We start from the raw sequence: 56,864 nt of genomic DNA, 5'->3' as shown, positions 1-56,864 counted from the left end.
GCCGCAGGCGCAGCTGGCCCGGCTCTACCTCGACCTCGCCCAACCCGGCCAGAGCCAGGCCCGGCGCTGGTTGCTGGACCACGGCCTGGCTGCCGAGGCACGCCTCGCCGCGCAGCAGCCCGACGACGAGCACGGCGACGAAACCGTCGTCGCCAACGATGAGCGCACCGTGCTGCCGCCGCTGGGCCGCCGCCTGTTCGACGCCCTGCTGCTGCAACTGCCCGCTTCCACCGAAGCCATCGACGACCTGCTGCAGGCCGGCGCCACGCCGGCCGGTGCCGGCCTGCTCGCGCAGGCGCTGCAGCGGCTCGGCGGCTCCGCGCAGGGCGCGGCGTTGCCGCTGGCCTTGCTCGAACGCGGCGCCGATCCGTTCGGCCCCGACGCGCGCGAACGCACGCCGCTGCAACTCGCCGCGGCGAACGGCCACGGCGAGCTGCTGCAGGCCCTGCTCGTGCGCGGCTGCAACCCGAACAGCCGCGACCGCGACGGCCGCACGCCGCTGTTCGCCGCGCTGGAACACGGCGAAGCCGCATTGCCGCTGGTGCGCGCATTGATCGCCCACGGCGCCGACGCGGAAGCCGCCGACACCAACGGCGAGACGCCGCTGGGCCTGGCGCTGGAACATCCGGCGATCGAACGCTGGCTGGACTGGGGTGGCTGGACGCGGCCACGCCGTCCGCTGCGTGCCGACGACCTGCCCGCCGCGGCGCAGGCCGGCGCGCTGGTCGCGGTGCAGCGACTGCTGGAACTGGGCTTCGCGGTCGACACCGTCGACGCGCACGGTGCCAGCGCGCTGCTGCACGCCTGCGGTGCCGGCCACCGCGAACTCGCCGCCTGCCTGCTCGATGCCGGCGCCGATCCCGCGCTGGCCACGGCGAACGGCATCACCCCGCTGGCCGCCGCCGTGGCCGGTGGACGCGAGAGCACGGTGGCGCTGCTGCTGGAACGCAAGGCCGAGGTCGACCAGCGCCTGCCGAACCAGAGCACCGCGCTGATGGTGGCCGCGGCGATGGGCCGCGCCGAACTGGCCGACGCCCTGCTCGCCGCGGGCGCCGACGTCAACGCCGTCGACGCGCGCGGCCACAGCGCGCTGCACGCCGCCGCGCAATACGGTTTCGAGCACAACGACAGCCTGCGCGCGCGCCGCCTGCTGGACGTGCTGTTCAAGCATGGCGCCGACGTCAACCACGCCGACGGCGAAGGCAAGACCGCGCTGCTGCTGCTGCTTGGCGCCCAGCTGCGTCCCGGCAGCGACTGCGACGCCACCCATCTCGGCGCACTGGTGCCGGTGCTGCTGGAAGCCGGCGCCGACGTGGCGCATGCCGACCAGCGCGGCGTCACCGCGCTGCACGCCTGCGCGATGCACGCGCTGCTGCCGCCGGCCCGCGTGCTGCTGTCGCGCGGCGCCGACCGCGCCGCCGCCGACGCGTTCGGCCGCACCGCCGCCGATGTGGCGCGCCAGCTCGGCTACGTGGACATCGCCCACGAACTGGCGGTGCGCAGCGGCGCGATCCCTAGCGTGCGGCAGACCCTGCGCCAACCGGCCCAGCCGGCGGAGTGAGCGGGATCGAACGGGAATGCGCCGGTCAGCGCCGGGGCATCCTCAGGCCACCGCACGCCAACGCGCCTGGCGCGGCGGCAGGCCGCGCCAGGCGTCGGCGACCTGCGCCACCGTGAGGGTATCCACCCGCGCGTTGCATGACGCCCCGCCCAGCACCGTCACCGCACTGCCCGGCGCCGCGCGCGGCGCCCAGTGCGCGGGCGCGGCGGCGCCGAACATCACCACCAGCGAGCAACCCAGCGCGGCGGCGAGATGCGCCGGTCCCGTGTCCACCGACACCATGCTGTGCGCGCAGCCCAGCAAGGCCTTCAGCCGCGTCAGCGGCAGCTCCTCGGCGACTGACGTCACCGCCTCGCTGGCCGCGATCGCGCGGATGCCTTCCAGGTAATCGGCCTCCTGCGGACTGCCGCACAGCAGCACCCGGGCCGAGGGCAGCGTCTCCAGGATCGTCCAGGCCAGCGCCGCCCAGTGCTGCACCGGCCACGCCTTGTCGTCGTCCACGATCGCACGCACGCCGTTCCAGCGCAGGGTGCGCTTGTTGGCCGGCTGCAGCAGCACCAGTGGATGGCCGTGCAGGCCGCGTGCGTGCAGCCAGCGCTCGCAGTCGAACCGGGCTGCCGCGTCGACCCGCAGTTGCGGTGCGGCGCCGGGATCGATCGCCAGCGCATCGCAACGGCCACGGAACGCGGCCGGCGTGCCGTCGCCGAAACGCAGCAGGTGGTCGACCCAGTGTTCGCGTTCGCGCAACGGCAAGTCGACCAGGTAGGCGCGGTGCGCCGTCGGCACGCCCGCCAGCCGGAGCATGCGTTGGATCCGCAGCAGCGCACGTGGCTGCGGCTCGCATACGTAGACCGGCGCCTCGCGCCGCTCGTGCAGCCAGCCGATCGCGCGCCAACGTTCGCGACTGATCAGCAGCGGCCGGCGTGGCGCGCGCAGGGCGAGTACCTCGGCCACCTCGGGCTGGTCCGCGTACAACTCCGCCGGCCACGCGCCGATCGCGAGCAGGTCGCAGGGCTGGCCGTAGCGCTGCTGCAACTTGTGCAGCAGCGGCTGCAACAGCACGGTGTCGCCGAGGCGACCGAAGCGGATGACGAGCGGGTGCACGGGCTTGGGCATGCCCGTCGAAACGCTGCTCGACGAGCCGCGTTGACGGCAGGTTTTTGCGCACGCAGGAACACGTAAAGCACCGCAAAATAAGGCGAAGATATCTTGCGAACGGTTCAGTCCGAACTCGTCAACGGCGTGTCCGGATTGCGCTCGCGCGCCTGCCGCGCCTGCGGCTCGGCATCGGCCTCGAACAGCTTGTCGAGTTCGGCCAGCGCCTCTTTCGTGGTCTGCACCAGCTTGGCCTCGTCGTCGTAGACGAGGTACTGCGTCTTGATCAGCTCGGCGTCCTGGCGGCGGAAACGTTCCACGCGATCCATCGCGCGTTCGGGCGTCAGGCCCAGCGCGATCAGCGCCTGCTTGGTCATCTTGAGGCTGGAATAGAGCGTCTCGCGGATCGGGTCGTCGATGCCGAGATCCATCAACCGCCACACGTGCTGGCGATTGCGCGCGCGCGCCACGATCTTCAGGTGCGGATACATGCGCCGCACCACGCGCGCCACGTGCAGGCTGGATTCGGGATTGTCGCTGGCCAGCACGAACACCTCGGCCTTGTCCGCCTGCGCGGCGCGCAGCAACTCGGGGCGCGCGGGATCGCCATAGAAGATGTCGCTGCCGCGGCCGAAGCGGCGGATCAGGTCCATCTGCTCGACCGAGTGGTCCAGCGCCACGAACGGGATGCCTTCCGCGCGCAACACGCGCGACACGATCTGCCCCATGCGGCCGTAGCCGGCGATGATCACGCGCGGCGAGTGCGCCACGATGGTGTCGAACGCGCGTGCCGGTTTGCGCACCTTGTGCGCACCCAGCAGCTTCGCCAGGCCCGTCACCAGCAGCGGCGTCAACGCCATCGACAGCGTGATCGCCAGCACCAGCAGGTTGTGCTGGCGCGCGCTGACCAGGCCCTGCTCGCCGGCCAGCTTGAGCACCACGAACGCGAACTCGCCGCCGCAGGCCAGCAGCACCGCGAGGCGCAGCGCATCGCCGCGCTCCAGCCCGCCCACGATGCGCCCCAGCGGCCACAGCAACGCGCCCTTCAACAGCAGCAGCGCGGCGACCAGGCCCAGCACCAGCACCGGTGCGCGCAGCAGCAGCGAGATGTCCATCGACATGCCCACGCTGATGAAGAACAACCCCAGCAGCAGGCCCTTGAACGGCTCGATGTTGGATTCCAGCTCGTGGCGGTATTCCGAATCGGCGAGCAGCACGCCGGCGAGGAAGGCGCCCAGCGTCACCGACACACCGGCCACCTCCATCAGCAGCGCCACGCCCATCACCACCAGCAGCGCGGTGGCGGTGGACACCTCCACCGCATCCGCCTTCGCCACGAAGCGGAACACCGGCCGCAGCAGGTAGCGGCCGCCCACCACCACCGCCACGATCACGCCCACCGTGCGCAGCGTACCCGCGAGATCGAAGCCGTGGCTGGTCGTGCTGCTGGCCAGGAGCGGCACCGCCGCGATCAGCGGAATCGCCGCGAGATCCTGGAACAGCAGGATCGCGAACGCCTGCCGTCCGTAGGCCGAACCGGCCTCCTTGCGTTCGCCGAGGATCTGCAGGCCGAACGCGGTGGACGACAGCGCCAGGCTGCCGGCCACGATGAACGCCGCCCCCGGCGTGAGGCCGAGCAGGCGCCAGGCGATCACGCCGATCACCGCGCTGGTGGCCAGCACCTGCAGCAAGCCGGTGCCGAACACCGAGCGCCGCATCACCCACAGCCGCTGCGGCGACAGCTCCAGGCCGATCACGAACAGCATCAGCACCACGCCGAACTCGGAGATCGCGGCAACCCCTCCGGTGTCGCCCACCAGGCCCAGCGCCTGCGGCCCGATCGCCATGCCGGCCAGCAGATAGCCCAGCACCGAGCCCAGCCGGAAGCGCTTGGTCAGCGGCACCGCGACCACCGTGGCCAGCAGGAACACCACGGCCAGCTGCAGAAAATGATGGCTGTCCACGTGCACTCCGTTCCGTTCGCGGGTCCCGATTATTCCACGCGCCCGCATTCACCGGCTGTGCTGCCACGCAAGGCCGCAGCATGGGATCATCCACGACCATGAAAATCCTCGCCGCCATCGCCACCGCCGCATTCGCCCTGGCTTGCACCGCCCCGGCGCGCGCGCACGAGAGCATCCCCGTCTACGGCTACCGCGTGGTGCACGGCTACCCGCACGATCCGCAGGCCTATACCGAGGGCCTGCTGTATCTGGACGGCCATCTCTACGAGAGCACCGGCCAGGTGGGCGCCTCCAGCATGCGCAAGGTGGAGCTGGCGACCGGCAAGGTGCTGCAGCAGTCGCCCACGCCGTGGCCGGACTACGGCGAAGGCATCGCGGTGTGGAAGGACAAGCTGATCCAGCTCACCTGGCGCAACCACGAAGGTTTCGTCTACGACCTCGCCACGCTGAAGCCGCAGGCGCGTTTCGACTATCCGGGCGAGGGCTGGGCGCTGACCAGCGATGGCCAGCAGCTCTACATGAGCGACGGCACGCCCACCATCCGCATCCTCGACCCCGAAACGCTCAAGCAGACCGGCCAGATCGACGTGACGGCCGACGGCCAGCCGCTGCAGAACATCAACGAACTGGAATGGGTGAAGGGCCAGATCTACGCCAACGTGTGGCTCACCACGCGCATCGCGCGCATCGACCCGAAGAGCGGCAAGGTGGTGGGCTGGATCGAGCTCGCCGGCCTGGTGCCGCCAGCCGCCACGCTGGCCGATCCCGTCAACGACGTGTTGAACGGCATCGCGTACGACGCGCAGCACGACCGCCTGTTCGTCACCGGCAAATGCTGGCCGAAGCTGTACGAGATCAGGCTGACCGCGCCGAAGCGCAGACGCTGAGAACGCTGTAGGCGCACCCTGTGCGCGATGGCTCTGGCGTTGATCGAAACACCAAAGATTCGCGCACAGGGTGCGTTCCTACATGCGCAATTACCCTGCCGCCAGCGTGCGCTGGATGATGCCGGCCAGCTGCGCCACCGCTGGCGCCGGTTCCGCCTCGGCGCGATGCAAGGCCAACCCAAGCATCGGCAGTGCGGGCAACCCGGCCTCCCTCGCGGTCAGCGCCCGCACGCTGTTGGGCAGACCCAGCGGCGTGCGCACGCTCACGCCCAGCCCCGCACTCACCGCGGCCCAGGTACCAGCGAGGCTGGCGCTGCTGAAGGCGATGCGCCACGCGATGCCGGCGCGGTCCAGCGCCTCGATCGCCGCGTTGCGCAGCAGGCAGGGTGCCTCCAGCACCGCCAGCGGCAGTGGTTCGCCGCGCTGGCGCAGCTTCGACGGCGCAGCGCCAGCCGCGGCTATCCAGCGCATCGGCCAGCGCCCCACGCGCTCGGCGTGCGGACTGTCCGCACCGGCCTCCCAGGCCAGCGCGAGATCCAGCCGGCCGCGATTCACGCCATCCAGCAGCTCCGCGTTGCGCGCGATGCGCGCCTCGATGCGCAGCCGGGGATGCGCCCGCGCGAAGCGCCCCAGCACCGCGGGCAGCAGGCTTTCGCCGAAGTCCTCCTGCAGGCCCAGCCGCACGCGGCCCTCCAGCTCCGCGCCGCGGATCGCCGCGGCGGCCTCGTCGTTCAATTCCAGCAGGCGCCGCGCGTAGCCCAGCATCACCTCGCCCGCCTCGGTGAGCGCCATGCCGCGGCCGGCCTTGCGCAGCAGCGGCGCGCCGGCCTGCTGCTCCAGCTTCTTCAGCTGCGCGCTCACCGCGGAGGTGGAGCGGTTCAGCCGCCCCGCCGCCTGCGCGAAGCTGCCCAGCTCGATGCCGGTGGCGAAGCTGCGCAGATTGTCGATGTCAAAGTTGACGCGAGACATGGTGACGATCCTGTTTTCCGGGACTGAAGATTCCAAATTTCCCGATTTTCAGGATCATCATGGAGCGCTATCGTGGCCACCGTCAAATCCCCAATGCTCCGAACTTGAGCCGCTCTCAAGCTCGGAGCCTTGGTCAAATCCCCCGGAGACTGCCGACATGGCCCACGATCCGCACTACGCCCGCAAGAGCATCGGCGACTTTGCCCCGAAGCTGGCCGAACTCACCGACGAGGTGCTGTTCGCCGACATCTGGGCGCGCACCGGACTCGCCCCGCGCGAGCGCAGCATCGCCACGCTGGCGGCGCTGGTCGCGCTCAACCGCACCGAGCAGCTGCCGTTCCACGTCGCCCGCGCCCGCGACAACGGCCTCGGTGAAACGGAACTGGTCGAGCTGATCACCCACCTCGCGTTCTACGCCGGCTGGCCTTGCGCGTTCTCGGCGATCGGCGTGCTGCGCAAGGAGCTGGCGCCATGATCGCGATGCAGTACGCCATCACCCTGCCTGCCGACTACGACATGGCGATCATCCGCCGCCGCATTGCGGACAAGGGTCATCTGCTCGACGACTTCCCCGGTCTCGCGTTCAAGGCCTGGTTGCACGCGTCACGCAACGACGATGCGCTACCCAGCCGTGACAACCTCTACGCGCCGTTCTACCTGTGGCACGACAGCGAGGGCATGAACGCCTTCCTCGGCGGCGCCGGCTTCGCCGCGCTGGCGCGCGACTTCGGCCGCCCCGCGGTGCACACATGGATACCGTGGCAGGCGGAACTGGCCGCGGATCTGCACGACACCGTTTGCGCCACGCGTGAGCTCGTCCCGATTCCCGCGCATGCCGATTTGGCTGAACTGCGCGCCGCCGAGGCCGCCGCGGCACGGCAGGACCGCGCCGCCGGAGCGCTGGCCGCGATCAGCGCCTGCGACCCGGCCGGCTGGACCCTGCTGCGCCTGCGCCTGTGGCCGACGCTGCGCCCCGATCTTGCCCACGCGGATCGCCAGCTCTACCGCGTCGGCCATGTCTCGCAACCGCACTGAACCCCACACCCACGGAGCTACCCATGCCTCTCGTCCGCATCTCCCTGCGCCGCGGCAAGTCCGCCGCCCAGCTCACCGCCCTGCGCAACGGCATCTACGAAGCCATGCGCGAGACCTTCAACGTGCCCGAGGATGATCGTTTCATCCTGATCCACCAGCATGAGGCCGAGGAATTCGACTACGACCCGCACTACCTCGGCATCGCGCGCAGCGACGATCTGGTGATCGTGCAAATCGCCTGCAGCAACACGCGCACGGTGGCACAGAAGCAGGCGTTCTATCGCCGCGTTGCGGAGAAGCTCACCGCCGATCCCGGCCTGCGCCCCGAAGACGTATTCATCAACCTGCTGGAAACGGCGAAGGAGAACTGGTCGTTCGGCCACGGCATCGCGCAGTACGCGTGAACAACCTCAGGGCGAAAGCACGCCTATCGTTCGCATCCACGCATCCGCCAGATCGGTCCAACGGGTGATCGGCAGGTTCGTGCGCCGCACGCCGAAGGCATGGCCGCCTTGCGCGTACAGATGCATTTCCGTCGGCACGTCGGCGGCTTTCAGCGCGGCGAAATAAGTCAACGCCTGCTGCACGCCATCTACGTCGTCGTTCTCGGCCTGCACGATGAAGGTGGGCGGCGTGTCGCGGGTGACGGGCACGTTCTTGTTCAAGGTGCCATCGTCGTGCGCGAGGTGTCCCGGGTAGATCGCCATCGCGAAATCCGGGCGCGCGCTTTCCTGGTCGGCCGCATCCACCGGCTTGTACAGGCGCTTGTCGAAGTGCGTGCTGATCTCCGCCACCAGGAAACCGCCGGCGGAGAAACCGACCACGCCGATCTTGTTCGGATCGATGTGCCATGCCTTCGCATGCAGGCGCACCAGTCCCATCGTGCGCTGCACGTCCTCCAGCGCCATCGTCGGCACCTGAAAATTGTGCGGCCGGCAATCGCAGTGCCAGTCGTAGGGCGCACCCGGAACGCGGTATTTCAGCAGCACGCAGGTGATGCCGCGCGCGGTCAGCCAGTCGCAGATCTCGGTGCCTTCCAGGTCGATGGCCAGGATCTCGAAGCCGCCGCCGGGGATCACCACCACCGCGGCGCCGGTGTTCTTCCCTTGCGGGGCATAGACCGTCATGGTGGGTCGCGACACGTTGCTCACGGCGGTCACGGTCTTGCCGGCGAGCAGCGTGGTGCCGGTTTTCGCGTACTCCGGCCCCGGCATGGGCTTCATGTCGGGCGGCGTGCCCGGCCACAGCGGCAGCTCCACATGGCCGGCGGAAGGTTGCCAGGCCGTTTCCGCCGCCTGCGCGCCCGCGCATGCAAGCAGCAGGCACAGGACCATGATCCACAGTTTCATGACGCTCCTCCGTGCTGGTGCTCGATCAGGATCCGCGTGGTGGGAAACCACCGCCCCCCTCTTTCCATCGTGCACACCGCTGCGGACTTTCAGCCGTCGTTTTTGGGGACTTTTTCAGGCAAACCCGCTCTCGCGCCATGACGCACCGGGTCGTTGGCCGGGAGCCGGCTCGCGTTCTCCAGGGCGGCGGCACGACGAACGGCGATGTAACCGATCGCCAGGCCGCGGCGAACTGTCGATGTCGGCCACGCCATCCTGCCGGCCGACCGGCATCCATTTGGCCTTCACTGCCCCGCATCAACACGAGGAACCCCGCATGTACGACATGAAGAACCTGAGCCGCCTGAAAAAGCTCGACGAGAAGACGCCGGACGCCATGCAGGCGTTCCGGGCCTTCGACAAGGCGGCCTTCACCGCGGGCGCCCTCGACGCGCGACAGAAGCAGCTGATCGCGGTGGCCGTGGCGCTGACCACGCAATGCCCATATTGCATCGAGATCCACACCAGGGCGGCACGCGACGCCGGCGCCGACGACACGCAACTGGCCGAGACCGCCATGGTCGCCGCGGCGATCCGCGCCGGCGGCGCGATCACCCACGCCAGCCACCTGCTGCACGACTGACACCGCTCCGGCGGCGCGTCCGTCCACGCCACCGGAACGATCGATCGGCACCGACACCAGCCAAGGCACGAACGTGGACCATTCCCTGACCGTACCCGCGATATCCCGACGGCTTGCCAGCTGGGCGCCGATCCCCCTGCGCCTGATCGTGGGCTACGGATTCATGGAGCACGGCTTCGCCAAGCTTGGCCGCGGCGCCGATGCGTTCGCGGCGATCCTGCGGGCCATCGGCGTGCCTTTTCCACACCTGATGTCCTGGGCCACCATCCTGGTCGAAGTGTTCGGGGGATTGGCCATCCTGCTGGGCGCCTTCGTGGCGCTGGCCAGCGTGCCGATGGCGATCGTGCTGCTGGTGGCCATCTTCACCGTGCACCTGCCCTACGGCTTCAGCTCGATCAAGCTGATGGCCGTCACGCCGGCCGGCGCGCACTTCGGGCAGCCGGGCTACGAATGCGACCTGCTCTACCTTGCCGGCCTGGCCGCGCTGGTGCTGGGCGGCGTGGGACCGTGGGCGCTGGACAACCTGTTGCGCAAGCGCAAGGAACAGCCCCCGGATGACGGTCCTGCATGAGGCTTACCGAAGCGGCCGCACTATTCCGCGACACAACCAGCGCGCCGCGCCAAAAATCGCTCCAGGCGATTTTGCGGGCACATGGCCCCGCAGGAACTTGTAGCATCCGGAGCTTGCCCATCATCGGCTCATGCAGCGCATCGCACATGACAAAGAACTCCGCAGCCATCGGGGCTGGCAAGGACCATTACCTCATCCTCGACGGACTGCGCGGCGTCGCCTCGCTGATGGTGGTGCTGTTCCACCTCTGCGAGGCGTACAAGCCGGATCATCCGCTGACGCAACCGATCAACCACGGCTACCTGGCCGTGGATTTCTTCTTCCTGCTGTCGGGCTTCGTGATCGCCTATGCCTACGACGACCGCTGGCAGGCGCTGGGCACGTGGGACTTCTTCAAGCGCCGGCTGATCCGCCTGCAACCGATGGTCATCATGGGCACGACGATCGGCGCAGTGCTGTTCTACTTCCAGGCAGGCTCGGCCTTCCCGCTGATCGAAGCCACGCCGGTGTGGAAGATGCTGCTGGTGATGCTGGTGGGCTGGACGCTGCTGCCGCTGCCGCCGTCGATGGACATCCGCGGCTGGAGCGAGATGCATCCGCTCGACGGCCCGGCGTGGTCGCTATTCTTCGAATACATCGCGAACATCCTGTACGCGATCGGCCTGCGCAAGCTGTCGAACCGCTGGCTGGGCGTGCTGGTGGCGCTGGCCGCCGCGTTCCTCGTGCAGCTCGCCGTGTTCGGCAAGCGCGGCGACGTGATCGGCGGCTGGGCCATCGACCCGGAACAACTGCACATCGGCTTCGCCCGCCTGCTGTTCCCCTTCCTTGCCGGCATGCTGCTGATGCGCCTGGGCAAGCGCATCCGGATCAAGCATGCGTTCGCCGTGTGCAGCCTGCTGCTGGTCGTGGCGCTGGCGCTACCCCGCTTCGGCGGCGCCGACCGCCCGTGGCTGAACGGCCTGTACGAGTCGCTATGTGTCATCGCGGTGTTCCCGCTCATCGTCGCCATCGGCGCCGGCGCAACGCGGGTCGACGGCCTGTCCACCCGCATCGCCGGATTCTTCGGCGAACTCTCCTACCCGCTCTACATCACGCACTACGGCCTGATCTACGTCTACACCGAATGGGTGGGCGCACACCAGGCGCTGCCCTTCGCCACCCGGTGCGCGGCGGGCGCCGCGGTCTTCGTCGCGAGCATCGCCATCGCGTATGCGTGCCTGAAGCTTTACGACTTGCCGGCGCGGAAGTGGTTGGCGGAGAAGCTTTTGAGGCGCGCAGCCGGATGATTCCAGCTCACTCCCCGCGCAGCCACTTCGCCGCATCCACCGCGTAGTAGCTGAGGATCGCGTCCGCGCCCGCGCGCTTGAACGCGGTGAGCGTCTCCAGCACCACGGCTTTCTCGTCCAGCCAGCCGTTCTGCGTGGCGGCCTTGAGCATCGCGTACTCGCCCGAGACCTGGTAGACGAAGGTGGGCATGCCGAACGCGTCCTTCACCCGGCGCAGCACGTCGAGGTAGGGCAGACCGGGCTTCACCATCACCATGTCGGCGCCCTCGGCGATGTCGAGCTCCACCTCGCGCAGCGCCTCGTCGCTGTTGGCGACGTCCATCTGGTAGGTGTGCTTGTTGCCCTTGCCGAGGTTGGCGGACGAGCCCACCGCGTCGCGGAACGGGCCGTAGAAGCTCGACGCGTATTTCGCCGAGTAGGCGAGGATGCGCGTGTGGATGTGCCCGGCTTCCTCCAGCGCCTCGCGGATCGCGCCGATGCGGCCGTCCATCATGTCCGAGGGCGCCACCACGTCCATGCCGGCGTCGGCCTGGGCCAGCGCCATCTTCACCAGCGCCTCGACGGTGGGCTCGTTCATCACGTAGCCGCTTTCGTCGACCAGGCCGTCCTGGCCGTGCGTGGTGTAGGGGTCGAGCGCCACGTCGCCGATCAGGCCCAGTTCGGGGTACTTCGATTTCAGCGCACGCGTGGCGCGGTGCATCAGGTTGTCGGGATTCCACGCCTCGCGCGCGTCCTCGCTCTTCACGCCCTGCCCCGGCGACGGGAACAGCGCCAGCGCGGGAATGCCGAGGCGCACGCACTCGCCGGCGAGCTTCACCAGCTCGTCGATGGAGAGCCGTTCCACGCCCGGCATCGACGGCACGGCCTCGCGCCGGCCTTCGCCATCGATCACGAAGGCGACCATGACGAGGTCGCTGGGCAGCAGGCTGTGCTCGCGCATCAGTGCGCGGGAGAAGGCGTCGTGGCGCATGCGGCGCAGGCGGATGGCGGGAAAACTCATGGGGCGGTCTCGCGGAGGAATCCGTGCATTTTAGCGCCGCGCCACGCAGCCACGACCGCCGCGGACGCTTTGCCGCAGCCGCGCCGCACGAAGCGCCAACATCTGGCCCACGCCCTGCATACACGATTCGGCGCAGGCTCGCGTCGACCATCACGGGAGGCACCCTCATGAACACTTCCGCGCACCGCGTTGCCCATGCCAGCCACCCCTTTCCCGCCGGGACGCGTTACCTCGGCCCGCACAGCAGCCACACACCGCTCGGGGTCACCGTGGTGTTGCGGCGCATGGGGCAGGCGCCGGTGCCGGCCGCATGGCCGCGGTCGCCGCGCTGGCCACGCGGCGAGTTCGGCGCGCATTGCGGCGCCGACCCCGCCGACATTGAGCGCGTGCGCAGCCACGCCCGCACGCACGGCCTCGTGGAAACCGGCTGCGATTCGCACCGGCGCGTGCTGCACTTCAAGGGCTCGGTGGACGCGCTGCAACACGCGTTCGGCGTGCAACTGGGGCGCTACCGGATGCCCGGTACGCGCCGCTATGTCGTTGGCCACACGCAGGCGCCCGTGCTGCCGCCCGGACTGGCTCCCTCGGTGATCGCCGTGCTTGGCCTGGACCGCCGCCCGGTGGCGAAGCCGCACTTCCGCAAGGCGCTGGCGACGCCGAACCAGACCTACACGCCGCCCCAGATGGGGCAGCTCTACAACTTCCCCGCGAGCACGGACGGCAGCGGCCAGTGCGTGGCCCTGATCGAGCTGGGCGGCGGCTTCCGCAAGACCGACCTCGCCAGCTACTTCGCCGCACTGGGCATCGCCACACCCACAGTGACCGCCGTGTCGGTGGCCGGCGGCAAGAACCGCCCCGGCGGCGCGGCCGACGCCGAGGTGATGCTGGACATCGAAATGGTGGGCGCGCTGGCGCCGGGCGCGACGATCGCGGTGTACTTCGCGCCGAACACCGACCAGGGTTTCTACGAGGCGATCTCGCAGGCAGCGCACGACGCCACGCACAAGCCGTCCATCATCTCGATCAGCTGGGGTGGCCCGGAGGACAGCTGGAGCGCGTCCTCGCTCGCCGCGATGCAGAGCGCGCTGGAGGACGCCGCCGCGCTCGGCGTCACGGTGACCGCCGCCGCGGGCGACAGCGGTTCCGGCGACGGCGAGAGCGACGGCCAGCCGCACGTGGATTTCCCCGCTTCCAGTCCGTACACGCTGGCCTGCGGCGGCACCACGCTGACCGCCAGCGCCAGCGCGATCACCGGCGAAACGGTGTGGAACGAGACCGCCGGCAACGAGGGCGCCACCGGCGGCGGCGTCAGCGTGGACTACGCGCTGCCCGCATGGCAGCAGGGCGCCGGCGTGCCGCAGGCGCCGAACGGCTACGCGGGCCGCGGCGTGCCCGACGTGGCGGGCGACGCCGATCCACTCACCGGCTACCAGGTGCGCGTGGACGGCCAGGACGAGGTGATCGGGGGCACCAGTGCGGTAGCGCCGCTGTGGGCCGCGCTGCTGGCGCGCTGCAACCAGTCGCTGGGCCGCGCGGTGGGTGACGTACATGCTGCGCTGTACCAGGGCGGCGGCACGGCCTTCCACGACATCACCCAGGGCAACAACGGCAGCTACACCGCCGGCCCGGGCTGGGACGCCTGCACCGGGCTGGGCAGTCCGGACGGCCAGGCGCTGCTGGCCGCACTGGCGGCACAGAACCCGCCCGCCGCGGGGGCGCCGCCCGCCGGACCGGGCAAGCACCACCACAAGCACGGGCATGCCTGAGCGCGTTCCGAACCGCCCCGTAGCCCGCGTTGTCCTGGCGCGGGCCACGGGGGGATCTGGACGGATTCCAAGCCCCATTCGCGCACCATACGTATGCACACAGTAGACGCGCACCGGCCTGACAAGGCAGGCTTGTCCTTTGTGCACCGCCGCAGGCTGTCCCCCGATGCCCCACGCAACCCCCTCCACCCTGCTTGCCGACCTGGGCGGCACCAACGTGCGCTTCGCGCTCGCCGGCACCGACACCACCACGCCGCTGGTCATGGACAGCATCCGGCGCTACCGGGTGAAGGATTTTCCCTCGCTGGCCGATGCCGCGCGGCGCTACTTCGCCGACACCGGCTGCCACCCCGCGCAGGCGGTGATCGCCGCGGCGGGGCGCATCGCCGGCGGCGAGACGGTGAAGGTCACCAACAATCCCTGGGCGATCGTGGCGCATGCGCTGCAGGCCGAACTGGGCATGCAGTCGGTGCGGCTGGTCAACGATTTCGCCGCGCAGAGCATGGCGGTGCCGCTGCTGGCCGCCGACGCGCTGGCGCCGGTGGGCACGCTGGGTGCGCCGGCGCTGGGCCAGCCGCAGCCGCAGACCTTCGTGGTGATGGGGCCGGGCACCGGCCTCGGCGTGGCCGGCCTGCTGTGGCGCGACGAGCAGTGGATCGTGCTGGAAAGCGAGGGCGGCCACGCCGGCTTCGCCGCGCACACCGCCGAGGACGTGGAGATCCTGCACCGGCTCAACGCGCGCTTCGGCCGCGTCTCCAACGAGCGCATGATCTGCGGCAACGGCCTGGTGAACCTCTACCTCGCGCTGGCCGACATCGCCGGCCAGCCGGCCGAGGAGTACACGCCCGAGGACATCACCGCGCACGCCGAAGACGGCAGCGACCCGCTGTGCGTCCGCACGGTGGAGACGCTGGCCGGCATCTTCGGCAGCGTGGCCGGCGACCTGGTGCTGAGCCTGGGCGGCTGGGACGGCGTCTACCTCACCGGCGGCGTGCTGCCGTTCCTGCTGCCGTGGCTGCACCGCGGCGGCTTCCGCGAACGCTTCGAGGCCAAGGGTCGCTTCCGCGAGACGATGGAGCGCGTGCCCACGCTGGCGATCGTGCATCCGGAACCCGGCCTGCTCGGCGCGGCGGCGATCGCGCTGCGCGCCGCGGGCCAGCGCCTGGCTTGATCTTTGCGATCATCCCTGATCGCGAAGATCAAACGGGCGGCCATCCCTGGCCGCACTTTTCAGAAACGCTCGCCTGCGATCGCAAACTTCCCCGCTCCACTCCACGCACGGACCTGCCATGCCACGCCGCGACAGCGCCTTCCTGTTCGACCTCGACGGCACCCTCGTCGACAGCGTCTACCAGCATGTGCTGGCGTGGAAGGAGGCGCTGGACAGCGAAGGCATCGACCTCTCGGTGTGGCGCATCCACCGCCGCATCGGCATGAGTGGCGGCCTGTTCACCCGCATGCTGCTGCGCGAGACCGGGCAGGCGATCAGCGAGGAACGCCGCGCCCGCCTGTACGACGCCCACGCGGAAGCATTCAACCGCCAGCATGCCCAGGGCGCGGTGAAGCCGCTGCCCGGCGCCCGCGAGCTGCTGGCCTACCTCAGCGCCGAGGAAATCCCCTGGGCGATCGCCACCAGCGGCCAGCTGCGCACCGCGATCCACAACCTCGAAGCGCTGGGTGTCGATCCCTCGAAGGTACCGGTGGTGACCCGCGACCAGGTGCGCCACGCCAAGCCCGACCCCGACCTGTTCCTCGCCGCCGCCGAACGGCTGGGCGTGGACATCACCCGCGCCATGGTGGTGGGCGACAGCGTGTGGGACATGCTTGCCGCGCAGCGCGCCCGCGCGCTGGGCATCGGCCTGCTCTCGGGCGGCTACGGCGAGGACGAACTCGCTCGTGCCGGCGCGCTGCGCGTGTATGAGGATCCGGCCGACATGCTGAAGCGCATCGACGAGGTGGCGGCGCGCGCCTAAGTCGACGCTAAGATCCTTGGGCAAGCTTGGCAAGGCCGGTCAACGACATGCGTGATACAGCGACTGGTTCGCCGATCCAGTCGCGGCATATGCACCTGCATGCAAGGAGGAGTTGCCATGAAGCAGCCTTGGATTCGTCTGCGCACTATCCCGTCCGCCATCGCGATAGCCGCCTGTTTGCTCGCCACGCCGCCGGCCATCGCTGCCTCGCCATCGACGGCAGCCCCGTCGATGGGAAAAAAGATCTACTACTGCCACGAAGGCCTCGAACAATTCATGCCGGGCGATTACTACGCCTGCCGGGCGAAGTACTACTTCCAGCGCGGCCACTACCGCCTGGGGCTCGCGGACCTCGAGGAGTCCGCTCACTGGGCCAACAAGAACGCGCAGTACACGCTGGGCGTGCTCTATTCCAACGGTGACGTACCCGGCATTCCGCAAAACCGCCCGTTGGGCCTGGCCTGGCTGGCTCTGTCGATCGAACGAAAGAACCAGCCGACCTACCGGCAGGCCTATGAACACGCCTACCTGCACAGCTCGCCGGCGGATGTCGCCGAAGCGAACCGGCTCTACAAGCAGTTGCGCACGGTATACGGCGACCAGGTAGCCGGCGCTCGCGCCGTCCACCGTTTCAACCGGGAGATGTGGCCGTTCGAGGTGGCAGCCCACGAGGGCGGTATCCAGTACGTCTCGGATTTCACCGATTACCCGGAGCCGGCGACGCACGTGGTGCAGGCGTTGTACCAGCGTGCCAGCAAGGATTTCGACGGACTGCAGGGCCATGTGACCGTGGGCGCCCTACAGTTGCTCGGTGACGCTCCGGCTTCGTCCTCATCCACCGCGACACACTGAACCAGCGCACCAATCGGTTGGTGCGATACGACGATTCGGCTTGTCGACGCCGTACTAGCCCGGCGCCAGCAGCGCGTCCAAGTCCTCCTGGTCGAAGCTGAGCTTCTCGCGGCTGCCGCCGCCTTCGAGCACGGCTTCGGCGAGTTCGGCCTTGCGCGCCTTCAGTTCCTCGATGCGTTCCTCCACCGTGCCGGCGGTGATCAGGCGGAACACGAACACCGGTTTGTCCTGGCCGATGCGATGGGCGCGGTCGCTGGCCTGCGCCTCGGCGGCGGGGTTCCACCACGGGTCGTAGTGGATCACGGTGTCGGCGGCGGTGAGGTTGAGGCCCACGCCGCCGGCCTTCAGCGAGAGCAGGAACAGCGGCACTTCGCCGTTCTGGAACTGCTGCACCGGGGTGGCGCGGTCGCGCGTTTCGCCGGTGAGGGTGACGTAGGGGATGCGGCGGCGGTCCAGCTCGTGCGCGATCAGCTTGAGCATGCCGGTGAACTGTGAGAACAGCAGCACCTTGCGGCCCTCGTCGAGCAGCGGCACCAGCATGTCCATCAGCAGCTCGAACTTGGCCGAACCGTGCACGCCGCGCGCGGCCTCCAGCTTCACCAGGCGCGGATCGCAGCAGACCTGGCGCAGCTTGAGCAACGCGTCCAGCACCACGATGCCGGAGTGCTGGATGCCGCGCTGGGCGATCACCTCGCGCAGCTCCTCGGCCAGCGACAGGCGCAGGCCTTCGTACAGCTCGCGCTGCCGGCCTTCCAGCACCACGCGGCGGGTGATCTCGGTCTTCGGCGGCAGCTCCGACGCGACCTGGGCCTTGGTACGGCGGAGGATGAAGGGCGCGAGCCGGCGATTGAGCCGGGCCAGGCATTCCTCGTCGCGCTGCTTCTCGATCGGCACGCGGTAGTAGCGGCGGAACGCGTTCTCGTCGCCGAGCAGGCCGGGCACGGCGAGGTCCACCTGCGACCACAGTTCGCCGAGATGGTTTTCCAGCGGCGTGCCGGTGAGGCAGACGTGGCGGCGCGTGCGCAGGCTGAGCAGGGCGCGGCGCGCCTGGGTGCGCGGGTTCTTCACCTGCTGCGCCTCGTCCAGCACGGCGAGCGCGAACGGCTGCTTGCGCAGCGGCACCACGTCGCGCGGCAGCAGCGCGTAGCTGGTCAGCACGATGTCCTGCGCACCCAGCTGGGCGTGAGCATCGGCGCGCTGCGGGCCGTGCAGGGTGAGCACCTTGAGCGCGGGCGCGAAGCGGGCGATCTCGGCTTGCCAGTTCGGGATCAGGCTGGTGGGCACCACCACCAGCGCGGGCTGGTTGAGTGCGCCGCGTTCCTTCAGCGCGAGCAGGTGGGTGATCAGCTGCAGGGTCTTGCCCAGGCCCATGTCGTCGGCGAGCACGCCGCCCACGCCGGCCTCGGCCAGCGCGTTCAACCAGCGCAGGCCTTCGCGCTGGTAGGGGCGCAGCTCCACCGTGAGTCCGGCGGGCACCGCGTCGCTGGCACGCTCGGCGGCATCGCGCAGGCGCGCGGTGAAGCCGCGCAGCACCTCGGGTGCCTCCAGCGCGCCGTCGCTCGGCAGCGCCTCGACCAGTTCCTCCAGCCGCCCCGCCTGCACGCGCGGCAGGTGGAGCTTCGTGCGCGGCTTCTCCAGGTATTCGGCCAGCGGCGCCAGCAGGGCACGCAGCACCTTGAGCCGCACCGGCACGCGGCGGCGCTCGTCCACCGGCGCGTACCACACCGCATCCTCCGGCTCGTTCGGTGCAGGGCTGAGGTTCAACTGGTGCTCGGCCAGCGCCTGCGCCACCGCGGGCAGCAGGTTGTGGCGCTTGCCTTCCAGTTCGATGCCGATCTCCAGGTCGAAGGCGTGGTCGTCGGCATCCTCGGCGGCCTGGCCGTACCAGCGCACCGGCCCTTCCAGCACCTCGAACGGGAAGCTGGGCGCGTACTCCAGCACGAAGCCTTCCGCTTCGAGCTTCGGCCGCAGCGCCATCCAGCGCGCCGGCGTATTCACCTCCAGCGCGCCGGCGTGGCCGGTGCCGGGGAACAGCCAAGCGTCGTCGGGCAAGGTGTCGGCCATGTCCCAGGGCAGGCCCTCGGTGTCCACCGCGGGCGTGAGGCCGGTGCGTTCGAGCTGCTCCATGGTGGCAAGCTCTTCCGCGCGGCGTCGCACGATCTCCATCAGTTGGCCGTTGCGCACGCGGCGCACCAGCGGTTCGCCGCCGCGGCCGGGCAGGCGTTCGCCCGCGTAATCGAACGAGAGCCGCGCCCAGGCCAGCGGCGACGTGCCGGCGGCGAGGCGCGCGTGGCGGGTCAGCGCGTGCATGGTCAGCACCGGCTTCGGCGTCAGCTCGGCGCGCTGCAGTTCAGCGAACACCTGCGGCGGCGGGATGCGCGCGGCCAGGCGGCTGGTGGGCAGCATCTCGGCGAGGCGGCGGCCGTATTCGTGCTTCAGCACCGGCAGGTCCATCCATGCCGTTTCCTCGGGCGCGGCCTCCAGATGGCCGAGCGTGGTGTGCTCGGCGTCGAGGTACCACAGGCCGTCGATGCGCAGCAGGCGCTGGCTGTGCGGCAGATTCGGCAGCAGGCGCTGGCTGCCGTCCGTCTCCAGCTGCCAGTGCCAGTTGAGCGGGTGCGCCTTGCCGCGCGACAGCCGCAGGCCGGCGAGGCCGCCGAGGAAACATGGCGCCGTATCCAGCAATTCGATCAGCAGGCTGTCGCCGACGTGGCCGCCCAGCCGCGCGTAGCTGCGCCCCTTGCGCTGGGTCTGCGGCAGGCCGAGCACGGCGGCGGCGAGGCGCTGCTCGTGCGGCGGCAGCGGTGCCTGCACCAGGTGCCGACTGTCCAGCGGCACCGGCCGCGCGTAGCGGCCGTGTTCGGCCACGGCGAGCAGCACCGGCGCCACTTCGAGGTGCGCCCAGGCGGCGCCCTCCTCCGGCATCACTTCCAGGAAGAAGCCCAGCACCACCGGCTCGTCGCCGCCCGGCGCCTTGGGCAGGTCCAGCAGGCGCTGCCAAGTGGGCGGCAGGCGTTCGTCGCGGCCGCCGGGTGGCGTGGCGTGCTGTTTCCCGTCCGGCTGCTGCATGCGCATGCACCCCGTGGCGACGACCAAAACGCCGAGCTTAGCAGGCGGATCGTGTGTGTAGGAGCGGCTTCAGCCGCGACTTGCAACACCTGATCGCGGCTGAAGCCGCTCCTACGGCGGTTGTTGCTCAGGCGTTGCCGAACAAGCCGTGCGGGTATTCCGGCTTCTGCTCGCGCGCCATCAGCGCTTTGAGCCCTTCGGCCGGGGTGACTTCGCCGTGCAGCACGGCGCGCACGCCAGCGCTGATCGGCAGATCCAGCGCGTGCTGATCGGCCAGCCGGGCCACCTCGTCGGCGGCGAGCACGCTTTCCACCACCTGGCCGATCTGGCGCACCGCCTCGTCGATCGCCACGCCCTTGCCCAGTGCGAGGCCGAGACGACGGTTGCGCGAGAGGTCGCCGGTGCAGGTGAGCACCAGGTCGCCAAGGCCGGACAGGCCGATCAGCGTTTCCGGGCGCGCGCCCAGCGCCACGCCGAGGCGCAGCATCTCGTTCATGCCGCGGGTAATCAGGCCGGCACGGGCGTTGAGGCCCAGGTCCATGCCATCGGCGATGCCGGTGGCCACCGCCAGCACGTTCTTCATCGCGCCGCCGAGTTCGGCGCCCAGCATGTCGCCGCCGGTGTAGGCACGCAGGTTGGGCGCGTGCAGCAGGTGGGCGACGCGCTGCGCGCAGGCGGCGTCTTCCGAATGCACGGTGACCGCACTGGGCAGGCCGGCCGCCACCTCCTTGGCGAACGAGGGTCCGGTGATCACGGCCGCCGGGCTGTCCGGCAGGCGCCGCGCCACCAGTTCATGCAGGAAGCGGCCGGTGCCCGGCTCGAAGCCCTTGGTGGCCCAGGCCAGCGTGGCGCCATCGGCCAGCAACGGCGCGACGTCCTCCAGCATCGCCGCGAAGGCATGGCTGGGCACCACCAGCAGCACGACGCCGGCGCCGCGCACGGCGGCAGCCAGGTCCGGTTCGTAGACCAGCGCTGCCGGCAACTCGATGCCCGGCAGGTAGCGCTGGTTGCAGCGCGCCGCGGCCATCGCCGCCAGCGCGGCCGGATCGCGGCCCCACAACCGGGTCGGCACGCCGTTGCGCGCGGTCAAGGCGGCCAGCGCGGTACCCCAGGAACCGGCACCGAGTACCGCCAGGGTCGGATGCTGCGTCATGCGCGCGCTCAGCTGTTGAGCTGGACCGGTGCGTCCCCGCCGCCGGTCGTGCGGCGCATCTGTTCGGCGTACAGGGCGTCGAAGTTGATCGGCTGCAGCAGGAACGGCGGGAAGCCGCCTTCGAGCACCATCGAGGAGATCACCTGGCGTGCGTACGGGAACAGCAGGTTCGGGCAGTAGCTGCCGATCACTCCGGCGCGGTCCTCGTCGGCGAAGCCGGAGATGCCGAACAGGCCGGCCTGCTCCACCTCGGCGAGGTAGGCGGTGCGCTCGCCCAGCGTGCAGGTGAGGGTGACGCTGAGCACCACCTCGTACAGGTCATTGCCCAGGTCCATGGCCTTGTGGCCCAGGTTCAACTGCACCTGCGGCGCGGTCTGGTCGCTCTCGCCGGAGAACTCCTGGAAGATCTGCGGCGCGCCCGGCACCTCGAAGGACACGTCTTTCACGTAGATCTTCTGCAGCACCAGCTGCGGCGGGTTGCCCTGCGCGCTGGCCTGGCCGTTGGCGATGACTTCTGCCATGGGAATCCCTCTATCGGTCTGGCGTCAAAAGAGGTGGATTGTTTCATACCTGCCGGCCCCGTGCATACGCGACCGGGCGTCGGCCGGCCGGCGGGATTGCGCACAAGCCTGTTTCTGCAGGATAATGCACGGCTCGTCACTGCCGACCCGACCCGTTCGGGGCTCCCGCCATGCGATGCGGGCCTCGCGGCAAGACCAGCGCAACACCTCCAGCATCGCGTGGCGCGCAGCGTCGCTGGGCCGCCATCGCCCTGGCCAACGGGCGGTCAACAGAACATTACGGAGCTCATCATGGCCCGCATTTGCCAAGTCACCGGAAAGGGTGTGCAGACCGGCAACAACGTCTCGCACGCCAACAACAAGACCCGTCGCCGCTGGTTGCCGAACCTGCACGAGCGCCGCTTCTGGGTCGCCAGCGAGAACCGCTGGGTCAAGCTGCGCGTTTCCAACCACGCGCTGCGCACCATCGACAAGAAGGGCATCGAGGCCGTGATCGCCGAGCTGCGTGCCCGCGGCGAGAAGGTCTGAGGAGACAATCATGGCCAACAGCAAGCAAGACAAGATCCGCCTGATTTCCTCGGCCGGTACCGGCCACTTCTACACCACGCAGAAGAACAAGAAGAACACGCCGGAAAAGTTCGAGTTCAAGAAGTACGATCCGGTCGTGCGCAAGCACGTGATCTACAAGGAAGGCAAGATCAAGTGAGCAATGATCCAAGCGCCCTGCGCTTGGAGAATCGTTGCTCACCCCGGCGCAGGCCGGGGTCCAGTGCCTTTGAAGAAACCCGCCGCAAGGCGGGTTTTTTCTTGCCCGCGACTGACGGGCTCCCCGTACACCCCAACGACTCAGCAGCGTTATCGTTGGTATCCGGGCGACCCGCCCCTCGCCGGAGGAAACCACCATGAACCGCCGGATTGCCCCATTTGTCCTGCTCGCCGCACTGTTCGCCGTCCCGGCACTGGCCGGAACGCCAGCGACTGCCGCGGCCACCGCACCCACCAACGTCACCGTCACCTACGACCACCCGGAGCAATTCACCGAGACCCGCAAGGTACGCTCACTGGCGCCCCAGCTTGCCGACCGCGATTACCTGAAGGTGCTGAAGGTTTACATGGAGAATCGCGCCGGCAAGATGCTGCCGCCGGGTGACCATCTCGACATCGTGGTGACCGACATCGACCGCGCCGGCAACTTCGAACCCTGGCGCCGCGGCACGCTGCGCGAGGTGCGCATCATCAAGGACATCTACCCGCCGCGCATCGACCTGCACTTCCGTCTGCTCCATGCGGATGGCAAGACGATCCGCGAGGGCACGCGCAAGCTGCGCGACCCGGGTTTCATGGCCGACAGCAGCAACACCTCGGGCAGCGACAACCTGCGCTACGAAAAGGCGCTGATCGACCGCTGGCTGCGCAAGGGGCCGGATCAGCTCTAGCCCGAACGACGCTCAAACAGAAAGGCCCGCCATCGAGGCGGGCCTAATCATTTGCGGCACGGTCGCGCGGATCAGGCCGCGACCGCGTAACCCTTGAGCCGGGCTGCGAAATCCTGCAGCGCGCGGATGCCGCTCTGCTCGGCCTCGACGATCCACTGCTGCAGGCCCTTCAGCGCCTGCTCGGCGCCGCGCTGCTCCATCAAGGCGGCAAGGCGGGTGCGGAAATCGCACACGGTCTTCAGGGTCGGGCGCTTGGCCAGCACGGCCTGCAGCTTGCTGCTGCCGTCGCTGTCCAGCCAGCGGCCGCCGTCGGCCAGTGCGAGGCGCACGCGACGCGGCACCGACTTGAGGCTCTCGCCGGCATGGGCCGCCTCGTCGCGCAGGGTAGGCACGATCACGTTGCGGTAGTAGTCGGTCATCGCCTGGAAGCGATGGGTGAGCACGGCCTTCAGCGTCTCGGCGTCGGGCAGCGGCACGTTCGGGCGCACGTCCAGCGTGGGCGCCACGCGCAGCACCTTGGCCAGGCCCACGGCGCGGAAGGCGCAGATCGCCGCCCAGCCGATGTCGAACTCCCACTTGCGCAGCGCGAACTTCGCCGAGCTGGGGAAGGCGTGGTGGTTGTTGTGCAGCTCTTCGCCGCCGATCCAGAAACCCCACGGCAGCAGGTTGCGCGAGGTGTCGGCGCTCTCGAAATTGCGGTAGCCGGCCCAGTGGCCGACGCCGTTGACGAAGCCGGCGGCCCAGAACGGGATCCAGATCATCTGCACGGCCCAGATCGCCGCGCCGATCACGCCGAACAGCGCGAGGTTGATCAGCAGCATCAGCGACGGACCCCAGTACGGGTGCGCGCCGTAGAGCTTGTGCTCGACCCAGTCGTCCGGCGTGCCGCGACCATACTGCTGCATGTCTTCCTTGGAATGGCAGGCGTCGCGGTACAGCGACACGCCGTCCCAGAACACCTTCTTGATGCCGTAGATCACCGGGCTGTGCGGATCTTCCTCGGTCTCCACCTTGGCGTGGTGCTTGCGGTGCACCGCCACCCACTCTTTGGTGACCATGCCGGTGCTGATCCAGCCCCAGAAGCGGAAGAAGTGCGCCAGCGCCGGATGGAAGTCCACGCCGCGATGGGTCTGGCTGCGGTGCAGGTACAGCGTCACCGTGAAGATGGTGAGCTGGGTCGCCACCAGCAGGTAGACCAGCATGCCCACCCAGCCGGCGTGGGTGAGGCCGTTGGACAGGAAATTCAGCACGGTATCGAGCATCGGATCGGGACTCGGAACGGGTTCGTGTTGCAGTCTAGGTGAGGGCTTGCCGTACTCGCCAGCATGTTGGCAGGCGATTCGACGATGGTATGACGCGGGCACTTGGGCTTTCGTTAAGCGCCAACCGTGAACGCCGATGGTTGTGTGAAGATGGGGCCGCATCGACAATCGCGCAATGACCGCCGTCCATGCCTCCGCGCCACCCGTACTGCAGCTCGATCGCCTCGCCCGCCGCCGCGCCGGGCGCACGGCCGTTCAGGATCTGAGCCTGGCGCTGCCGCCCGGCCAGGTGCTGGGCCTGCTGGGCGTCAACGGTGCAGGCAAGTCCACCACGCTGGCCATGATCGCCGGCGCCTTGCGGCCGGACAGCGGCGCGATCCGCCTGAACGGCGAGGATTTCCTGGAACGCCCCGAGCTGGCGCGTCGCCTGATCGGCTGGCTGCCCGAGCGGGCGCCGGTGTGGCCGGAGCTCACCGTGACCGAGCATCTGGACGCCCACGGTCGCCTGCGCGGCCTTGCCGCCACGGCGTTGCGCGCGGCCCGTGACGCGACGCTGGCGCGGCTGGAACTGCAGCCGCTGGCGCGGCGGCTGGCGGGCACGTTGTCGCAGGGCCAGCGCCAGCGCCTCGGCCTCGCCTGCGCGCTGCTGCACCGCCCCGCCCTGCTGGTGCTGGACGAACCGGCCAACGCGCTCGATCCGGTGCAGGTCACCGTGCTGCGTGCGCTGATCCGCGAACAGGCCGCCGCGGGCACCGCGGTGATCCTGTCCACCCACGTGCTGGTCGAGGTCACCGCTGTGTGCGACCGCGTGGCGATCCTGCACGAAGGCCGCCTGCGCCACGACGGCCCGGTGCGCGCCGACGACCACGCCGCGCTGGAGCGCCGCTTCTTCGAGATCGCCATGCAGGGCGCCACCCCGGCGGCGCACGCCGCATGAGTTTCCTCGCCATGTTCCGTCTCGAACTGCGCCGCCTGCGCGTGCAGCCGCTGGCCTGGGTGCTGCTGGCGCTGAGCCTGGCCTGGCTGGGCTGGTGCTTCACCCGCCTGCTGGGCGACTTCCTCGCCGGCGAGATCCAGCGCGCCGCGCTGCCGGACGGTCCCGGCTACGTGGACCTGGTGGCCGTGCCGCTGCTGGGCCAGCTCGCGCAGCTCGCCTTCCTGGTGGTGCCGCTGCTCGCCATGTCCACGCTGGCCGGCGAACGCCGCAACGGCACGCTGCCGCTGCTGTTCGCCGCGGGCCTGCCTGCTTCGCGCATCGTGCTGGGCAAGTACGCCGTGCTGCTGCTGTGGCTGCTGGCATGGCTGCTGCTGACCCTGGCGATGCCGTTGTCGCTGGCGCACGCCACCACGCCGGACTGGGGCAAGCTCGCCGCCGCCACGCTGGGCATCGCCCTGATGCTGGCCGCGCTGGCCGCGCTGGCCGTGGCCGCTTCCACCTTCACCGCGCATCCGGCGATCGCCGCCGCGGTGGCGCTGCTGCTCGGCCTGGCGTTGTGGACGGTGAACCTCGGCGCACAGATGGCCGGCATCGACGACGGCGCGATCAACTGGCTGGCGATGAGCACGCACGAGCAGAACCTGCTGCGCGGACTGGTCTCCACCGCCGACATCCTGTGGTTCGTGCTGCTGATCGTGGTCTGCCTTGCGCTGGCCACGCGCCGGCTCGCGGCCGACAAGGAGCGCGGCTGACATGAAATGGTCTGGACATCTGGACGGCTGGCTGTTCACCCTGCTGCTGTTCGTCGGCGCCGGCGCGATCGGTTACCTCGGCACGCGCTACGCCCATGTGGCCGACTGGACCGCGAACGGACGCGTGAGCCTGTCGCCGCAGAGCCGCGCGGTGCTGTCGAAGCTGGACGGCCCGGTGGAAATCGTCAGCTACGCGAGCCCGCAGGGCGATCTGCGTGCACAGGTCGCCGGCTTCCTGCAGCGCTATCGGCAGGCCAAGCCCGACCTCGCGCTGCGCTTCGTCGATCCGCAGCAGGATCCGGCACGGATGCGCGAACTGGGCATCGCCGTGGACGGCGAGCTGATCCTGCACTACCGCGGTCACGAGCAGCGGCTGACCGAACTTTCCGAAGCCAGCGTGACCAACGCGCTGGAGCGGCTGATCCGCGGCAACGACCGCATCGTCGCCTTCGTCACCGGCGACGGCGAGCGCCTGCCCGGCGGCCAGGGCAAGCCCGACATGGGCACGCTGATGGGCCAGCTCGCGCAGAGCGGCCTGCGCGCGGTGCCGCTGAGCTTCGCGCAGGCGGCCGCCGTGCCGCAGGGCACCGACCTGGTGGTGCTGGCCAGCCCCACCGTGGCGCTGCCCGCGGGCGCGGTGCAGGCGTTGGTCGCCTACGTGCAGGACGGCGGCAACCTGCTGTGGCTGCGCGACCCGGCGGACGGCGACCTCGGCCTTGATCCGCTGGCCAAGGCGCTGGGCGTCCAAGTGCTGCCCGGCGTGCTGGTGGACGGCAGCGGCGCGGCGCTCGGCCTGGCCGATCCGCGCCTGCTGGCGGTGGCGCAGTACCCGCCCAACCCGATCACCCGCGGCTTCCAGCTCGCCACGCGCTTCCCGCAGGTGGCCGCGCTGGCGCGCACCGGCGCGGGTGGCTGGACGGCCACGCCGCTGCTGCGCTCCAGCGCGCAGAGCTGGACCGAGTTCCACGCCATCGACAGCGCGCATCCCTCCGAGATCCGCTACGACGACGCCGCCGGCGAGTTCAAGGGCCCGCTGGACTTCGGCCTCTCGCTGGACCGCCTCTCGCCCAGCCCCGACAAGCGCGAGCAGCGCGCGGTGGTGGTCGGCGACGGCGATTTCCTCTCCAACGCCTACCTCGGCACCGGCGGCAACCGCGCGCTGGGCGAACGCATCTTCAACTGGCTGCTGGGCGACGACGCCCTGGTCGACCTGCCCCGCCAGGGCGTGCCCGACCGCGTGCTGCGCATCGACCAGGCCGAGCTCAACCTCGTCAGCCTCGGCTTCATGCTGGTGTTGCCGCTGCTGCTGCTCGCGATCGGCGGCCTGATCGCCTGGCGCCGCCGCCGCGCATGAAGCGGGCCGCGCGCTCACGCCTGCTGCTCCTGCTCGGCGTCGCCGTGCTGATCGCGCTGGCACTGTGGCAATGGCAGCGCGACGAACGCACCGCGCCGGGCACCCTGCTTGCGCTCGATCCCGCGGCGATCACCGCGGTGACGCTGCAACTCGGCGACGCGCCCGCCGTGCACTACGCGAAACGCGACGGCCATTGGTGGCGCGCCGATGGCCAGCGCGTCGACGACCGCTACCTCGATGGCCTGACCGCTGCCGCTGCCGCCCCGGTGTTGCAATGGCGCGCCGCCGTCGACTTCGACGCCGCGAAGATCGGCCTTGCGCCGCCGCAGACCGTGCTGAGCCTCGACGGCCAGCGCCTCGCCTTCGGCACGATGTCGGCCACCGGCCCGCAGTGCTACGTGCAGGTCGGCGCGCGCGTGGCGCTGGTCTCGCTGCGCTTCATGCCGCAGGCGCCCAAGGCGGAGCACGTCGAGCTGTCCGGGGCGCACTGATGCCCGAACTCCCCGAAGTCGAAACCACCCGCCGCGGCATCGCCCCGCACGTGGTCGGCCGACGCGTGACGGCGGTGGTGCTGCGTCGGCCGGACCTGCGCTGGCCGATTCCGCGCGAGGTTGCCGAGCTGCTGCCCGGCCAGCGCATCGCGGCGGTGGAGCGCCGCGCGAAATACCTGCTGCTGCACACCGAGGTCGGCAGCGCCCTGCTGCACCTGGGCATGAGCGGCATGCTGCGCGTGCTGCCGCCCGACGCACCGCTCGGTCCACACGACCACGTGGACATCGCTTTGGCGCGCGGCGCGCACGAAGGCCCGCGCGTGCTGCGTTTCACCGACCCGCGCCGCTTCGGCTGCCTGCTCTGGCAAGCACCCGGCACCACCCACGAACTGCTGGCGAAGCTCGGCCCGGAGCCGCTCACCGACGCCTTCGATGGCGACCTGCTGTGGCGCGCCTCGCGCGGCCGCAGCGCGGCCGTAAAGGTATTCCTGATGGACAACGCCATCGTGGTCGGCGTGGGCAACATCTACGCCAGCGAGGCGCTGTTCGCCGCCGGCATTGCCCCGCGCCGCGAAGCGGGCAGCGTGTCGCGCGCCCGCTACGCACGGCTCGCCGCCGAGGTGAAGCGCATCCTCGCGCATGCGATCGAACGCGGCGGCACCACGTTGCGCGACTTCCTCGCCCCCGACGGCGCGCCCGGCTATTTCTTCCGCGAGCTGATGGTCTACGGCCGCGCGGGCGAGCCGTGCAAGGTTTGCGGCACGCCGATCCGGCAGGCGGTGCTGGGGCAGCGCTCCACGTTCTGGTGCCCGCACTGCCAACACTGAAGTTGCCTGCGGGAGCGCGGCTCCACGTCGATCGGAGCCAAGGCCATCGCACGCTGGATGTGCTCCCGCGACCCCGCCAGCGTTTCCCTCGGGAAACGGAGTAACCACGGATTGCCGGCTAGCCGGCGCGGCACAGCGCGCCCAACATAGGCGCCATCCCGAACACGTACACGAGTCCGGAACGGCCCCGCCGTTCCGCGGATTCGGCTTTTCTTTTTACGGAGGAATGTCCATGAGCAACGCCGTGATCGAACACCTCAAGAAGCGCCGCACCCAGTACGCGCTGGGCCGCAACGTGAACATGGACAAGGACGCCCTGAACAACCTCATCCAGCAGGCCATCAAGCACACGCCGTCGTCGTTCAATTCGCAGAGCTCGCGCGCCGTGATCCTGTTCGGCGAGCAGAGCGTGAAGTTCTGGGCGCTGGCCAAGGAGGCTCTCGCCAAGGTCGTGCCAGCCGAGGCCTTTGCGCAGACCGCCGCCAAGCTCGACAGCTTCGCCGCCGGCGCAGGCACCGTGCTGTTCTACGAAGACCAGGACGTGGTGAAGGGCTTGCAGGAGAAGTTCGCGCTGTACGCGGACAACTTCCCGGTGTGGTCCGAGCACTCGGCCGGCATGGCGCAGTTCGCGGTGTGGTTGGCGCTGACCGATGCCGGCATCGGCGCCAGCCTGCAGCACTACAACCCGCTGGTGGACGACGCCGCCCGCGCAACCTGGAACGTGCCGGCGTCGTGGAAGCTGCGTGCGCAGATGCCGTTCGGTTCGCACGAAAGCGGCTTCGGCGAGAAGGCCTTCATGGACGACGGCCAGCGCTTCATCGTCGCGGGCTGAGCCGGCACACGCGCGGCATGCGGCGAGGACGGCCGGTTGGCCGCGCTCGCCGCGCTCACTCGTCCGCGTCGGCCTCGGTCAGGTGCCAGTCCCGCGCCAGCCCGGCCGGGGCCGGGCTGGCGCCCAGCCACTTGCCGACCACGGGCTGGCCCTCGCGCAGGACGAACCCGGCGCGACGCCAGCCCGCCATCCGCGCCGCCGGGGCCGCGCATTCCAGCGTGACCGAGGCGCAGCCTTCGCGCCGCGCCGCGCGCACCAGCGCCAGCACCAGCCGGTGGTCGATGCCTTCCACGCCGCGCTCCGACCAGTAGTCGCGCACCTGCAGCACGCGATCCCTGCGCTCGCAGGCGAACCATGCCCGCAGCGCGCCGTCGCGTCGGTCGCCAAGCAGCAGATAACGCACGCTGGCCAGCGGCGACTGGTCGAAACGCCAGCGCGCCAACGCCGCGTCATGCACGCCGAGCAGGCCATCGCCATGCGGCGAGGCCTGCCACAGCGCATCCATCCGGGGGTCGGCCTGCTCCGACCAGGTCGCCGTCACGCTTCGGCCCGGCAGCGCACGCAAGCCATCCAGCAAGATGTGCCACGCATCGAGCGCGTTCCCCAGCAACGCGGCCAGCCAATGCGGCAGGCGCCGCCGCAGATAGTGGGCGTGCTGCAGCACCCGTGCATGGCGCGACAGCTCGCCGAGCACCGCGTAGCCCAGCCGCCGCACCACCGGCAGCGACTTGCGGTTGGGGAAACCGTAGAGCAGGTCGTAGCGCCCCGCCGCCGCGGCGACCAGCGCCTCCTGCAGCATCAGCGCCGGACCCAGCGTGCGGTGGCGCGCGTCCACCGCCATGTCCGCGAGCAGGCCCGCGCGGATCTCGCGTCCCTGCCACAGCATGCGCCGCGCGCCCACGCCGCAGGTGCCGATCACGGCATCGCCGTGGCGGAGCAGCTGCAGGAGGGCCGGCCCGAACGGGCCGCCGAGGTAGAACCCGTCGTACTTGCCCGCGTGCCGCGCGGGATCGCCGAGATTGTCGCGCCAGAACGCCAGCACCTCCGCACGATCGCGCGGCAGCTCGGCCAGCGCGGTCCGGTAGGTGGCGGCTTGATCGCCGTCCGTCACGTCGATGACTCCGGCCCCAGCAGAAGCGGCGCCAGGTGCAGGTAGCGCGTGCTGCTGCGCTTGCGCTCGATGTCGGTGTAGACCGCCGCCGCCGCGGCTTCGGCGATGCCCAGCGCGGTCGCCAGTTCGCCGGCTGGACGCCGATGTTCCAGCGCCCACAGCGCGAGGTCCATCTGCGCCCAGGGCAGCGCGAAGTAGAACTCGTCCTGGCCCTGGGCGAGGCTGTAGGTGTCGGTGGTGGGCGCGGCGGTGGCCACGCAGTCGGGCAGGCCGAGGTGCTTCGCCAGCCCGTAGACCTGGGTCTTGTACAGGTGCGCGATCGGCTTCACGTCGGCCGAGCCGTCGCCGTTCTTCACGAAGAAACCCTGGTCGTATTCCAGCCGGTTGGGCGTGCCGACCACGGCGTAGTTCAGGCGATCGGCGTGGAAGTATTCCAGCGTCTTGCGCAGGCGCTGCTTGTAGCTGGTGGCGGCGACGATCTGCAGGTATTCGGGCAGCGGCAGCGTGCATTCGTGGCGCATGCCTTCGGGCGACTCGGCGATCAGCATGAAGTGATTGATGGCGCCCGCGCTGCCGCCGGCGATGGCGATCTTCATGCGCCAGTCACTGGTGTAGTCGGGCAGCAGCCGGCGCACCGCCTCGTCGCGCGCGGCGTAGCAGCCGATCGCGGCCAGTGCCGGGGCGATGTCGACGGTCTCAGTGCGCACGCCGAGGTGTTCGGCCAGCACGCGGGCGTTGCGCGCACTGGAGGAAGCCGAGTCGCGTTCCGGCAGGATCAGGGTGAACACCTTGTCCGGCCCCAGCGCGCGCACCGCCAGCGCGGCGCACACGGCACTGTCCACGCCGCCGGAGATCGCCACCACCAGGCCGCGCTTGTGCAGCACGCGGGCGGTGGCCTCGCGCAGGCGCGCGGCGATGCGTGCGGTTTCGGCCTCCCAGTCCAGCTCGAAGACCTTGGCGTTCAGTCCATCCATGTGCGTGCTCCTTCGCGTTGACGCTCAGGCACGGCGGGCGAGGATCACCCGCACGTCGCCGCGTGCATCGGCCAGCTGCCGCACCGCATCGTAATGCGGATCGCGCAGCAGCCGTCGTCCCAGTGCCGGCCCCTGGCCCAGCCCGACTTCCAGCGCCAGCCAGCCGCCGGGGCGCAGCAGGCGCGGCGATTCCTCCAGCAGGCGCAGCAGGATGGTCACGCCCAGCGGGCCGCCGTCGAAGGCCAGCCGCGGCTCGTGCTCGGCGATCTCCGGCGCCATCTGTTCCACCTTGCCGCTCAGGATGTAGGGCGGCGCGCAGAGGACGAGATCGATCGTGCCGTCGAACCCGTCGCCGAAGGGCTCCAGCAGGTCGCCGCGGCGCAGCTCCACCCGCTCCAGCCCCAGATGCCGGCGGTTGTGTTCGGCCAGAGCCAGCGCCTCGGCGCTGATGTCGGCGGCGAAGACTGCGGCGTCGGGTACATGGTGGGCGATGGCAAACGCGAGGTTGCCTGAGCCGGTGCAGACGTCGATCACGCGGGCGGCGGGATGCCGCAGCTCCTCAAGCAGCAGTTCGATGCCGGCCTGCGCGAGCTGCTCGGTTTCCACGCGCGGGATCAGCGCCGCGGGCCCGCTCAGCATGTCCAGTCCCATGAAATGGGCGCGCCCGGTGAGATGGGCCAGCGGTTCGCCGGCGAGGCGCCGTTGGATGAATTGCTGCAGCCGGCGCCGACCGACATCGTCGTCCAGCAGGGGCAGCTCGCCCTCGCCGGCCGTCACCACCGAACGCGGCTGGCCGGCGGCGGCATACCAGAGCGCCCGCAAGGCGTTGTCGGGATTTTCGCGCGGCTTGTCCGGCAGTGTCTGCAGGGAGCCGGCAAGGTGGTTGCGCAACGAGCGGTACAACGTGTCCATGGATCTCCTTCAGCCCGGCAGCTGTTCGAGCAAGGCCTTGCGGCTGACCTTGCCGGTGGCGGTGCGCGGCAGTTCCGCGCAGATCACGATCTGTTGCGGCACCATGAAGTTCTCCAGCCGCTTCATGCATTGCGCGCGGATCTGCCCGGGACTCAGCGCCACACCGGGCTGCAGCACCACCCAGGCGCGGATCGCCTGGCCCAGCAGCTCGTCGGGCACGCCCGCCACCGCCGCCTCGTGCACGCCGTCGATCGCGTGCAGCGCGTTCTCCACCTCGACCGGGCTCACCTTCTCGCCGCGGGTCTTGATGATGTCGTCGCTGCGCCCGACGAAGTAGAGGAAGCCTTCGGCGTCCATGCGGAACCAGTCGTGCGTGCACAGCACGCGCTCGCCCGGCAGCGGGCCGGGCCGCAGCATCTGCGCGCTGAGGTCGGGACGGTTCCAGTAGCCCAGCATCACGTGCGGGCCGCGCACGTGCAAAATGCCCGCCTCGCCCGGCGGCACCGGCCCGCCCGCGGGCGAACGCAGGTACACCTCGGTGCCGGGAATCGCCTTGCCCACGGAACCAGGCTTGGCTTCCAGCAACTCGGGTTCGAGGTAGCAAACCCGCTTGCACTCGGTGAGCCCGTACATCTTGTAGATCAGCGCCTGCGGGAAGATCTCGCGCAGCCGCAGCGCCTGCTCGTCGGGCAGTGCGGCGGCAGTGTTCGTCACCCGCGTCACGCCAGGAAAGCACAGCGGCTCGCCGCGATGCGCGGACAGCAGCATCGCGAAGATCGTGGGTACGCCGGGGAACACCGTCACCTCGAACTCGCGCATGCGCGCGAACACCTGCGCGGGGAACGCGAAGGAACGTTCCAGCACCAGGGTGGCGCCCAGTTGCACCGCCATCAGCCACTGGTAAAGACCATAGTCGAAGGCCAGCGGCAGCGCGCACAGGATGTGTTCGTCAGGACCGAGACGCAGGTATTCGATCAGGCTGCCGGCCGCGAACAGCATGGACTGGTGCGTGTGCATCACCCCCTTGGGCTGCCCGGTGGAGCCCGAGGTGTAGATCAGCGCGGCCAGGTCCGGCGCGATGGTGGCGGATGGCGCGGCCAACGGCGCGCCCGTGGCGATCACCGCGTCGAACGCCTCGATGGCATGTCCCTCGGGGAACTTGCCCGAGGCGATCACGCGCAAGGCCGGCCGCGCAGCCAGCAGCGGCAGGAACTCCTGCGCGATATGCCCATCGCTGAGCAGCACGCGCGCACCACTGTCGTCGAGCATGTAGCCGAGCTTGTCCGACTTGGTCAGCGGGTTGACCACCATGAACGCGCCACCGGCCAGCAGCACCGCGAAGATCGCCACCGCGCAAGGCCAGGTGTTGTCCATGTAGATCGCCACGCGATCGCCGCGCTGCACGCCGCGTTGCCGCAGCGCGCCCGCGAGGCGCAGGGCACGGTCGAGCAGCTCGGCATAGCTGTACGCCTGACCCTCGACCACCACCGCCGTGCGCCGCGCGCGAACCGGAGCGGCGCCGTGCTCCAGTAATGCCTCGTGCAGCAGGCGGCGCGGCGCGATCCGGTCTTTCACGCGACGCTCCGCTGGCGCTCGACGAAGCGCACGATGTTGTTCACCGAGTCGAAGTTCTCCGGCAGCATCTCGCTGGCCTTGACCCGGATGCCGAACGCCTCCTCGAGGAACATCACCACTTCCAGCACGCCGGTGGAGTCGATGATGCCGCGATCCAGCAGCGAGGCGTCGTTCGGCAACTCGCTGCCGTCGTCGCTGAACAGCAGGTTCTCCAGGATGTAGTGGCGGACGCGTGCTTCCACGCTCGCGGCTTCAGTCGACATCACGTGCTCCGGTCAGGGTCATGCGGCGGCCCGCCGCAGGAAAAGTTCGTCGATCAGCATGGTCGAGAGGATGCCGACGAAGGCCTGGTTGTCGGCGAAGCCGATCGCGCGCCCGTGCCGGCATTTTTCGAACAGGCGCCCCACCACGGCCGCGTCGAACCAGCCCGCGGCGCGGATGCGTTCGGCGCTCAGCAGGTCGGCCACGTAGTCCAGCGGTTCGCCGTCGACGAAGAAGCTGGACTGGTCAGGCGCGCGGTATGGCTGCTTGGTGCGCGCGAGGATGTCCGCCGGCAGCAGGCCGGCAAGCGCCTTGCGCAGCAGGTATTTCTCGGTCATGCCGCGGATCTTCCAGTGCGCGGGCAGCGCGTTCGCGAACTCGACCACGCGATGGTCGAGGAAGGGAAAGCGCCCCTCGATCGAATGCGCCATCGCGGGACGGTCGCCCTGCGATGGCAGCAGGTAGGCGGCCAACAGGGTCTTGGCCTCCACGTACTGGTCGCGCGCCAACGGGCTCCAGCGTGCGATCGCCGGCGGCAGGCGCTGCTCGTACCAGGCCAGCGGATCCCAGCCGTCGATGCCGGCGCGCAGCTCGGGCGCGAGGAAGCGCAGCGCATGCCGCGAGCTCGTCCAGCGCGGCACGTGCGCGAAGACCGGCCGGTCGATGCCCTCCATGCCGCGGCCGAAGAACGATTGCGCCAGCGCCGCGTGCCGCACCGGCGAGTTTTCCAGATAGCCGTACAAACGGCCGAGCAGGAGCGGTCGGAAACGCGAGTCCGGCTGGCGCGCCCAGAAGCGCCGCACCTTGGCCTCCTTGAACAGGTCGTAGCCGCCGAACACCTCGTCCGCACCTTCGCCGGTGAGCACCACCGTGTAGCCGGCCTGGCGCACCTGTTGCGCCAGCAGCATCAGTGGCACGCCGGCGGTGCGCAGCACCGGCGCCTCGGCGTGCCGGATCAGCTGCGGGAAGGCCTCGCCGATCGCGCGGCGCGTGCAGTGCAGCGTGGTGTGCTCGCAGCCCAGGTGACGCACCATCGCCTGCTGGTGTGCGCTTTCGTCGAACTCGGCCTCGTCGAAGGCGATCGAGAACGTGCGCGTCGATGCCGCGCCCGCCTCGCGCATCAACGCCACCACGGCGGAGGAATCCAGCCCGCCGCTGAGATAGGCGCCCAGCGGCACGTCGGCCTGCAGGCGCAGGCGCACGGCATCGGCGAGCAGCTCGCGCAGTTCGCCGGCGGCCTGCTCCACCGACTGCCAGCGCCGCTGCGGCGCGCCTTGCTCGGGAAACGACCAGTCCCAGTAGCGGCTCAGCGTCTCGCGACCGTCGCCCTCGATCGCCAGCAGATGCCCCGGCGGCAGGCACTCGACGCCGGCGAACACGCTGCCCGGCTCGATCGGCCCCCAGAACGTGAAGGCCTGCGCCAGCCCCTGCGGATCGAGCCGCGCCAGCTCCGGGCGCACGGCGAGCAGCGCCTTGATCTCCGAGGCAAACCAGTGCCGGCCGCCCGCGCGCACGTGGTACAGCGGCCGCACGCCGCAGCGGTCGCGCGCCAGCACCAGGCGCTGCCGCTCGGCGTCCCACAGCGCGATCGCAAACTGGCCGTTGAGGTGCTCGACGAACCGGTCACCGTGCTCCTCGTACAGGTGCACGATCACCTCGGTGTCCGACGCCGTGGCGAAGCGGTGGCCGCGCTGCTGCAGCTCCGCGCGCAGGCTGCGGTAGTTGAAGATCTCGCCGTTGAACACCGTCCACACGTTGCGCCGTTCGTTCGCGATCGGCTGCGCCCCGGTGGCCAGGTCGATCACTGCCAGCCGCGCGTGCGCGAGCCCGGCGCCGCCGTCGACATGGAAGCCGTAGCCGTCCGGCCCGCGATGGTGCAGGGTGCGGATCATCCGCTGCAGCGTGGCCTGCGCCGCGGCGGGTGCATCCGGGGGACCGAGGAAACCGGCTATGCCGCACATCGCTTCGTTTCCTCAGGGCCGCGCCCGACCGATCGCGGGTGACGGCTGCAGCGCATGCCCGATTCCTGCCGATGCGGCCACACTCCCGCCACCCATGGTCGGCGCCAGCCAGCCATGGGAAACCGATGCGATCAATGACCTGGTCGGCATGGTGGCCCCCTACCCCATGTGCCGCGGCCGGTTGCGCAGGCGCTTCCCCGGACACGTGTCTGTGCCTATAGAATGCATCAAGAAAGCGTGATTTACATCACACTTTGGACAGGGGTAGTCCGCTTGCCGGCAGGCGGGCGGCAGTCGGCCAGGGGGTTCGTCGACGTGTCACACGACGTGATGCAGGAAGCACTCATCGCCATGTCGGGCCACGGCGCCTCGCCGGCGGGCCGGCGTGCAGGCCCGTGCCGCGCCATCGACCGAAGCGGGCACGCCCGGAACCGGTCGGCGGCGCCCGACCGGGCCGATCGCCCGGCACAGGCGCCATGCTGAATCACGCCGGACATCGCGAAACGCCGTTCGGCCTGCGCGGACACCTGGGCCGGCTGTGCCATCACGCCGGCCTGCTGCGCCTGCTGCAACAGGCACGCCGTTGCCTGTACCGGGACCTGCGACTGCTGGCCTATCACCGCGTGCTGACCGTGGCGCCGGACCGCTTCGACTTCGACCTTGGCCTGGTCAGTGCCTCGGCAGAGTGCTTCCGGCAGCAGATGCAGCTGCTCAAGCGGCGCTTCCGGCCGATGTCGCTGGGACAGGTGGTGGCGGCGATCGACGCCGGCGAGCGGCTGCCACCCGACGCGGTGGTGGTGACCTTCGACGACGGCTACGACGACAACTACCACCACGCCTTTCCCGTCCTGCGCGAACTGGAGATACCGGCCGCCTTCTTCGTCTCCACCGGGCACATCGACAGCGGCCGCCCCTTTGCCTACGACTGGCTGGTGCACATGATCCTGCGCGCGCCGGTCGGCGAGCTGGCGCTGCCCGAACTGGACCTGGCGCGGTCCATGCCGACTGACCGCGCGGCGCGCCGGGACCTGGCGCAGCACGTGCTGGATCGGCTGAAGGATCTCGACGACGACCACCAGATGGCGCTGATCGCACGCCTGGAGCAGGCCTGGGACCTGCCCTCCGCGGCCGGCCATGCCGACTGCCGCCCGATGAGCTGGGCGCAGTTGCGCGAAATGCACGCGGCCGGCTGCGAGATCGGCTCGCACGGCGTGCATCACCGCATGCTGGCCAAGCTGCCCCAGCCCGCGCTGGAAGCGGAACTGCGCGACTCCCGGGCCACGCTGGAACGCGAACTCGGCGCGCCCGTCACGCTGCTCTCCTACCCGGTCGGCGGCGATGCCTCGTTCGACGCGCGGGTGGTCGAGGCAGCCATGGCGGCCGGCTACCGCGCGGCATGCAGCTACATCTGCGGCACCAACCCAGCGCACGCGATCGATCGCTACGCGTTGCGGCGGCTACCGGTCGAACGCGAGATGGACGGCGGCTGGTTCGCAGCCATGCTGACCCTGCCCAAGCTGGTGAGCTACCCCACCGTCAGCCGGGTTTCCTGAGAACCTGTTCAAAACGGCCAGCGGAATTCCACGTGCCGGTTGTTGAACTCGGGATCGTCGAGGCGACCGCCCGGCTGCGCGACCAGCGCCTGCGGCATGCCTTCCACTTCCAGCGCCTGGCCCGCCACGAAGCGGGTGCCCAGCGCCTGCATCTCGACCAGCTTCTCGCACAGCACGCCAGCGCGATCCAGCTCGTGCGCGGGGATCTGGCGGAAGCTGAGGTCGGGGCGGCCGAACTTGCGCATGCCGCGGGTGTGCACCCAGGAACGGTCGCTGCCCGGCTCCTCGCTGCGCAGGATCAACACGTGGTTGCGCGGCGGCGCGCCGCCCGGCACCAGGTAGCGCTCGCGCCACGCCTCGGCGCCGAACAGGCCGAGAATCTGCGGGTCGAGGATCGCGCGGCCGCCGATGTCGAGCAGGGCGGCAAGCACACCCAGGGTGTCGCGCAGGTAGTCCAGGCTGGCGCGATCGGCCAGCTGCCCGCGCACCACCAGCACCTCGGGCGCGATGCGTGCCTGCTCGAAGGTTTCCGGCGCATCCTCGCGCAGGATCTCGCCCAGCGAGCCGTTGAGCGGATAACCCTCCCACTTGCGCAGTTCGAGGTTCTGGAAGCGCTTGAGCTCCACGCCCGCGGGCAGGCCGGGGCTGCCGTAGCGCTGCGCGGGGATCACCAGCTCGCGCTCGAACTTGCCGAACACGTAGAACTGCAGCAGCGCGTCCTCGCCGGCGCCGGGTTGCCAGTAGGGGCGTGGCCACTCGGGGGTTTGCTGGGTTTCGGTCATCGGGTTGCCTGGGGTCGGAAGGCGATTTTTGGTGGAAGCATTCAATGCCGGGTAGAGCCGAAGCTCGTTACTTGTTTTCAAAATCCGCGGGGCGCGGATTTTGTAGCGGCAGCACGCTCTGCTGCAGCTCGATGCGGCCGTGGCCTTCAGTGATCTTCTTGAACTCGGCGCGGCTCACCGAGACATAGCGGTCGTTGCCGCCGATCTCAACCTGTGGGCCGTCGGTGACCGCACGGCCCTGCTCGTCCACGCGCACCACCATGGTGGCCTTGCTGCCGGTATGGCAGATCGTCTTGATCTCCTGCAGCTCGTCGGCCCAGGCCAGCAGATAACGGCTGCCTTCGAACAGTTCGCCGCGGAAGTCGGTGCGCAGACCGTAGGCCAGCACCGGCACGCGCAGCTTGTCCACCACGTCGGAAAGCTGCCACACCTGCGCCCGGGCGAGGAATTGCGCCTCGTCCACGAACACGCAGTTCAGCGTGCCGTGCGCCGCGATGTCGGCCTCGACCAGGGCGAACAGGTTCTCCTCGCCGGCGAAGCGCCGCGCGTTCGCCTTCAGGCCGATGCGCGAGGCCACCATCGTGGTGTCCGCAGCCGCAGGCTGCGTCTGTTTCCCTTCCCCCGCCTGCGGGGGAAGGTGGCCCGCAGGGCCGGATGGGGGTCTGTCATGCTCGCGCGTATCAATATCCGGCTTCAGAATCAGCGTGCGCATGCCGCGCTCGTGGTAGTTGTACGCACTCTGCAGCAGGGTGGTGGTCTTGCCGGCATTCATTGCCGAGTAATAGAAATAGAGCTTGGCCATGGGTATGCGCCGGGTGCCGGATCGCGCATGGTAACCCGCCGGGCCGCCACCGATCCCTCTGCTACCATCGGCCGCCGCCCCACATCGCCTTCGCTCCATGCTCAACCCGCAACAACTGGCCGCCGTCGAACACTGCGACACCCCGCTGCTGGTGCTGGCGGGCGCCGGCTCGGGCAAGACCAGCGTGATCACGCAGAAGATCGCCCATCTGGTCCAGCGGCGGAAGCTGGCGGCGTCGAAGATCGCCGCGATCACCTTCACCAACAAGGCCGCGCGCGAGATGCGCGAGCGCGTGGGCAAGCTGGTGTCGAGCGAGGACGCCGCCGCGCTCACCGTGTGCACCTTCCACGCGCTGGGTCTGAAGTTCCTGCAGATCGAGCACGCGCGCGCCGGCCTGCGCCGGGGCTTCTCGGTGCTGGACGCCGACGACAGCGAGGGCATCGTCAAGGAGCTGGCGCCGAAGGGCGCCAAGCCCGACGTGCTGTTCGGCCTGCGCAACCTGCTGGGCCGCGCCAAGAACGCCGGCCTCACGCCGGAGGAGGCGCTGGCCGCCGCTCGCAGTCCGCGCGAGCTGGAGGCGGCCACCATCTACGAGATGTACCAGGCGCGCCTGAGCGCCTTCAACGCCGTCGATTTCGACGACCTGATACGCCTTCCGCTGCGCATCCTGGAAGCGGACGACGACTGCCGCGCCGCCTGGCGCGAGCGCCTGCGCTATCTGCTGGTGGACGAATACCAGGACACCAACGACGCGCAGTACCGCCTGCTCAAGGCACTGACCGGCGAGCGCGGCCGCATCACCTGCGTGGGCGACGACGACCAGAGCATCTACGCCTGGCGCGGCGCGAACCCCGAGAACATCGACCAGCTCGGCCGCGACTGGCCGAACCTGCGCGTGATCAAGCTGGAGCAGAACTACCGCTGCGGCAAGCGCATCCTGCGCGCGGCGAACGCGCTGATCGCGAACAATCCGCACGCGCACGAGAAGAAGCTGTGGAGCGAGCACCCGGAAGGCGCGCCGATCCGCGTGCTGGAGTGCAAGGAGGCCGAGCACGAGGCCGAGAAGATCGCCTCGATCGCCGCCACCCTGGCCGAGAAGCACAAGGCGCGCTGGCACGACATCGCGATCCTCTACCGCGGCAATTTCCAGGCGCGGCCGCTGGAGAAGGCGCTGCGGCTCGCGCGCATTCCCTACCACCTCACTGGTGCACTCTCCTTCCTCGACCGCGCCGAGGTGAAGGACGTGCTGTGCTATCTGCGCCTGCTGACCAATCCCAGCGACGACGCCGCCTTCCTGCGCGTGGTGAACGTGCCGAAGCGCGAGATCGGCGCCACCACGCTGGAAAAGCTGGGCCAGTTCGCGCAGACGAAGCACTGCTCGCTGCTCGAAGCCACCCGCAGCGACGCCGTGCTGCGCCAGCTCTCGCCGCGTCCGGCCGCCGCGCTGGCGGGTTTCTCCGAGCTGATGGACGAACTGCGCAGTGCCGCGCTGCACGAGGGCGCGGCCGACCTGGTCGACCGCCTCCTGAAGCGCACCGGCTACGCGGCGCAGCTCGCTGCCGCCACGCCCGATGTCTCCGTGCGCGAGCGCAAGCTCGGCAACCTGCGCGAGCTCACCGACTGGTTCCGCGCGATGCAGAAGGGCGACAGCGCCGGCGACCTCGCCGCCCAGCTCGCCCTGCTTTCACACGCCGACCGCGACGACCCCGGCAACGCAGTGCGCATGATGACCTTGCACGCGGCCAAGGGCCTGGAGTTCCGCTTCGTCTTCATCGTGGGCTGCGAGGACGGCACCCTGCCCCACGACGGCGCGATCGACGAGGGCCGCATCGACGAGGAACGTCGGCTGATGTACGTGGGCATCACCCGCGCCAAGGAACTGCTCACGCTGTCGTGGTCGGCCAGGACCAAGCGCTACGGCGAGGTGCACAGCAACCAGCCCAGCCGCTTCCTGCACGAGCTGCCGCAGGGCGACCTGCACTGGCAGGGCAAGGACCCCGAGGCGGACAAGGAAATGACCCGCGAGACGGCCGAATCGCACATGGCGCGGATCAAGGCGATGCTCGCGGGCGCCTAGTTGACGACCGGACGCCTGCCTTTCATTGTGTGGATGGCGTCCGGCCGCCTCTCTGCCCCGGCGCCAGGGGGAATACCGTGATCGACTCGACCCGGGCTTATACCAAGCTCGTCGCCGCCTTCAACCAGAACGACTGGCCGCGGGTGCAGCAGCGCGCCGCGCAGTTGCTGACCATCGCGCCGAACGACGCGCGCGTGCATTTCATGGTCGGCATCGCCTGCATGCAGACGCAGCAGGTGCAGCAGCTTCAGAAGGCGCTGGAGCACCTGCTGAAGGCCACCCACCTGGAACCGCGTCGCGCCGACTACGTCGCGCAATACGCGAAGGCGCTGGCGCAGACACGCCGGTTCCGCGAGGCGCGCCTGGTCGCGGATCGCGCGATGACCCTGTCGCCCAACGACGCGATGACCCTGGACACGCTGGGCATGGTCTACCGGCACGCCAACGCCCTGATGCAATCGGCCAACGCCTTCCGCCGCGCCGTGGCGCTGTCGCCCGAGCACGCGATCGCCCGCCTCAACCTCGCCTACGCCCTGAATGCGCTGGGAGACACCGAAGGCGCCGAGCAGGAGCTGGAAGCCTGCATCCGGCTCGAACCGCGCCATTGGTACGCGCACCTGTTGCTCGCCCAGCTGCAACGGCAAACCATTGAGCACAACCACATCGCACGGCTGCACGAACTGCTGCAACGCCACGGCGACGATCCCGGCGCGCAGCTCCTGCTCAACATCGCGCTGGGCAAGGAATGCGACGACCTCGCCGACTATCCAGCCGCGTTCAAGCACTACACGCTCGGCAAGGCGGCCGGCCGGCGCATGCGGCCCTATGCGTTCGCGCGCGACGAGGCGATGTTCGATGCGCTGATCCGCGCCTTTCCCGCCGCCGATGCGGAAACCGCCACGGGCGACCCCACGCGCGAACCGATCTTCATCATCGGCCTGCCGCGCACCGGCACCACCTTGCTGGACCGCATCCTCTCCAGCCACCCCGACGTGTGTTCCACCGGCGAGCTGCAGAACTTCCCCACCCTGCTGCAGCGGGCCTCCGGTTGTCCCGCCGCGCTGCTGGGCGAAGCGGACATCGCCGCCCGCACCCGCCATGTCGACTGGCAGCAACTGGGCGCGGCCTATCTCGCCAGCACGCGACCGGTCACGGGAGAAACGCCGCGCTTCATCGACAAGATGCCGCACAACTTCCTCTACGCCGGCTTCATCGCCCGCGCGCTGCCGAACGCGAAAATCGTCTGCCTGCGCCGCGACCCACTGGACGCCTGCATCGGCAACTTCCGCCACCTGTTCGAGCAGACATCGGGGTTCTACGACTACTCCTTCGGCCTCGACGACATCGGCCGCTACTACATCCAGTTCGACCGCCTGCTGGCGCACTGGCGCCAGGTGCTGCCCGGACGCATCCACGAGGTGCAGTACGAGTCGCTGGTCGAGAATACGGAAGCCACCGCACGCGAACTGCTGGACTTCTGCGAGCTGCCCTGGAACGACGCCTGCCTGCGCTCGGAAAGCAACACCACGCCGGTCAACACACCCAACGCCTGGCAGGTACGTGTGCCGATCTATCGCGACGCCGTGGGGCATTGGCGACACTACGAGACCCAGTTGCGCGACCTGCGCTGGCTGCTGGCCGGGGCCGGCATCGGGAAGGCGGAGTGAGGCGTCTTGCCGGGACGATCGCGATGGCACACTGATTCCGCGGCGCTACACTGCAGCGATGGGCAGCCAGATTCATCCGACCGACCGCCGCGAAGCCCGGAAGCCATGACCTATCCCGAGCAGCTCTACGCACAGCTCGTTGCTGCGTTCAACCGACGCGACTGGCCGAGAGTGCTCGCACTCGCCTCCCCGCTGTTGCCGCTGGCAACGCAGCACGCCGGGGTTCATTACCTCGTCGGCATCGCGCACCTGGAGCAGCGCGATCTGCTGCATTCCCTGCAGCATCTCCGTCGCGCCACTGAACTGGACCCCGCACGCGTGGAATTCGCCGCAAACTATGCGCGTGCCCTCGCCACGGCACGACAAGGAAGTGCGGCGAAAGCGGCCGCCGACCGGGCCATGGCGCTCGGCCCGAATGACGCCCGGACGCTCGACCTGCTTGGCAACGTCTATGCGGAATCGCTTGCTCACACTGCCGCGGCCGACGCCTTCAGACAAGCCGCGTCGCTTGATCCCGTACAGCCCTCTCGCCGCTACAACCTGGCCACCGCCTTGGCGCACGCCGGCGACTCTTTGGGCGCCGAACGCGAGATCGAAACTTGCTTGGCTATGGATCCGCAGTTCTGGCGCGCACACCTGGCCTTGTCGAACCTGCGCAAACAGACGCTGGCCGGGCAGCACGTACCGCGCCTGCAAGCCTTGCTGGCGCAACACGCCAGCAATCGCGAGGCGCGTCTCTGCCTGCATTTCGCATTGGCCAAGGAGCACGAGGACCTCGGCGAGTATCCGCAGGCATTCACCCACTACATGCAAGGCAACGCTGCCGGCCGCGAAACGATCGACTACTCGCCGGAGCAGGACGCCGCGATCTTCACCACCATGGAACACACGTTTCCCGAGCCGACATCATTCGCACACGCCGAGCCCAGCACGGAGCCGATCTTCGTGTTCGGTCTGCCACGCAGCGGCACTACCCTGGTGGAACGGATTCTTTCCAGCCATCCGGACGTGCATGCCGCGGGCGAGTTGCAGAACTTCGGCATGGCGGTGCGCCGCGCCTGGAACAGCTCGGCGCCGTTCTGGCTCGATCCCGATCCGGCCGCACACACACGCGGACTCGACTGGCGGCGACTGGGCTCGGACTATCTCGCCAGCACACGCCCCGGCACCGGACACACGCCGCGCTTCGTCGACAAGTTCCCGTTCAATTTCCTCTACGCGGGGTTCATCGCCCATGCACTGCCGAACGCGAAGCTGGTCTGCCTGCGGCGCGACCCGTTGGACACCTGCCTGGGCAATTTCCGCCAGCTGTTCGCGGAGAAGCTGCCTTACTACCACCACACGTTCGATCTGCTCGACACGGGGCGCTACTACATCCTGTTCGACCGGTTGATGGCGCATTGGCGAAAGCTGTTACCGGGGCGCATCCTCGAACTACGCTACGAAGCCTTGGTCGAAAACCAGGAAGCCGAGACCCGCCACCTGCTGGAACACTGCGGCCTGGGCTGGCACGACGCCTGCCTGCGCTTCGAGCGCAACGCCGCTCCGGTGGCCACCGCAAGCAGCCTGCAGGTACGACAGCCGATGTTCCGTTCCTCGGTCGGTCGCTGGCATCACTACGAACACGAGCTGGAGCCACTGCGCATCCTGCTGCGCGCGGCCGGAATCGAATCGACGGTCTGAGGCGTCTCGCCGCCCCCGCGCCGCACGCGGTAACGTTAGCCTTTCCGCCTTGACAACCCTACCTGATGACCGACACCACGCCGCCGCTCGCCGAACTCAGCCAGGCCTTCAATCGGCGCGACTGGCTACGAACACGGCAACTGGCCAACCACCTGTTGCCCCAGATGCCACGGCACCCGCTGCTGCGCTACATCGCCGGTGTGGCCGAGACGGAGCTGCAGAACATGCCGATGGCGCTCTCCCATCTGCATCTCGCCGCCGAACTCGAGCCGCGACGGGCGGACTTCGCCGTGCAATTTGCCAAGGCGCTGACCTTGGTCAAGATGACCCGCGAGGCGCGCGAGGCGGCAGATCGCGCGATGGCGCTGGCGCCCACCGACGCCGCCACGCTGGACACGCTGGGCGTGATCTTCACCCAGAACCATGCCCACGCCGAGGCCGTCACGGCATTCCGACGCGCCGTGGAGCTCACGCCGGAACACGCGCCCCATCGCTTCAACCTCGCCACCGCACTGGTGGCGACCGGCGAACTCGCATCCGCCGAAGCCGAGTTGGAGTCCTGCATCCGGGTCGACCCGCGCTGGTGGAAGGCCCACCTCACCCTGGCGCAGTTGCGCCGGCAAACCGCAGACAGCAACCACATCGCACGCATGGAAGCCCTACTGGCCGGCCGCGACGACGACCAGGAAGCACAGATCTACCTGCACATGGCGCTGGCCAAGGAGTGCGAGGACTGCGCGGACTACCCAGCCGCCTTCGCGCATTACACGCTAGGCAAAGCCGCCGCCGGCAAGGGCCGCGGCTATCGCATCGAGCAGGACGAGGCGCTGTTCGCAACGATCGCGGCGGCGTTTCCCGAGCCGCAGATCGCCACGCCCGGCCACGCCTCGCATGAACCGATCTTCGTTATCGGCATGCCGCGCAGCGGCACCACCCTGGTGGAACGCATCATCTCCAGCCATCCCGACGTGCACTCGGCCGGCGAACTGATGAATTTCGGCGTGGCGCTGAAGCGCGCCTCGGGCAGCCGCACGCCGCTGCTGCTCGATACTGACACCATCGAGTGCGCACGCGATCTGGACTGGGCCGCCGTGGGCGCGGACTACCTCACCAGCACACGCCCGGCCACAGGCCACACGCCGCGTTTCATCGACAAGCTTCCGCACAACTTCCTGTATGCGGGCTGGATCGCCCGCGCGCTGCCGAACGCAAAGATCGTCTGCCTGCGCCGCGATCCGCTGGATACCTGCCTCAGCAACTTCCGCCAGCTGTTTGCCCCGTCGTCGCCGTACTACGCTTATTCGTTCGATCTGCTCGATACCGGCCGCTACTACGCGCTATTCGACCGCCTGATCGCGCATTGGCAGCGCGCTTTCCCCGGCCGTATTCTGGAAGTGCGATACGAGGACCTCGTGGAGAGTCAGGAAGCCAGTTCGCGCCAGTTGCTCGAATTCTGCGGTCTGTCCTGGCACGACGACTGCCTGCGTTTCGAACGGAATGCTGCCCCGGTGAATACCGCCAGCGCGGTGCAGGTGCGCAAGCCGGTCTATCGCAACGCGCTGCAGCGCTGGCGCAAGTACGAACCGCTGCTGGATGGATTGCGCGACGTGCTGGACGGGCGGGGCATCGCGCTGCCCGACTGATGAGATCGTCGCGATCACGGCGACCGCACCGCTCGCTTGTATGCCGCGCAAGAAAAACGACCCCGCCGAAGCGGGGCCGTCCGGTCATTCGACCATGGTTTCCAGCATCAGCTACCGGAGCCGTTGCCGAACTTGTAGTTCGCCTCCAGGTAAAACGCGCGGCCATACGGGTTGTAGTTGTCCGAGTTGTACGGCCCCCACGTGGTACCCGGGTAGCTGTTGTCCACCGGCGGCATCTTGTTGAACAGGTTGCTGACTTGGAGCGAGATGCCCAGGTTCTTCATCGGGTTGTAGGTCACGCTGGCGTTCCACAGCGTCCAGGCCCCGAGCCTGCCGGTACCCTTGTCGGTGTAGTTGTCGAGATGGCTGGCCAGATAGTTCGGCGTGCGCCCGTAGCGATTGACGTACAGCGTGGTGCTCCACTTGTCTTTCATCCAGGTCAGCGAGGCATTGGCCTTGCTCTTGAAATCGGTACTCCAGCCCGGATGACGCAGCAGGTCGATCGGCGCGTCCTGCGGGTAGTCCTGGTAGCTGTGCTTGAGCAGATCCGAATACGAGGCGGCCCACACCAGCTTGCCGTACGCGCCGATCTCCATGCCGTAGTCGAAGTGGGCATTGATCGCGTTGACTTGCTCGCGACTCACGTTGACCTTCGGCGTAGTGATGCCGCTTATGTTGCCCAGCAGGGCGATACCGTTCTGCGTTCTGCCGGGACCGCGCTGGATTAGGCTGAAGGCAACCTTGCAGGTCTCCGAAGTCGGAGCGATCGTGCCGATGTCGCACAGGTATTCGTCGTTGGACAAGCCATCGGCGCTCATCTGGTTGACTTCGTTGCTGATGTTCCAGTGCAGGTAATCCACGCTGACCGACATGCGCTCGACCGGCGCCCATACAACGCCATAAGTCCACACTGTGGCCGTGATCGGCTTCAGCGCCGGGTTGCCCATCGTCGTACCCTTGAACTGCACGCTTTCATACAGACTCGGGCACTTGGCGATGTTGGCGCCGCTGAAGCCGAGCCGTCCGCAGTTCAGGTAGTCGGTGACGCTGTTGTAGTAGTTGCTGGGGCGCTGGAATTCGTCGGACAGCGTCGGCACCTTGAAGGCCGTGCCGTAGCGCCCGCGCAACAGCAGGGAGTCGAACGGGCGGTATTCCAGACCGATCATGTAGGTGCCATGGCTGACCGTGCCGCTACCCACTTTGTAGCTGTCGTAACGACCCGAGACGTCCATGGTCAGCTGCTGCAGCAGCGGCAGCTTGAACTCGGTGGTCGCCGCGTAGCGCGAGCGGTGGCCGGCGCCCGGCGTAGCGCTGGTACCCCAGTAGTACGGCGTGGAATACGTGAAGCCGTTGCCGTAGTCCACCGTGGTGTTCTGCATCAACCTTGGATCCGGCGTGGAATCCCAGCCCTGATTGCCGCCTTCCAGCACCACTGCCACGCCGGCGTCCCCGCCAGGCAGGGCAAACAACGAACTGTTGGTCACCTGGCCACGCAGCATGTTGTCCCAGGTCTTGGCATGGCTGGTGGAATAGCCGGTGAAGCCCTTGAAGTCGGTCGGCGACACCGGGTTGTACATGGCTGCATAGTTCGGCTCGAACACCGGATAACCAGAATACGTGCCCAGCTGCGGTCCCAGCACATGCTTGGAGAAATACGCCTCCATCGGCCCGGCCAGGCGCTGGAAGCTGCGGTCGATCAACTTGTCGTCCGAATGGGTGAAGCCCAAGTCGTAGTCCCAGTTCGACTGTCCGAAGGTGCCGCGCGCGCCCAACGTCAGCATGTAGGAGTTCTCGTACTCCTTGCTCATGATGTTGCGGTAGCCACCCACCTCTTCCGGGGCGAACCCGTGCTGCAGAAGCATCAGGCTGCCGCCATGCACCGTGGGATCCCAGAAATAGCCAGCCCCCTGCGTCGTCGCCACGCTGGTGCCCCACCACGTGGTGCTGGAGCCGTTGGTGAACTTCTTCTCCGAATAGTTGTAGAGCAGGTCGCCGTACAGCTGCACGTTGTCGTTGATGTCGAACGTGTTGTGCGTGTATGCATTCACCTGCTTGCTGTCCAGCGTCAGGGTACCTGCACCCGGCGTGTAGAAGGAGCCGCAATAATCACCTTGCGGGGTACGGTGCTGCTTGGTTTCCGTGCCGCCCCATTGGCTGGACACGTTGGCGCAATTGTTCGGGTCCATGAACTGGTAGCCCGGCTTGGTGCCGTCGTTCGAATAGGCGGTCAGGACCAGGTAGTCGCGCGAAGCGGTTTCCGGGCTGGTGCCATGCGTGTTGTAGGTGCTGGTAAGGCTGCGGTCGCGGCGCCAGATCGGCTGCGTGCTCTCGAACTGCGCGCCGACCAGCGAAGTCCACTTGCCCAGCGTGAAGCTGTCCGCGAAGCTGATGCGACGACTGGCACCGCCACCATCGCCATACCAGCCGTAACGTACGTCGATGGTTGGTGCGTCCACGTGCTTCTTCAGCACGATGTTGATCACGCCAGCGATCGCGTCCGAACCGTACAGCGACGACTGGCCGCCAGGCAGGATGTCGACGTGGTCGACCAGGTCCATCGGAATGCCGCTGATACTGTTGAAGGTGTCGCTGCCGTTGTAAAGTCCCGGAAAGCTGCCCATCGGGCGGCCATCCACCAGATACTTCACGAAACCCACCGGCAGGCCGAACATGCTCAGCGTCTCGGCCGTCGTTGTGAAGGAGTTGGTGTCCTGCATGCCCTGCACGCTGCCGGTGGCGAACGAGGCCTGCTGGAGTGCCTGCGCCACGGAAGTGAAGCCGCGCGCCTTCATCTGATCGGCGGTGATTGTGATGACCGGCGTGGCGGTCTCGATCTGGGTCTGCGGGATCAGCGAGCCGGTGACAGTGACCGCCTCCAGTTTTTTGGCGTTTTTGGCGCTGGGCGCCTGGTTGCCGTTCTGGTCCTGCTGCTGGGTTGACGACGCCGCGGTCTGGGCGTCTTGCGCGTAGACGGAAGTGGCACCAAACGCCAGCGCCGCGACCACTGCCATGGACAGTTTCGACTTGATCATTACTTGAACTCCCTGGTGTGCAATGCAACAAGCCCGGCGCGAAGCCGGAAATCTGCACAAACGCGTCGCATGTTCCGACGCGTGATCGATCCAGTCCCCACTGGCCGATGCTTTCTCACGTGTGCAGCTGCCTTGTTTTACACAAGTTTTAACGCGACAACAACAACCTTTCTACATTTTCGTCGTTTTCTTGCGCATCAGGATTTTGCTATTCGCTCGAAATGCCCCTGCCCACCGAGCCTCATCAAATTAGCCGCTGCGCTTCGAGCTCGCCCTTGAGATAGGCGTAATAGATCGGCGCGGCGATCACACCGGGCAGGCCGAAGGCGGCTTCCAGCAGCAGCATCGCAATCAGCAGTTCCCACGCCGCCGCATGGATTTGCGAACCCACGATGCGCGCGTTGAGGAAGTACTCCAGCTTGTGGATCAGTATCAGGAAGCCGAGCGCGGCGATGCCCACGCCCAGCGAGACCGACAGCGCGGCGATCGTGATGGCGGTGTTGGAGAGCAGATTCCCCACCACCGGCAACAGCCCGACGATGAAGGTGATCGCCACCAGCGTCTTCGACAGCGGCACGTGGATGCCCATCAGCGGCAGCACGCCGAGCAGGAAGATTGCGGTGAGCGCGGTGTTGACCAGCGAGATCTTGATCTGGGCGAACACGATGTCGTGGAACGCCTGGGCCAGCCGATGGCTGCGCTGGCCCAGCGCCGCCGCCAGCGGCCCCACCTGGTGCGCCGGGCGGGTGCGGCTGAGCGCCACGATCGCGCCCAGCACCAGGCCGATCAGGATGTGCACGAACGCGCGCGCCGCCTCTTTGCCCGCCAGCTGCAGCTCGACCGCGTGCTTGCGCGCCAGCTCGACCACGCCGTCGCGCAAGTCGTCCACGCTGTCGGGTAGGTGGTCGACCAGCGTCGCCGGCAACTGCTGACGCGCCTTCTCCACCAGTGGCATCAATTGCTGCTGCCATAGCAGTTCGGGATTGCCCAGCTCGCTGCGGAAGAAGCTGATCGCGCCGAGGATCAGCAGCACCAGCAGGCCCACCACCAGCGCGCCCAGCACGGCCACCACCACCATCCGGGCGCGATCGCCGGGAATGCGCCGACCCAGCAGCGGCACCGCCGCCTGCACCAGTTCGTACACCAGCAGGCCCGCCAGCAGGGCGGAGAGCAGGTGCAACTGCAGCACCAGCCACAGCGCCAGCGCGGCCAGTGCATAACTGGTGGCGCGGATGGCGGGCGAGCTGGCGCGGGACGCAGCGGACGTCGGATCGTGCATGCGGGCTCCGGCGAAGATGGGTATGGCCGCCAGTCTGTCAGCCGGCGACGGCCGCAGCCAGCCCCAGACATCTCACTGTCGTAAAATCCTGCAAAACTCGTCGTTCCGTCCGGAGATATCCACCCCATGCGACTTCACCTGCCGCTGGCCCTGGCCACGTTCACCCTGCTCGCCGGCTGCGCCGCCACACCCCCGCACCCCGCGACCGCACCGGCCGCCGCCGCAGCAGCAGCGACATCAGCCACCGCCAACGACAACCTCAACGCGGTGGTGTGGGCGCAGACCGCGATCGAACACGATCTGATCTACATCCAGACCTTCCGCAATGCCCAGTCGCGCCTGCTGACCGCGCTGCACGACCCGCAATGGGATGCGCTGGCGAAAGAGGATCGCACGATGCCGATCGCCGGCCTGCCGCCCGCCGTGGTGCTGGACATCGACGAGACCGTGCTGGACAACTCGCCCTACCAGGCCCGCCTGGTGAAGAGCGGCGGCCAGTACGACGAGGCCAGCTGGGCTGCCTGGTGCAAGGAAGAACGCGCCCGCGCCATGCCCGGCGCGCTGGCCTTCACCCGCTACGCCGCCGAACACGGCATCGCGGTGATCTACCTCTCCAACCGCGCGCAGGACCTGGACACGGCCACCCTGGCGAACCTGCGCAAGTTGGGCTTCCCGGTGTCCGGTCCCGAAGCTTTCCTCGGCCTGGGCACGGTGCTGCCGGGCTGCGAGCAGGTGGGCACCGAGAAGGGCTGCCGCCGCCAACTGGTCAGCCGCAAGTACCGCGTGCTGATGCAGTTCGGCGACCAGTTGGGCGATTTCGTCGATGTCGTCGCCAACACCGAGGCCGGCCGCAAGCAGGCCATCGCCGGCTACATGGACTGGGTCGGCACACGCTGGTTCGTGCTGCCCAACCCCACCTACGGCAGTTGGGAGCCGGCGCTGTTCAACAACGACTGGAGCGCGCCGCCGGCGCAGCGACGTCAGCAGAAGCTCGGCGCTCTACGGTATTATTGAGATAAAACATGAAGTTATAGAACAAAACAAAAGTGTTGCCTCAGGTTTAACGGCCCGGTAATATCTGCCTCGCCTACCTGCTGCTGACCGAAACGTTTCCGCAGGCAAGGCCATTTCCCACCGGCTCAGCCGGATTGCCCCGCGAGGCTACGCCCGCGGGGCTTTTCTTTTGTTTTTGCGATCGTCCCTGATCGCGAAGATCAAACGGGTAGTCATCCATGGCCGCACTTTTACATGGCCTTTGCGATCGTCCCTGATCGCGAAGATCAAACGGGTGGTCACCCATGGCCGCACTTTTACATTGCCTTTGCGATCGTCCCTGATCGCGGACGTCACACGGGCGGCCATCCATGGCCGCACTTTTACGTTGCCTTTGCGATCATCCCCGATCGCGAACGTCAAACGGGTGGCCGTCCGTGGCCACACTTTTCAATACAGCACCGCAGATTCCTGCGGGCGACTCTTGTCCCTCTTTGCAGCGCCGCTTACCCTGATCCGTCGCCGCGCCGGTCGGCGCGTCCATCTCCCCGCACCACGAGACTTGCCCATGCGCTTCCGCCCCCTCCGCCGCAGCCTGCTGCCCCTCGTCGCCGTGCTGGCGCTGGCTGCGTGCCACCACCAGGACGAAGCCAGCCAGGTCGGCGGCAGCACGCCGGAGGCGGCCGTGCAGGGTTCGATCGACCTGCTCAAGGCGGGCGACTTCAACGGCCTGTGGAAGCACGCCCTGCCGCCGGCCGAGTACGCCACCCTGCGCGCGGACTGGAGTCGCCACAACGCGAACCAGCCGCCGGTCAGCGCCGCGGACAAGGCGAAGTTCGACGAGGCCGTGCAGAAGCTCACCGGCCCGGACGCGGAGAACAAGCTCTACGCCGAACTGCAACCCAAGCTCGACCAGATGGAGCAGCAGTACAAGGACCAGCTGCCGGTCATGATCAGCGTGGGCGACGCCCTGCTGAAGAACGGCGTGGCGCAGAACAAGAGCCTGGACGGCGAGCAGAAGACCCAGGCGAACCAGTTGATCGACGTGCTGGTGCCGTGGGCGAAGCAGGCGCCGTGGTTCGACCAGGCCAGGGCCAAGCAGGCCGTGGGCGTGGTGGTGGCCACCGCGCGCAAGCTCGACCTCAAGAGTCCGGACCAGTTGCGCAGCATGGATTTCGACGCCGCGATGGCGAAATACGCCACCGGTTACGCGGGCCTCAAGCAACTGCTGGCGATCTACGGCCTGTCGGTGGACGACACGCTGAACTCGGTCAAGCTCAGCACGCTCTCCAGCAAGGACGGCCGCGCGGTGGTGAAGATCGACTACACCTTGCTCGGCAAGCCGCTTTCCGCCGAATCCACCCTGGTGCAGCAGGACGGCCGCTGGTACAGCGAATCGCTGATCAACAACGTGCATGAGGCGCACGAACGCCTGCAGCAGCCGGCCACGGCGGGCAGCACGGCGCTGACGGCGCTCCCGGCTCCCGCGGCCAGCACTGCCACGAAGAACTGACTCCCTCCCCCCGCTGGCGGGGGAGGAGATGGGAGAGATGGCGGCTTGCGGGAACCCCCAATGCGCTCCTCGCTCTCACCGTCTCCCCCGGCCCAACCCGGGAGAAAGGGAGGCCGGTCAGCCCACCACACGCGCGAGCATGGTTTTACGAGCCAGCCGGTAGAATAGGCGGATGCAGAACATCTCCATCGCGGATTCCCCTCGCCGCCGCGCCCCCTGGTGGTTCCACCTGGCGGGTCAGCTGCTGCAACCCTGGGTGCGCATCCGCCGCGACCCGGCGGAACCGGCCACCCTGCTCAAGGCCGGCGTGCCGGTCTGCTACGTGATCGAGCGCGACGGTTTCTCCGACGCGCTGATCCTCGACCGCGCCTGCCGCGAGGCCGGCCTGCCCAGCCCGCTGCAGCCGCTGGCCGGCACCCGCCGCCGGCGCTCGGTGTTCGCGCTGATGCGCCGCGACGGCTGGCTGTTCGGGCGCAAGCGCCACCGCTCGCCGAACGAGCCGCTGGGCCAACTGGTGCAATCGCTGGAAGGCCTGCCCGAGCGCGACATCCAGATCGTGCCGGTGTCGATCTACGTGGGCCGCGCGCCGAACCGCGAATCGGGCTGGTTCAGCGTGCTGTTCTCCGAGAACTGGGTGATGGTGGGCCGCTTCCGCCGCCTGCTGGCGCTGCTGCTGAACGGCCGCGACACCACGGTGCACTTCGCCGCGCCGGTGTCGCTGCGCGAAGTGCTGGCCGAATCCGGCGAGCTGCCGCCGCCGCGCTTCGCGCGCAAGCTGGCGCGCGTGCTGCGCACCCATTTCCACCGCATCCGCGCCGCGGTGATCGGCCCCGATCTCTCGCACCGGCGCACCGTGGTCGACGACGTGCTGCGCGCCGAGCCGGTGCGCGCGGCGATCGCCGCCACCGCGGCGAAGGAGAAGATCAGCGAGGCCAAGGCCTGGCGTCGCGCGCAGAAGATGATGCTGGAGATCGCCGCCGACTATTCGCACCCGGTGGTACGTTCGGTGTCGTTCCTGCTGTCGAACTTCTGGAACAAGCTGTACGACGGCATCGCGATGCACCACTTCGACAAGGCCCGCGCCGCCGCGCCGGGCTACGAAGTGGTCTACGTGCCCAGCCACCGCAGCCACGCCGACTACCTGCTGCTGAGTTACCAACTGCACATGTCCGGCGTGGTGCCGCCGCACATCGCCGCGGGCGTCAACCTCAACCTGCCGGTGATCGGGCCGATCCTGCGCCGCGGCGGCGCGTTCTTCATGCGCCGCACGTTCAAGGGCAACGCGATGTACTCGGTGATCTTCAACGAGTACATGGCGCAGCTGATCGATCGCGGCGTGCCGATGGAATACTTCATCGAGGGTGGCCGCTCGCGCACCGGCCGCCTGCTGGCGCCGCGCGCCGGCCTGCTGTCGATGACCGTGCGCGCGTTCCTGCGTGCGCCGCGCCGGCCGGTGTTGTTCCAGCCGGTGTACATCGGCTACGAGAAGTTGATGGAAGGCAAGAGCTACGCGGGCGAGCTCAGCGGCCAGCCCAAGGAGAAGGAAACCCTGTTCGCCCTGCTGCGCGGCATCGGCGGGCTGTTCAAGCAGCGCTACGGCCACGTCACGATCAACTTCGGCGAGCCGATCGAGCTGAATCCGCTGCTGGATGCGGCCAGCAAGGACTGGCGCAGCGCCAGCGCCGACCCCGACAGCCGCCCCGAATGGCTGGGCGGCGTGATCGACCAGCTCGCCGAGCGGATCCAGGTCAACGTCAACCGCGCCGCCGACGTCAACCCGATCAACCTGCTCGCACTCACCCTGCTGGCCACGCCCAAGCACGCGATGGCCGAGAACGACCTGCTGGCGCAGCTGGAACTCACCAAGTCGCTGCTGCTGGAGCTGCCCTATTCCGACCGCGTCACGCTGACCCCGACGGACCCGGCCGGCATCATCGCCTACGGCGAGCAGATGGGCTGGATCCGCCGCATCAAGCATCCGCTGGGCGACGTGCTCGACGTGGAGGGCGAGCAGGCGGTGCTGCTCAGCTACTTCCGCAACAACGTGCTGCACCTGGTCGCCGCCGGCGCGTGGGTGGCCTGCTGTTTCCTCAACAACCGGCGCATGTCGCGCGCCTCGGTGCAGCGGCTGGGCCGCATCATCTACCCGTTCCTGCAGGGCGAACTGTTCCTGGCCTGGGACGAGGAAGGCTTCGGCGCGCAGCTGCAGGCCACGATCGACTTCTTCGTGCGCCGCGGCCTGCTCGAAACCACCGGCGAAGGCCGCATGCTGGAGCGCGCGCCCGGCCAGGACGACAGCGCGTTCCAGCTCCGCATCATCGCGCGCAGCCTGATCCAGGCCTTCGAGCGCTACTACATCGCGATCGCCGCGCTGGCCAAGCACGGCCCGCACGCGCTCACCGCCACCGAGCTGGAAACCACCTGCACGCTCACCGCGCAGCGGCTATCCCTGCTCAACGAGCTCAACGCGCCGGAGTTCTTCGACAAGGCGCTGTTCCGCGGCTTCATCCAGAAGCTGCGCGAGCGCCGCGTGGTGTGGACCGACGAGGCCGGCAAACTGGACTACAACAGCGCGCTCGACGACATGGTGCGCGACGCACGGGTGATCCTGTCGCGCGAGATGCGCCATTCCATCCTCAAGATCACCCCCGGTGGCGACCGCGAGGTCGCGGCCGACGAGCCGGCGCCCGAGCCTGCCGCGCCGGTGCCTCTCGTCGCTCCCGCCGATGCCGGTGCGGAACTGCACCAGCGCCACGTGGAGGCCGAGCACGAGGGTCATCGCACGCACCCCGCCGATGCCGACGCAAGCGCGGACGAAACCGAAGGCACACAGCGCGACCTGCCGCTGTGACGACATTTCCATTGGGTTTTATGACGCCATGAACGAGCAGCCTTCCACCACCCATTTCGGTTACCGCGACGTGCCCGTCGCCGACAAGCAGAAGCTGGTCGGCGAAGTGTTCACCTCGGTGGCGAAGAACTACGACCTGATGAACGACCTGATGTCGTTCGGCATCCACCGCCTGTGGAAGCGCCACTTCGTGGCGATCAGCGGCGTGCGCAAGGGCGACCGCGTGCTCGACCTCGCCGGCGGCACCGGCGACATCGCCGCGCTGCTCAAGCCCGTGGTGGGTGAGCAGGGCGAACTCGTCGTCGGCGACATCAACGCCGCGATGCTCGGCGTGGGCCGCGACCGCCTCACCGACCGCGGCCTGGTCGGCGGCCTGCGCTGGGCCCAGCTCAACGCCGAAGCGCTGCCATTCCCGGACAATTCGTTCGATGCGGTGACCATGGCCTTCGGCCTGCGCAACGTCACCGACAAGGACAGGGCGCTGGCCGACATCTGCCGCGTGCTCAAGCCCGGCGGCCGCCTGCTGGTGCTGGAGTTCTCACGCGTGCAGAGCGAGCTGCTCAACAAGCTCTACGACTTCCACTCCTTCAAGGTATTGCCGAAACTCGGCCGCCTGTTCGCCGGCGACGCC

At 68.8% G+C, this 56,864-nt stretch carries 49 protein-coding genes (2 of these 49 only partly in view); 30 read left to right on the top strand and 19 right to left on the bottom strand.

Annotated elements, in window-relative coordinates; all coding sequences use genetic code 11:
• Positions 1–1,561, top strand: the final stretch of a protein-coding gene (locus AB7878_RS10900) for an ankyrin repeat domain-containing protein (protein ID WP_369494390.1). It extends 1,919 nt beyond the left edge of the window; the window shows 1,561 of its 3,480 coding nt (coding positions 1,920–3,480); its start codon lies beyond the left edge, outside the window; its stop codon occupies positions 1,559–1,561.
• A gap of 42 nt (positions 1,562–1,603) precedes the next feature.
• Here the strand turns inward: AB7878_RS10900 and AB7878_RS10895 are convergent, their stop codons facing one another.
• On the bottom strand, positions 1,604–2,677 hold the full coding sequence (locus AB7878_RS10895) for a glycosyltransferase family 9 protein (RefSeq protein ID WP_369494389.1): 1,074 nt from the start codon (positions 2,675–2,677) through the stop codon (positions 1,604–1,606).
• Between the two features lie 104 nt (positions 2,678–2,781).
• Positions 2,782–4,620: a monovalent cation:proton antiporter-2 (CPA2) family protein gene (locus tag AB7878_RS10890; RefSeq protein ID WP_369494388.1), complete on the bottom strand. Its 1,839-nt coding sequence runs from the start codon at positions 4,618–4,620 to the stop codon at positions 2,782–2,784.
• A gap of 98 nt (positions 4,621–4,718) precedes the next feature.
• On the opposite strand from AB7878_RS10890, the gene AB7878_RS10885 reads away from it, so the two are divergent.
• Entirely contained in the window at positions 4,719–5,507 is a 789-nt protein-coding gene (locus AB7878_RS10885) for a glutaminyl-peptide cyclotransferase (protein WP_369494387.1), read from the top strand.
• A gap of 90 nt (positions 5,508–5,597) precedes the next feature.
• Here AB7878_RS10885 and AB7878_RS10880 read toward each other — a convergent pair whose 3' ends face one another.
• Positions 5,598–6,476 (bottom strand): LysR substrate-binding domain-containing protein, encoded by an 879-nt coding sequence (locus AB7878_RS10880; RefSeq protein WP_369494386.1) that lies wholly within the window; start codon positions 6,474–6,476, stop codon positions 5,598–5,600.
• Positions 6,477–6,633: 157 nt separating this feature from the next.
• Here AB7878_RS10880 and AB7878_RS10875 point away from each other — a divergent pair, with 157 nt between their 5' ends.
• Genes AB7878_RS10875 through AB7878_RS10865 form a run of 3 tightly spaced genes read left to right on the top strand, consistent with a single transcriptional unit; the run spans position 6,634 to position 7,915 of the window.
• Entirely contained in the window at positions 6,634–6,951 is a 318-nt protein-coding gene (locus AB7878_RS10875; RefSeq protein ID WP_369494385.1) for a carboxymuconolactone decarboxylase family protein, read from the top strand.
• Complete coding sequence (locus tag AB7878_RS10870; protein ID WP_369494384.1) at positions 6,948–7,511, top strand: DUF4865 family protein; 564 nt, start codon at positions 6,948–6,950, stop codon at positions 7,509–7,511. Before AB7878_RS10875 ends, AB7878_RS10870 begins: the two co-directional genes overlap by 4 nt.
• Positions 7,512–7,534: 23 nt before the next feature.
• Positions 7,535–7,915: a tautomerase family protein gene (locus AB7878_RS10865; protein WP_369494383.1), complete on the top strand. Its 381-nt coding sequence runs from the start codon at positions 7,535–7,537 to the stop codon at positions 7,913–7,915.
• A gap of 6 nt (positions 7,916–7,921) precedes the next feature.
• Here AB7878_RS10865 and AB7878_RS10860 read toward each other — a convergent pair whose 3' ends face one another.
• Positions 7,922–8,860, bottom strand: coding sequence for an alpha/beta hydrolase (locus AB7878_RS10860; RefSeq protein ID WP_369494382.1), 939 nt, complete (start codon positions 8,858–8,860; stop codon positions 7,922–7,924).
• A gap of 316 nt (positions 8,861–9,176) precedes the next feature.
• On the opposite strand from AB7878_RS10860, the gene AB7878_RS10855 reads away from it, so the two are divergent.
• The 3 genes from AB7878_RS10855 to AB7878_RS10845 all read left to right on the top strand — a co-directional run bounded on the left by AB7878_RS10855 (position 9,177) and on the right by AB7878_RS10845 (position 11,339).
• Positions 9,177–9,482, top strand: a complete 306-nt coding sequence (locus AB7878_RS10855; protein ID WP_369494381.1) for a carboxymuconolactone decarboxylase family protein — start codon at positions 9,177–9,179, stop codon at positions 9,480–9,482.
• 73 nt (positions 9,483–9,555) lie between these two features.
• Positions 9,556–10,053 (top strand): DoxX family protein, encoded by a 498-nt coding sequence (locus tag AB7878_RS10850; protein WP_369494380.1) that lies wholly within the window; start codon positions 9,556–9,558, stop codon positions 10,051–10,053.
• Positions 10,054–10,199: 146 nt separating this feature from the next.
• The gene (locus tag AB7878_RS10845) at positions 10,200–11,339 is read left to right on the top strand and encodes an acyltransferase family protein (protein ID WP_369494379.1); all 1,140 of its coding nucleotides are present in this window, start codon (positions 10,200–10,202) and stop codon (positions 11,337–11,339) included.
• A 7-nt stretch (positions 11,340–11,346) separates the two neighbouring features.
• On the opposite strand, the gene hemB is transcribed toward AB7878_RS10845, so the two are convergent.
• A complete protein-coding gene (hemB, locus tag AB7878_RS10840; protein ID WP_369494378.1) occupies positions 11,347–12,339 on the bottom strand; it encodes a porphobilinogen synthase in 993 nt (330 codons plus the stop codon).
• A 167-nt stretch (positions 12,340–12,506) separates the two neighbouring features.
• Here hemB and AB7878_RS10835 point away from each other — a divergent pair, with 167 nt between their 5' ends.
• The 4 genes from AB7878_RS10835 to AB7878_RS10820 all read left to right on the top strand — a co-directional run bounded on the left by AB7878_RS10835 (position 12,507) and on the right by AB7878_RS10820 (position 16,930).
• A complete protein-coding gene (locus tag AB7878_RS10835) occupies positions 12,507–14,105 on the top strand; it encodes a S53 family peptidase (protein ID WP_369494377.1) in 1,599 nt (532 codons plus the stop codon).
• Positions 14,106–14,271: 166 nt separating this feature from the next.
• A complete protein-coding gene (glk, locus tag AB7878_RS10830) occupies positions 14,272–15,276 on the top strand; it encodes a glucokinase (protein ID WP_369494376.1) in 1,005 nt (334 codons plus the stop codon).
• A 118-nt stretch (positions 15,277–15,394) separates the two neighbouring features.
• Entirely contained in the window at positions 15,395–16,078 is a 684-nt protein-coding gene (locus tag AB7878_RS10825) for an HAD family hydrolase (protein ID WP_369494375.1), read from the top strand.
• Positions 16,079–16,195: 117 nt separating this feature from the next.
• On the top strand, positions 16,196–16,930 hold the full coding sequence (locus tag AB7878_RS10820) for an SEL1-like repeat protein (protein WP_369494374.1): 735 nt from the start codon (positions 16,196–16,198) through the stop codon (positions 16,928–16,930).
• 54 nt (positions 16,931–16,984) lie between these two features.
• On the opposite strand, the gene AB7878_RS10815 is transcribed toward AB7878_RS10820, so the two are convergent.
• From AB7878_RS10815 to secB, 3 genes are all read right to left on the bottom strand, one after another.
• A complete protein-coding gene (locus tag AB7878_RS10815; protein ID WP_369494373.1) occupies positions 16,985–19,999 on the bottom strand; it encodes a DEAD/DEAH box helicase in 3,015 nt (1,004 codons plus the stop codon).
• A gap of 127 nt (positions 20,000–20,126) precedes the next feature.
• Positions 20,127–21,152 (bottom strand): NAD(P)H-dependent glycerol-3-phosphate dehydrogenase, encoded by a 1,026-nt coding sequence (locus AB7878_RS10810; RefSeq protein WP_369494372.1) that lies wholly within the window; start codon positions 21,150–21,152, stop codon positions 20,127–20,129.
• Between the two features lie 8 nt (positions 21,153–21,160).
• Positions 21,161–21,673 carry a protein-export chaperone SecB gene (gene secB / locus AB7878_RS10805; protein ID WP_077483271.1) on the bottom strand — a complete coding sequence of 171 codons (513 nt, stop codon included), beginning with the start codon at positions 21,671–21,673 and terminating at the stop codon, positions 21,161–21,163.
• 291 nt (positions 21,674–21,964) lie between these two features.
• Here secB and rpmB point away from each other — a divergent pair, with 291 nt between their 5' ends.
• The 3 genes from rpmB (at position 21,965) to AB7878_RS10790 (ending at position 23,109) form a co-directional block, all read left to right on the top strand.
• The gene (gene rpmB / locus AB7878_RS10800; RefSeq protein ID WP_367843115.1) at positions 21,965–22,201 is read left to right on the top strand and encodes a 50S ribosomal protein L28; all 237 of its coding nucleotides are present in this window, start codon (positions 21,965–21,967) and stop codon (positions 22,199–22,201) included.
• A 10-nt stretch (positions 22,202–22,211) separates the two neighbouring features.
• Positions 22,212–22,379 carry a 50S ribosomal protein L33 gene (gene rpmG / locus AB7878_RS10795; protein WP_008211962.1) on the top strand — a complete coding sequence of 56 codons (168 nt, stop codon included), beginning with the start codon at positions 22,212–22,214 and terminating at the stop codon, positions 22,377–22,379.
• Between the two features lie 196 nt (positions 22,380–22,575).
• Entirely contained in the window at positions 22,576–23,109 is a 534-nt protein-coding gene (locus AB7878_RS10790) for a DUF3016 domain-containing protein (RefSeq protein ID WP_369494371.1), read from the top strand.
• Positions 23,110–23,180: 71 nt separating this feature from the next.
• On the opposite strand, the gene AB7878_RS10785 is transcribed toward AB7878_RS10790, so the two are convergent.
• A complete protein-coding gene (locus AB7878_RS10785; RefSeq protein WP_369494370.1) occupies positions 23,181–24,371 on the bottom strand; it encodes a DesA family fatty acid desaturase in 1,191 nt (396 codons plus the stop codon).
• Between the two features lie 175 nt (positions 24,372–24,546).
• Between AB7878_RS10785 and AB7878_RS10780 the strand changes: the two genes are divergently transcribed.
• The 6 genes from AB7878_RS10780 to AB7878_RS10755 all read left to right on the top strand — a co-directional run bounded on the left by AB7878_RS10780 (position 24,547) and on the right by AB7878_RS10755 (position 29,564).
• Positions 24,547–25,308: an ABC transporter ATP-binding protein gene (locus AB7878_RS10780; protein WP_369494369.1), complete on the top strand. Its 762-nt coding sequence runs from the start codon at positions 24,547–24,549 to the stop codon at positions 25,306–25,308.
• Positions 25,305–26,060 carry an ABC transporter permease gene (locus AB7878_RS10775; RefSeq protein ID WP_077483266.1) on the top strand — a complete coding sequence of 252 codons (756 nt, stop codon included), beginning with the start codon at positions 25,305–25,307 and terminating at the stop codon, positions 26,058–26,060. Before AB7878_RS10780 ends, AB7878_RS10775 begins: the two co-directional genes overlap by 4 nt.
• Position 26,061: 1 nt before the next feature.
• Positions 26,062–27,414, top strand: coding sequence for a GldG family protein (locus tag AB7878_RS10770; protein WP_369494368.1), 1,353 nt, complete (start codon positions 26,062–26,064; stop codon positions 27,412–27,414).
• Complete coding sequence (locus tag AB7878_RS10765; protein WP_369494367.1) at positions 27,411–27,905, top strand: hypothetical protein; 495 nt, start codon at positions 27,411–27,413, stop codon at positions 27,903–27,905. Before AB7878_RS10770 ends, AB7878_RS10765 begins: the two co-directional genes overlap by 4 nt.
• Entirely contained in the window at positions 27,905–28,732 is an 828-nt protein-coding gene (mutM, locus tag AB7878_RS10760; RefSeq protein WP_369494366.1) for a bifunctional DNA-formamidopyrimidine glycosylase/DNA-(apurinic or apyrimidinic site) lyase, read from the top strand. Before AB7878_RS10765 ends, mutM begins: the two co-directional genes overlap by 1 nt.
• Positions 28,733–28,964: 232 nt before the next feature.
• Positions 28,965–29,564, top strand: coding sequence for a nitroreductase family protein (locus tag AB7878_RS10755; protein ID WP_369494365.1), 600 nt, complete (start codon positions 28,965–28,967; stop codon positions 29,562–29,564).
• Between the two features lie 55 nt (positions 29,565–29,619).
• Here the strand turns inward: AB7878_RS10755 and AB7878_RS10750 are convergent, their stop codons facing one another.
• From AB7878_RS10750 to asnB, 6 genes are read right to left on the bottom strand one after another with little or no spacing between them, the layout of a single operon-like run.
• Entirely contained in the window at positions 29,620–30,675 is a 1,056-nt protein-coding gene (locus AB7878_RS10750; protein WP_369494364.1) for a hypothetical protein, read from the bottom strand.
• Complete coding sequence (nadE, locus tag AB7878_RS10745; protein ID WP_369494363.1) at positions 30,672–31,649, bottom strand: NAD(+) synthase; 978 nt, start codon at positions 31,647–31,649, stop codon at positions 30,672–30,674. The genes AB7878_RS10750 and nadE overlap by 4 nt, the downstream gene beginning before the upstream one ends.
• Positions 31,650–31,673: 24 nt before the next feature.
• Positions 31,674–32,561, bottom strand: coding sequence for a peptide chain release factor N(5)-glutamine methyltransferase (prmC, locus tag AB7878_RS10740; protein ID WP_369494362.1), 888 nt, complete (start codon positions 32,559–32,561; stop codon positions 31,674–31,676).
• 9 nt (positions 32,562–32,570) lie between these two features.
• Positions 32,571–34,136, bottom strand: a complete 1,566-nt coding sequence (locus tag AB7878_RS10735) for a class I adenylate-forming enzyme family protein (RefSeq protein ID WP_369494361.1) — start codon at positions 34,134–34,136, stop codon at positions 32,571–32,573.
• A complete protein-coding gene (locus tag AB7878_RS10730; RefSeq protein WP_369494360.1) occupies positions 34,133–34,399 on the bottom strand; it encodes an acyl carrier protein in 267 nt (88 codons plus the stop codon). The genes AB7878_RS10735 and AB7878_RS10730 overlap by 4 nt, the downstream gene beginning before the upstream one ends.
• Positions 34,400–34,417: 18 nt before the next feature.
• Positions 34,418–36,358, bottom strand: coding sequence for an asparagine synthase (glutamine-hydrolyzing) (gene asnB, locus AB7878_RS10725; protein WP_369494359.1), 1,941 nt, complete (start codon positions 36,356–36,358; stop codon positions 34,418–34,420).
• Between the two features lie 476 nt (positions 36,359–36,834).
• On the opposite strand from asnB, the gene AB7878_RS10720 reads away from it, so the two are divergent.
• Complete coding sequence (locus tag AB7878_RS10720; RefSeq protein ID WP_369494358.1) at positions 36,835–37,911, top strand: polysaccharide deacetylase family protein; 1,077 nt, start codon at positions 36,835–36,837, stop codon at positions 37,909–37,911.
• 8 nt (positions 37,912–37,919) lie between these two features.
• Here the strand turns inward: AB7878_RS10720 and AB7878_RS10715 are convergent, their stop codons facing one another.
• Both AB7878_RS10715 and AB7878_RS10710 read right to left on the bottom strand, forming a co-directional pair.
• Complete coding sequence (locus tag AB7878_RS10715) at positions 37,920–38,693, bottom strand: hypothetical protein (protein WP_369494357.1); 774 nt, start codon at positions 38,691–38,693, stop codon at positions 37,920–37,922.
• A gap of 67 nt (positions 38,694–38,760) precedes the next feature.
• Positions 38,761–39,495 (bottom strand): thymidine kinase, encoded by a 735-nt coding sequence (locus tag AB7878_RS10710; RefSeq protein WP_369494356.1) that lies wholly within the window; start codon positions 39,493–39,495, stop codon positions 38,761–38,763.
• A gap of 97 nt (positions 39,496–39,592) precedes the next feature.
• Between AB7878_RS10710 and AB7878_RS10705 the strand changes: the two genes are divergently transcribed.
• The 4 genes from AB7878_RS10705 (at position 39,593) to AB7878_RS10690 (ending at position 46,565) form a co-directional block, all read left to right on the top strand.
• A complete protein-coding gene (locus AB7878_RS10705) occupies positions 39,593–41,572 on the top strand; it encodes a UvrD-helicase domain-containing protein (RefSeq protein ID WP_369494355.1) in 1,980 nt (659 codons plus the stop codon).
• 77 nt (positions 41,573–41,649) lie between these two features.
• The gene (locus AB7878_RS10700; RefSeq protein ID WP_369494354.1) at positions 41,650–43,239 is read left to right on the top strand and encodes a tetratricopeptide repeat-containing sulfotransferase family protein; all 1,590 of its coding nucleotides are present in this window, start codon (positions 41,650–41,652) and stop codon (positions 43,237–43,239) included.
• 105 nt (positions 43,240–43,344) lie between these two features.
• A complete protein-coding gene (locus AB7878_RS10695; RefSeq protein WP_369494353.1) occupies positions 43,345–44,922 on the top strand; it encodes a tetratricopeptide repeat-containing sulfotransferase family protein in 1,578 nt (525 codons plus the stop codon).
• Positions 44,923–44,987: 65 nt separating this feature from the next.
• On the top strand, positions 44,988–46,565 hold the full coding sequence (locus AB7878_RS10690; protein ID WP_369494352.1) for a tetratricopeptide repeat-containing sulfotransferase family protein: 1,578 nt from the start codon (positions 44,988–44,990) through the stop codon (positions 46,563–46,565).
• A gap of 107 nt (positions 46,566–46,672) precedes the next feature.
• Here AB7878_RS10690 and AB7878_RS10685 read toward each other — a convergent pair whose 3' ends face one another.
• Both AB7878_RS10685 and AB7878_RS10680 read right to left on the bottom strand, forming a co-directional pair.
• Positions 46,673–49,597, bottom strand: coding sequence for a TonB-dependent receptor domain-containing protein (locus AB7878_RS10685; protein WP_369494351.1), 2,925 nt, complete (start codon positions 49,595–49,597; stop codon positions 46,673–46,675).
• 244 nt (positions 49,598–49,841) lie between these two features.
• Positions 49,842–50,876 (bottom strand): AI-2E family transporter, encoded by a 1,035-nt coding sequence (locus AB7878_RS10680; RefSeq protein ID WP_369494350.1) that lies wholly within the window; start codon positions 50,874–50,876, stop codon positions 49,842–49,844.
• 126 nt (positions 50,877–51,002) lie between these two features.
• Between AB7878_RS10680 and AB7878_RS10675 the strand changes: the two genes are divergently transcribed.
• The 4 genes from AB7878_RS10675 to ubiE all read left to right on the top strand — a co-directional run.
• The gene (locus AB7878_RS10675) at positions 51,003–51,890 is read left to right on the top strand and encodes an HAD family acid phosphatase (RefSeq protein WP_369494349.1); all 888 of its coding nucleotides are present in this window, start codon (positions 51,003–51,005) and stop codon (positions 51,888–51,890) included.
• Positions 51,891–52,437: 547 nt separating this feature from the next.
• Entirely contained in the window at positions 52,438–53,382 is a 945-nt protein-coding gene (locus AB7878_RS10670) for a hypothetical protein (protein ID WP_369494348.1), read from the top strand.
• Positions 53,383–53,554: 172 nt separating this feature from the next.
• The gene (plsB, locus tag AB7878_RS10665) at positions 53,555–56,233 is read left to right on the top strand and encodes a glycerol-3-phosphate 1-O-acyltransferase PlsB (protein ID WP_369494347.1); all 2,679 of its coding nucleotides are present in this window, start codon (positions 53,555–53,557) and stop codon (positions 56,231–56,233) included.
• A 28-nt stretch (positions 56,234–56,261) separates the two neighbouring features.
• A protein-coding gene (gene ubiE, locus AB7878_RS10660; protein ID WP_369494346.1) for a bifunctional demethylmenaquinone methyltransferase/2-methoxy-6-polyprenyl-1,4-benzoquinol methylase UbiE crosses the window boundary here: on the top strand, positions 56,262–56,864 show its 5' portion. It continues 150 nt past the right edge of the window; 603 of the gene's 753 nt are visible here — the first part of the coding sequence; its start codon is at positions 56,262–56,264; its stop codon lies beyond the right edge, outside the window.

It is taken from the genome of Rhodanobacter humi (assembly GCF_041107455.1).
In the GTDB taxonomy this organism is placed as follows: Bacteria; Pseudomonadota; Gammaproteobacteria; order Xanthomonadales; family Rhodanobacteraceae; genus Rhodanobacter_A.
The sequence above is the reverse complement of the archived record's forward strand: the minus strand, read 5'-3'. Positions and strand labels throughout refer to the sequence as shown.

Excerpts from the sequence above, each read along its gene's own strand:
- AB7878_RS10895 (WP_369494389.1), bottom strand. The coding sequence starts at position 2,677 with ATGCCCAAGCCCGTGCACCCGCTCGTCATCCGCTTCGGTCGCCTCGGC.
- AB7878_RS10885 (WP_369494387.1), top strand. The coding sequence starts at position 4,719 with ATGAAAATCCTCGCCGCCATCGCCACCGCCGCATTCGCCCTGGCTTGC.
- AB7878_RS10880 (WP_369494386.1), bottom strand. The coding sequence starts at position 6,476 with ATGTCTCGCGTCAACTTTGACATCGACAATCTGCGCAGCTTCGCCACC.
- AB7878_RS10875 (WP_369494385.1), top strand. The coding sequence starts at position 6,634 with ATGGCCCACGATCCGCACTACGCCCGCAAGAGCATCGGCGACTTTGCC.
- AB7878_RS10870 (WP_369494384.1), top strand. The coding sequence starts at position 6,948 with ATGATCGCGATGCAGTACGCCATCACCCTGCCTGCCGACTACGACATG.
- AB7878_RS10865 (WP_369494383.1), top strand. The coding sequence starts at position 7,535 with ATGCCTCTCGTCCGCATCTCCCTGCGCCGCGGCAAGTCCGCCGCCCAG.
- AB7878_RS10860 (WP_369494382.1), bottom strand. The coding sequence starts at position 8,860 with ATGAAACTGTGGATCATGGTCCTGTGCCTGCTGCTTGCATGCGCGGGC.
- AB7878_RS10855 (WP_369494381.1), top strand. The coding sequence starts at position 9,177 with ATGTACGACATGAAGAACCTGAGCCGCCTGAAAAAGCTCGACGAGAAG.
- AB7878_RS10845 (WP_369494379.1), top strand. The coding sequence starts at position 10,200 with ATGACAAAGAACTCCGCAGCCATCGGGGCTGGCAAGGACCATTACCTC.
- hemB (WP_369494378.1), bottom strand. The coding sequence starts at position 12,339 with ATGAGTTTTCCCGCCATCCGCCTGCGCCGCATGCGCCACGACGCCTTC.
- AB7878_RS10835 (WP_369494377.1), top strand. The coding sequence starts at position 12,507 with ATGAACACTTCCGCGCACCGCGTTGCCCATGCCAGCCACCCCTTTCCC.
- glk (WP_369494376.1), top strand. The coding sequence starts at position 14,272 with ATGCCCCACGCAACCCCCTCCACCCTGCTTGCCGACCTGGGCGGCACC.
- AB7878_RS10825 (WP_369494375.1), top strand. The coding sequence starts at position 15,395 with ATGCCACGCCGCGACAGCGCCTTCCTGTTCGACCTCGACGGCACCCTC.
- AB7878_RS10820 (WP_369494374.1), top strand. The coding sequence starts at position 16,196 with ATGAAGCAGCCTTGGATTCGTCTGCGCACTATCCCGTCCGCCATCGCG.
- AB7878_RS10815 (WP_369494373.1), bottom strand. The coding sequence starts at position 19,999 with ATGCAGCAGCCGGACGGGAAACAGCACGCCACGCCACCCGGCGGCCGC.
- AB7878_RS10810 (WP_369494372.1), bottom strand. The coding sequence starts at position 21,152 with ATGACGCAGCATCCGACCCTGGCGGTACTCGGTGCCGGTTCCTGGGGT.
- secB (WP_077483271.1), bottom strand. The coding sequence starts at position 21,673 with ATGGCAGAAGTCATCGCCAACGGCCAGGCCAGCGCGCAGGGCAACCCG.
- rpmB (WP_367843115.1), top strand. The coding sequence starts at position 21,965 with ATGGCCCGCATTTGCCAAGTCACCGGAAAGGGTGTGCAGACCGGCAAC.
- rpmG (WP_008211962.1), top strand. The coding sequence starts at position 22,212 with ATGGCCAACAGCAAGCAAGACAAGATCCGCCTGATTTCCTCGGCCGGT.
- AB7878_RS10790 (WP_369494371.1), top strand. The coding sequence starts at position 22,576 with ATGAACCGCCGGATTGCCCCATTTGTCCTGCTCGCCGCACTGTTCGCC.
- AB7878_RS10785 (WP_369494370.1), bottom strand. The coding sequence starts at position 24,371 with ATGCTCGATACCGTGCTGAATTTCCTGTCCAACGGCCTCACCCACGCC.
- AB7878_RS10780 (WP_369494369.1), top strand. The coding sequence starts at position 24,547 with ATGACCGCCGTCCATGCCTCCGCGCCACCCGTACTGCAGCTCGATCGC.
- AB7878_RS10775 (WP_077483266.1), top strand. The coding sequence starts at position 25,305 with ATGAGTTTCCTCGCCATGTTCCGTCTCGAACTGCGCCGCCTGCGCGTG.
- AB7878_RS10770 (WP_369494368.1), top strand. The coding sequence starts at position 26,062 with ATGAAATGGTCTGGACATCTGGACGGCTGGCTGTTCACCCTGCTGCTG.
- AB7878_RS10765 (WP_369494367.1), top strand. The coding sequence starts at position 27,411 with ATGAAGCGGGCCGCGCGCTCACGCCTGCTGCTCCTGCTCGGCGTCGCC.
- mutM (WP_369494366.1), top strand. The coding sequence starts at position 27,905 with ATGCCCGAACTCCCCGAAGTCGAAACCACCCGCCGCGGCATCGCCCCG.
- AB7878_RS10755 (WP_369494365.1), top strand. The coding sequence starts at position 28,965 with ATGAGCAACGCCGTGATCGAACACCTCAAGAAGCGCCGCACCCAGTAC.
- nadE (WP_369494363.1), bottom strand. The coding sequence starts at position 31,649 with ATGGATGGACTGAACGCCAAGGTCTTCGAGCTGGACTGGGAGGCCGAA.
- prmC (WP_369494362.1), bottom strand. The coding sequence starts at position 32,561 with ATGGACACGTTGTACCGCTCGTTGCGCAACCACCTTGCCGGCTCCCTG.
- AB7878_RS10730 (WP_369494360.1), bottom strand. The coding sequence starts at position 34,399 with ATGTCGACTGAAGCCGCGAGCGTGGAAGCACGCGTCCGCCACTACATC.
- asnB (WP_369494359.1), bottom strand. The coding sequence starts at position 36,358 with ATGTGCGGCATAGCCGGTTTCCTCGGTCCCCCGGATGCACCCGCCGCG.
- AB7878_RS10720 (WP_369494358.1), top strand. The coding sequence starts at position 36,835 with ATGCTGAATCACGCCGGACATCGCGAAACGCCGTTCGGCCTGCGCGGA.
- AB7878_RS10715 (WP_369494357.1), bottom strand. The coding sequence starts at position 38,693 with ATGACCGAAACCCAGCAAACCCCCGAGTGGCCACGCCCCTACTGGCAA.
- AB7878_RS10710 (WP_369494356.1), bottom strand. The coding sequence starts at position 39,495 with ATGGCCAAGCTCTATTTCTATTACTCGGCAATGAATGCCGGCAAGACC.
- AB7878_RS10705 (WP_369494355.1), top strand. The coding sequence starts at position 39,593 with ATGCTCAACCCGCAACAACTGGCCGCCGTCGAACACTGCGACACCCCG.
- AB7878_RS10695 (WP_369494353.1), top strand. The coding sequence starts at position 43,345 with ATGACCTATCCCGAGCAGCTCTACGCACAGCTCGTTGCTGCGTTCAAC.
- AB7878_RS10690 (WP_369494352.1), top strand. The coding sequence starts at position 44,988 with ATGACCGACACCACGCCGCCGCTCGCCGAACTCAGCCAGGCCTTCAAT.
- AB7878_RS10685 (WP_369494351.1), bottom strand. The coding sequence starts at position 49,597 with ATGATCAAGTCGAAACTGTCCATGGCAGTGGTCGCGGCGCTGGCGTTT.
- AB7878_RS10680 (WP_369494350.1), bottom strand. The coding sequence starts at position 50,876 with ATGCACGATCCGACGTCCGCTGCGTCCCGCGCCAGCTCGCCCGCCATC.
- AB7878_RS10675 (WP_369494349.1), top strand. The coding sequence starts at position 51,003 with ATGCGACTTCACCTGCCGCTGGCCCTGGCCACGTTCACCCTGCTCGCC.
- AB7878_RS10670 (WP_369494348.1), top strand. The coding sequence starts at position 52,438 with ATGCGCTTCCGCCCCCTCCGCCGCAGCCTGCTGCCCCTCGTCGCCGTG.
- plsB (WP_369494347.1), top strand. The coding sequence starts at position 53,555 with ATGCAGAACATCTCCATCGCGGATTCCCCTCGCCGCCGCGCCCCCTGG.